The organism is Rhodococcus sp. 077-4, assembly GCF_047782425.1.
Classification (GTDB): domain Bacteria; phylum Actinomycetota; class Actinomycetes; order Mycobacteriales; family Mycobacteriaceae; genus Rhodococcoides.
On record NZ_JAJPWC010000002.1, the window covers coordinates 1457749 to 1510253 of the forward strand.

The window sequence follows — 52505 nt, forward strand, 5'->3', positions numbered from 1 at the left end:
AAACTCCCCAAGTACCGAACCCGTTTGATCTCGGACCTGCATCGACAGTTTCCCGAAGTCACCCAACGGAACATCATCGGAACTACCCGCGATGACCACCTTGTCGACCTCGGTTGCGAGAGAATCGAGATGGATCGACACTCGTTCTTGTTTGCCTTCGTCGGTGCTACTGCTCCCGCGGTAGCGCACGGTCGCGTCCGCAGATTCCGGCTGGTTGTAGAAGACGAAGTCTGCATCCGACCGAACCTGTCCGCTCGAATTCACCAGCAGCGCAGACGCATCCAGATCTCGTTCCGGGTCGACCCAGGACACGATGACATCCAGTTCAGTCACGTCCTGCGGTAGAGAAATGTTCTGTCCCTTGACGAGAATGGGTGAACTCACGCTGACACGCTCCTGTCGGACCAATCGGACTCCGACTGCTCACCCTATTCACCGCGTGACGATGTCAGTCGTCCTCGCTCGACATTCATTCATTCGACCTACATATGAACCAACCTCACTTCGAAAATACCGATTTGCCGCCTCGCTCGAAGCGTTCCACCGGCCAGCGGCCACGCACGACTTAGGAACGCACGACAAAATAGTCCTTTTGGCGGAACAGCTTCGAGCAGAGTCAAGCCCCGACCCGACCGCTGGAAGAACCTAGCATCCGGCCGATCCCGCTCGCTACGAAAGGCACCGTGTCCGCCTCGTCGAGCTATCTGTCGTTGCCGAACAGCCACCACGTAAGGGCGATCGCTATCGCGGCTGCAATGATCAGCATGACGGCGTTGAGCCAATGCGGGTTGCCCGTGGTGATATCTACCAGCGCCAGTGCCATGCGTGCTCGCCTACATTCGTCTGTCCACCGATCACTGTCGCCGCCGGCTCCGTCCAGTTTGGCACCTCGAGGTCAACGAATTGGATGTTTCGCGGCTGAGGTATCGGTCCGTTGCGGATACGTTGACGGCGGGACACCGTTGGCGTGTGAGATCGATCTACTTTCGTAACCGTTGTGCACCGGCCCCTTCCGGCCAAGCGCATCGATGGGGTTCGAGTACCGACACGGGGTCAACGACCGCCCATCCGCAATCGTTGCAGGTTGTTGTCCGCTGAGTTCAGCATCCGCATCCGCGAACGCCATGCGCTTTCGAGAAGGCACCAACTCGAACAGCTGACGATTCCAGTACTGCGCTACCGTATCGTGATACGGTAGCGAGATGAGTGAAGATGGAGTTACAGTTCGCGGGCGTGTTCGCCGCGCCGGTGGCGAAAGGCGGTTCACGGTTCTCGACCACGTGATCAGCGTGATCGCCGAGCGCGGGTATGGCACCACCCGTTATGCGGATGTCTCGGCCGTGTCGGGGATTGCGGTCAGTACTCTGCAGGGCTACTTCGGATCCCGAGAGGACATGTTGATCGAGGCCTTCGAGCGGGCGACGTCGATCGCTGTTGACGGGATGAACCAACTAGCGGCCCAGCATGACGATCCGCTGGGTCTCTTGGTTGCGATGGTGGATATGGGACTCGACACTGACACCCCCACGTGGCGGATGTTGGGTGAATTCTGGACTGCGGCGGCGCACGATCCCGATCTTCGACAGCGAGCGGTCGAACTCGCTCGTCGCTATCGGGAGCCGTTCGCTGATGCAGTGCGGCGAGGTGTCGAGCGTGGCGCGTTCGAGCCGAAGTTCGAGGTCGCGGTGATTGTCGAGTCGACGGTGGCCAGCATCGTCGGAATTCTACACCCGATGGTGTTGGGCCACTGGGCTATCGACCATCGCGACTACCGGAAACTGATACTTACTCAACTGGCGTTTGCACTCGGCACCCCCATCGAGGACAACCTCGGAGATTCCACGACAATCGGCCTATGAAGAAAGAGTGATCCTGTTGACGCACAACATCATCAACCCCGACGGACTACACGATCCCGTCCCCTTCGGCTACAGCCATACTGTGAGCATTCCCGCCGGGGCCGAACTGGTCCTGGTGTCCGGTCAATACGGATCGGGCGCAGACGGCATGGTCACATCACCCGACTTCGCGGAACAGGTCTCCACGTCATTCGATAACCTCGAGATCGCATTGGCCGCTCACGGCCTCGATCTCGGTGACGTCGTACAGCTCAGGTCCTACGTTATGCACCCCACCTTTGAAAAACTCGGCGTCATCGGGCAAGCAGTCAACGGCCGATGCGGTGATGCGCCCCCCACTCAAACCGTCATCGGTGTCGCAGGACTTGCCATGCCCGACATGCTGTTCGAGGTCGAAGCGACCGCAATCAAGGCCTAGTGGCCTGGCCCAACCGGTAGGTACTCGCAGCACATCGCCCGCGGTTGTGGTGGGCGCAGCGTGGACGTTGGAGCGCACCCAGCTGGCAATACGTCAGGCTTGATATGCAGGGTTACCAGTAAGACGTCTGTATTTGCTGTGCAGCAGCGCATTTAGGCTGCACAGCAACTGGAACGTCGAGCGTAGGTCTGGTCGATGCATTGACCCTATGTTTCAGTTTTCAGGCCGATGATGTGTTCCGCGTGTTCTTCGCCCCAGTCGCCGAGGGTTCGTAGCGCATCGTTGAGGCTTTGTCCTAGGGCGGTCAGTGAGTATTCGACTCGCGGTGGTACTTCTGCGAACACTTCACGCCCAACTATTCCGTGGGACTGGAGTTCGCGGAGCTGCTGCGTCAGGACTTTCTCGCTCACGCCAGCGATCGACCGGCGAAGTTGGCCGGGACGCTTGGTGCAATCGTGAAGCTGCCACAGGATCAACGGCTTCCACTTCCACCGACCACGGAGACGGCCGCATCCAGGCCGCATGAGTATTTGCTCCCCACGAATGTTGCTGCCATGGCGCAATACTGCCATTGAGGCGGGAATCGGCCCCAAGCCTTCCGAAGGACGCCCCTCCAGTAATCGCGCTTCGATTGCAGCCGCCGCGGTGATGACCGATTTTTCGACCAGCTCCCATTCGTCGTACTCGGCCGCAGGCTCTGTCTGCCACACTTGCACCGTCACGCGAGCAGGCCCGTAGGACACGCCCGTGTAGGTGGCCAGAAATCCGGGACCAACCTCGATCAAAGTGCCTTCGCCTGCACGTCGAGAGTGTCCCGCCGTCATTGGGGACAACGAATTGATCATGATCGACCTCCACGATTCCCGAGGTCTGCAGAACAGGTTCAGTATCTCTGGCCAAGCAACCCCAGCGGTTTCACGCGTCAGCTTCGGAATGCGAAGCAATACGGCCCGTTCTGATATGCAGCATTACCGGAAAACGTCTGTATACGCTGTGCAGCAATACTTTTAGCTGATTCAACGACGCCGAACCAGTCGGCGATTCCGATGAAGCGAGTCCGACAAACAGGCCCTCGAGCTAGTGCGCTCGGACTGCCTGCCGGTCTCCGCCGTCGTTCTGCCACATGATCGCGAGTGATCCAACGAGCGGTGGCGACTTCCGTTCTGCGGGTGGTTGTTGCGTGTCAGTCGGGAACTATGAACAGGTCGTTGCTGAATGATTCGTCGAGCATCACATTGCTGAGTTCTTCGGTGCGATGGGTGCTTTGAGCGCGTAGGGGATGCCGGTGTGGGCGTCGAAAGCGACCGTGAGTGGCCCGCCCCAGAACCCGGGCGGGAAGACGAACTCCCACGCTCGTTTGCCGTTGACCTCGGTGGGCTTCGCCTGACTGGTGGGGTCGATGACGACGTGAAATGGTGTCTCCGGCTCCCAGCGGCGGTGTATGGCCACGAGGCCCTCGGGCGAGGTGATGGGGTTGAGGGGGCCGCGGTGCCAGTGGTCGGCGTGGCTGACGACCGATAGCAGTCCGTGAGCGTCGACTTGGCGTGTGCCGTCGAAGGGCGAATACCAGAACTCGACCTCGTGCCGTTCCTCGGCACCGCCTTGGGTTTCGGAGAGCACCATCGTTGCGTGAACAGTCGCTTCTGCCGTGGATCGGTAAAGCTGATGTACCGCACCCCAGGTTGCGTGGTTCCCGAGAAGCGGCGTTCGTGGGGGCAGTTCGTGAGCGTGCGGGTCCTCCTGATCGGCGATGGTAGGCACCATGGCGACGGTGAACACGGCGGACCGGAGTAATTCTTTGCTCACTTCGACCCCGGTGAGTCGTTCAGCGAGGGCAAAGGATCCCTCGATGTGGAAGAACTCAGTTCTGGTTCCGTGATAGTCGTCGAGATCGATGCCACCGACTTCGGTGATGAGTGCCAGCACGGTCGCAGCTTCGGCGGGTGAGGCTGTGTGAGCACGCTCGAGGTCCCCCGCCGGGATCATCGGCTCGAACGAGACCTTGCGCTGCCCATCACGCCACCATACGAACTGTGAGAGGGCGTTGACGTTGCTGAAATGGCTGACCACCTCGTGGTGCCTGGTCACAGGGCCGAAAAGGTTGTCATCGACGCCTAGGTAGTCACTGTTCTGCTGGATCAACAGCACCCACCCCTTCCCGATGTCGGCAACGCCCACGGTCTGCACGGTCTGATCCGCGCCCGAGTCCGGTCGGACCAGCCCCAGCGTCTCGAACTCCGTCGACCGTTGATTGAAGCCGGCATAGCCCACACCGGTGCGCCGCCTACCGACGGCGCCCAATGCATCCAGAACACCGTCGGCAGTGGCATCCCGGACCAAGCTCACGACATGTCCGTTGGATCGCCATCCGCCGAATTCTTCGTCTCTGAACCACAGGTAGTCCCGGTACGTAGTCGCCATCGATCCAGCATTGCAGAACCACATCGCCACACTCAGCTTGCGACCGGTACGTACGCCCACGGAGTTGCTAACAAGTTGGAAGCACTTGCAGTCGCCGCCTCCGCCGCGTAGCCGCCGTCGGGCGGGTCCGACTGGAACCGGGTCGTGCGGGGGTCGGTGTGCAATTCGATCATCGCCAGTCGATCCTCTTCACGCAGGGGACGCAGGATCAGCCGGGTAGTTTCGATATCGGCGAACACATCGGCGAAGTTGGCGTTCCTCCGCGAGATTGCCCACGAGTGGTGCCAGCTCGCACCGCCCCACGCGTACGGAAGAATCGTTCGATCAGCGACCCTGGACGCGCGAAGGGAACCGCAGGCTGTGGGCCGATAGGCTGACTCGATGGCGAGAATGGCATCGCTCGACAGTTGGGTGTATCGGCTGATGACGGGCGAGCGGACACGCGCGAAGCCACCCGGTCCGATACTGCTGACCTTTGTGACAGCCGCCGTTGCGGTATGGGTCTGCGTCAAACGAAATTGGTGGCCGTCTCCGTTCGGCGCACACACCTGGGCCGACCCATTGCTGGCCCATCTACTCGTCCTTGTGGTTTTGGCCGTCACCGGCCTGGTGTGGGCGATCCGAACCCTCTATGTGCTCGGCCGCGACCGACGCTGGTCCTGGTGGATACTTCCTGCGCCCGTCATCGTCTCTACCGCAGTCGCGTTCGTGGTGTGGGGGCCGAGCACGACATTCCTCGACAAGCGCAGCGAGTTCGAGGCCATTGCCGTCGACATACGAGAGAACCCAGGCACGTCCCGCGATGAGTTCGAGATCGGTCCTTTCGACATCGATCGTGCGCGAGGCGGTCCGTCGGGAGAGGTCTACTTCGTCGACAATTCGACCATCTTCTTCAGCTTTACGAGCGGATGGGTGTACTCACCTGATCATGAACCGGGCGGCCGAGACGATGCCGATTTCTCCTTTACTCACCTCGACGGCCCTTGGTACCGATACGAATCGATGTACCGAGGCTGATCTGCCGAATGGCGCGATAGCGAGAGGGTAGCAAGGGAGTCGTCAGAAGAATGCCGGTTGCGCATCGACGACACCGCTACGAACGGAGATCTCGCGGTCGTTCACGTCGATGTTTTCCGGGCGAGATGACCACCACCACAACGGATTGACCCCGTCCTCTGATCGGTCCCCGCGGTGCTGAGCGCACCTGACTCGGATCAGCGATGACGCCAGAGCCGGCCCACCACGTACATATTTCCCGCAGCCCCCGTGATGTAGGGGACGACGACAAGGAGCACGGTGACCGGGGTGAGCTGTGGACCCCAGCTGTTCGGGTCGCGCAGCTCGGGTGACGCTGCCTCCTCCATGACCACGAAGACGAGGCAGGCATAGAAGAGTGTTGCTGCCACGGCGCTGACTGAAACGAGCCACCGTCCGGCCCGAAAGTGGCGGTTGCCGAGTACCGCTGCTCCGAGCAACGAGAGCACCGTCACGGGAGCGAAGATCACCAGACCGAACACTCCCAGGAACATCCACGTGGCGACGATGTCACCGACAACCGTTCCGGAATTGGCGAGGAGCAGTCCGCTCGGAATCGACACACCGAGAACGAGCACCGGCAGCAACGCCACCCACCTCACCCACACGGCGTCTCGCGAGCCTCGCTCTTTTCCGGGCATGCCCCGGGTACCGTTCCCGCCCCCCGCCGACTTACGAGGTGCGCAGTCTTCGGCTCGACCGGTCATCCGGTCAGGATGCCATACGGCTCGCTACCGCGCGTTTGGCAGCAGTTCCTCCGCACTGCTGCCCTCGCAGTGCAGTGCGCGCCCCTGCCATCCGTGTTCTCGCCGCCATGTCCACAATCTGAGTAAGGCCATAACGGGACGCACCGACCCTAATCGGTCCTGTGGCCGTCGACGCGGAGCGTCGGGAGCCAGGTAGCAAGCGTACGGCCAAGGGTCGCAACCATTCTCGGTCCGTAAACGCAGAGCGTTTGTTCCCATGGGTGACCGAATGTCCCTTCTCGAAATTCGTCTCGCGCGAAGATGTAATAGTCGCCGTTCGGGTAGACAGGGACGCGCCACTCCGCGTCCTCCGCTGTGGCGTGGGCGTTTGCGTCGAAGTGGTAGCACATGTGCTGCCAGTCGAGTACTACGAAGGTGGGGTCGTCAGCGAAGTCGGTGACGTAGCACCCGCAGGGCTTCGGCGTTGATCGCGTCTACCACTGCGCCGAAGGCGAATCGGGTGCGCATGCCATCGGTGCCCAGGTCGAATGTCATCGACGGAGAGGGCTCCGCGATGGCGGGCCAGGCGTCAGGTTTGGTCCCCGGACGAAACCCGAATTTGTCCTTGAACATGGCCCAGTGCTTGGCCTCCATGTCTTTGCCCAGTTCCGACCAACCACTAGTGAGCGCAGACGTGAAGTCTCTCGTTATGTTCGTTGCCATTGGATCATTGTTTCCAGGCAACCCTCCACAGTCGATCGACTTTGTGGTCATCCGTGTCCGGCGTCTGTTTCGCGGCAGCATCATCCAGGCTCCGATAACCGAGAGGACCCTTTGTCGCACAACCAGTTTCAGGACGGCCGTCACGGAATGGCTGATGACGTGGCTCGGTGTCGTGCTAACGTCGACCTATGACAATTCTGCAGATAGGCGCATGAGAGCCCACATTTTCTTCGGACTCACCTCGTCTTCCCGGGCCGATTCCGAACGAGTGCTGGGCTGCGAACTCTCGTGAGGTCGTCGAACCGCCCTTCCGTTCCTGCCGGCATCGCAGCCGAATTTCTCTCGCTGCAAAAGCTTTTGACGCGCCTTCGTGTTCCCGGCTCATTCTCATCGAACGATGCGTCCCGCACTGTGATTGTTCCCAGTCTCGAACTCGACGGCGTCACCGTCCGCGTCGGAGCGACGATCAGGGACCCATCGTTCATGGGCACCTTCGATAGGACCGCAGCACCACGGTGGGTGCAAATCTCGTTGCTCGCATACGCCGACACACCGGAAGGCGACGGTGCCCCCGGCCCCCGAAAGCTGATCGAACTCAGTTACCCAGAACAAATCGCATGGGTGCAGTGCGTGTTGGGTGACCTCACCGATTATGCGTACAAAGTCGTCACCGACAGAGAGCTTCTCCGACCGCGTCCTGCATTCTTCACCGTGCTGATCGACGCACAGGGTCAAGGGACACTCGCACCCAGTGACTTCGAGTGGGTCATGGCCAGCAGCGGCGGGCGACGAGTGTATCCAGAAAAAGTTGTACCGCAGAACCCCGAACTACTGGCTCAGCTGCGACGACACGGCGACGTCATCGACGCGGATTCGGTCCGGCACCCGGACGCACCTTGCCCGCAGGTATGGGCACACCAATTCGTTTCTCATCTGACGGCAACGATTGCCGACCACCTCGGCCGCCTCGGTGAGGGTCGGTGGTTTACGTTCGACGAGATAGCCCTCCAGGGCGATATTCGTGTGATCGTGCGATACATCTGGCACCTGAACAGAGGCGACAGAGCGTTGGGATTGGATATCAAGCTGGAGGGGCTGCGTGAGCAGCGGTTGCGCGATCTCGATGACCCTCGTGCCAAGACTGCAGGCCAGGCAATCGGCGGCCTCCCGTTCGGGCAGCCAGTCTTCCACTCGTTTCGGGAGGTTGGCGGTGTCGCGTGGATCGACATCGGTGGGTCACGAGAACCGGCCGGTTGAGACGTAGCAAAACGGTCCCCCAACGGCGACGGGCGTCGTGCTCAGAACAGGATGGACTGGAACCAACGACCAAGCTCAGATTGGCTGGGATCGTGCGGTGTAAGGGACGATCGAACGGAAGGAATCATGTACAGCGTCTTCGATCAGTTGCGGGACGACAGTCTGATCTGGCGATTTCCTCTTTACAAGGGCGCAGGTCAGCCCATGGGCAACCCTGAGTTCGAGCCGCCCGAGGCGTGGATGTGTGCGCTCGACGCAGTAGCGCGCGACTTGAGATGCCTACGAGTGGGACGTGAGGTAGTACTGGATCGGCTGACGTGGGAGTTCGAGATCAACTCCGACTACTTCGTGGGTATCGGTTGGGAAAGTGCGGACAGCATCGGGGGGTTCAGCCGCTGCAATGGAATGTCGATGGATGCGTCCTACCCTGACGCCGCCGCGTGGGTGGCGGAGACAGTGCAAACGGACCTGGCTGGATATGAGTTCGTGCAATGGCCGAGTCGAGGACGATATCTGTTGAGCGCCCAGGCCGCCGAAACCGGCGCACAATGGGTCGACCCGCATGATGGAACCGTCGTCGCCAATATCGGATCCCTTTGCGGTCCTTGACATACGACTTGTCCAAACGTCATCGATCTCACCTGCACCATCGTGTTGGACGCAAGATCTGGAACCGTCACGACCACGTCCCGGCGTGGAACGCGTCCATCATGTCCTGCTCGATCTCGTCTCGCCGGCCGCGATCGCCGGTCCACGAATCGAACAATCGCTTGGTGGTGCCGATCATCGCAATACCTGGAACATCCGGCTGGTTCAACGACTCGGGAATCGGCCACCCGCATATCGAGTTCGCGGCGAGAACGGGATGAATCAACCCATCCACGGCCCGCGAACTGATCACGCGGGTGAAAACGTTGATGGCCGCCTGCCATCGCTGTGTCGAAGGTGAGCCCAAGGGCAACAACAAGTCCCAGCGAGCCTGCTCGCAGGACTCGCGTGTGACGGACCGTCCGACGGCAATCACGTGCCGACCGACGCTGTCGTCCATTTCTTTCGCCCAGACCGCAGGCTCGCGTTCGATGGCCGAACCGAACACCTGCAATTCCGCGAGTCCTGAGCGAGGCCCGGCCTCGCCGAGAGGATAGGCACTGAGGTGGACGAGAAGGTTATCGCGCAGATCCCGAACCACCGATCTATGTGGTGGATTTGCCTGCAGCCGTTGAGCTTCAGCGACGGTCACGTAACCCGCAAGGATGTAATGACCGATATCGTCGCGCTCCCGTGGCATCATGCGGAACCCGCAGAGGCTCTGGCGTGTAGTGACATTCGTAAACACTCCCGGATACTCCGTCCGGGGACGAAGAGTTTCAGAGTACAGGTGAACTCAACGGATGCGTCAACCAAGTTGTGGCGAGCCATCGCCCGCGTCACCCAGAATCTTCGCCATGCCCAGGGACTTCGGGGCCGTGTAGGTGAACCCGTGTCGTTCGTACAAGCGGCGGCCAGGTTCGTCGGCAAGTAAATTCACGAAAGCACCGGCGGGTGCTCTGTCGACGATGTGTTGCAGCAATGCAGCGAGTAAGTCATCTCCCAGGCCCTGTCGTTGATGATCGGGTAGTACTGCCATGTCCACGATGTGGAAATACCAACCTCCATCACCGATCACCCGCCCCATCGCAACCACTTCATTCGTAGCGAGATGCGTTACGCGGTAGGCGCACCAGCTGCCGGACAGGGCCGCGAGCGCCTGATCGGCATTTTTCGGTGACAGTCCCGCGCGGCTCCGGAGAGCTAGATACCGATCGACCGTTGGCACGCCTTCCTCCAGCCGGTACTCGTGTAGTCGTGTGTCACTCATAGCGCGAACTTAACGCAGAGACGTGTCGTCCAACATCCACCATCGCGCTTCCCTGCTTGTGAATCGCCGACGTGTCGATGAGGGTTGAGGTAGTGTCGCGGTCATGACACTGCAGAAAGGCGCATGAGCGCCCCGTCGTCCGAGCGCAGACTCTTGCGCCCACGAAATATTCGTTTCGCTGCCGACCGGCTGTGGGTGATCGACGAAACTCAGCCCGTTGCAGTACTTCTCGAACCAGACTCCGGACAGGTTGATCGGACCGTCTCCTGGCCGGAGATACCCTCACCGCCGGCACCTGCACTGACGATTGCCTCCCATGGCGACCGGGTCTGGCTTCAGTACCGCGGAACGGATGCTCTCGCCTGCGTGACCGCGGACGGGATACATCACGCCGAGTATCTCGAAGGCACACATCTGCTGACAGCGGGATCGTCCGGAGCATGGTGTTTTCGACCCACACGCACGCGTGACGACGTCGCTCGCACCGCGGACGAGCCGCCGCTCCCCCGCCCGCGATCGCGACCACCTCTGCTCCTGGCCCACCCGGGCGGAGGCACGTCTCCGATCAACGTCGACGGGGTTCTCGTCGCAGCCGACTTCGATGAACAGTCGGTCCACCTGGGCGTCGAACACGCCCCGTGGTCGCGCACCTATCGCGAAACCCCGACTCCGGCAGGATATGTTCTCCGACAATCCAAGTCGTGGATTCATCTACCGCTGGATACCGAAACGACTTACATTGGACTCGACGACCACCCTCGGTCGCGGGCCGACGGCGCGTGGTACACCGGTGAGTACGCGGACATGACGTACAACGAGCTGCACCGCCGCAAGCGCGCCATCGGGGACGGCGTCCGATGGCACTGGGGCATGACAGACAGGCACGGCGGTGTGCTTATCGTGAAAGCATTCCGTGACGGTTCGTCGACGCCCGTGCGTGAGATCGAATTGCCCGGAGCCCGGGCCTACGAAGGCACCGCACACGGTGACCAGCTCTGGCTCCTTGTCAGATCCATGGACGGTGCGAGCCGACACCTTGCTCGGCTGTCGATCGACACAGCAGAGATCGAATTCAGCACAGCGACAGACGATCTGGACATCACAGGTTACTGCCGTCCCGTCGCTCCCGAACCGCCCGACCATGCCTCGTACGTTCGCTACTGCGTTCGTCGACTCGACGGGCGGCAGTTCTCGAAGCGAATGCACGACGTCCGAGCCGAATTTCTCGGCGACTGGCCGCACGGCCGATTGCACATCAGTTTCACTCACGACGACTACGAGGGGCTCACCTTGGTAACTCGACTCAACCTGTACGACGAACAGGGTCAGCGTCTCGAAGACATAACCCGCTATGTTCCAACGGAATTGATGGAGCAGGCGGACACTCGCGCCTACACGGATCGGTCGCACGCTATCGGCGGGGTGTTGTACCTAAGACGCATTGGGTCGAGGTACTACTGAGGATCGTCGACGGTCCGCAACGGCCAGTGGTGGGTGTGGCCCGCGCAGCTCACGCAGACACGGGTCCGAGAACCATCTACGACGCGCACTACGGCATCGTTCCGTCGTATGTGGGTTTCGGGCTCGGCGAAGTCCGCCTGTTCCGTTTCGGTCGAAAGACTCGTATGGAGTCCCTCGACGGGAAACCGCTGTTCATCGCCGACGGCCAGACGTGTTGGGTGTTTCGAGCCGATCACGATGATCCGATCGAAACGAACGAACTCAACACCCGGATACCCGACCCTGGCCGGGATCTGATCGTCTCCCGCCCTGTCGAGCACTGGGCTCGGCCGGGTCTGATCCGACCCACGCGCCCTATCGAAGAGGTTGAATTCATCGGACGACGCTGCTGGAACGTGCAATTGAAGACCGGCAGCAAGGGCTCGCCGATGGTGCTGACCATCGACACCGAGACCGGGACCGTGTTGAAGCAGGAGAGCGAGAAGGGCAGCGCGGAGTACGTCGATTGCGCTCTGCCGGACGAATTGCCGGACTCGACGTTCACGTGGACCGGCCCGGTCAGAATGCCCCGCAACGTGTTTGCCGAGGATCGGGCGCGCTCGCTCGAACGATCGAAAAGCAACATGCAATGGTTCCACGACAACGTCAGCGCGCAGCGCATACAGGCAGTTGTCCAGGTCGACTTCACCCCGACCGAACTGCGACGAGATCCCGACCATCCAAACAGCTTCGAGGCCGTCTTCGAGAAAGGTGCCGGCCGACTGTGGCGGCGCGCGCGGTCCAGCGAAACCTGGTTGCTCCCCGTGAACTGGACTCCGCACTACCCGACGCCGATCCGAGCATGGTCCACACACGAGTTCGACTGGGCATGCGCCATAAATCTGGCCCCGGGCAGTCTCACGGACGCAACATTGGCGCAACTGCAAGACGCGCTTCACCCAGGCCAAGACGTGGTCGGCACTCCTCCGCTGTATCCGTGAGCTCGCTGAGCAATACGGCCAGTTCCACCACGCAGAGTCACCATTACAGTCAGTGGTACCTCAGGCGCGTCAGGCACGTGATCGAGTTCTCGATCGAGGGCAGAGGAATGCTCAATCGTGGGTGTGCGGGCCTGCTGCCCGAGGATTGATGGTGTCGCAGTCCCACGTGATTCTGGCACCACGCCACGAGTCGATGGCCTCGAACAGTTCGATCTCGCCGTACAGCGCATTGGCCAACTCCGTCGCCCCTCCGACGTAGGTCGACATGAGATCCACATCGCTCGCTACGAACCACGCACGATCCGCGGGCCACCAGATGTTCGGCAAGAATCCCTGCAACTCACGCCCCGCGTCACAGACCGACCCGCGCACAAGCAGGTGCCTTCGGCCCGGAAGGGTCAACCTGGAATGGTTCTCAGGGACGCCTCTGAAGCCACGTCCTTCCCAGAATCCGAAGTAGCAGTCATCGGGTGTGGTGGTGTGCTCGGCAAGCACAGTGGCCAATGCAACGATCTCGCATGCGGGCAGTTCACCAGTAGTGGGCGAGGCGTCCCACAGGCTCCCTTCGCCTGTTTCCCGACCGGATCGAACACCGGCCTCGATCATCGACCCCCACGCAACGGTCTGATGCATCACCGCACCCAACGCATCCACAAGTATCCTCCAGCGGACGGGACTCCGGTCGCGATCCAGCTCGCGGATCGTCCACGCGGGATGCAGCAACCGAAGGTACGTGGGGTAGACGTCAGGAACCAGCGCCGACACTGTGCTCCCGAATCGCGGGATCCGTTCGCGCACCCAATCACCGGCCGAGACGTCCCCGAGAAGATCGGCGTACGACCAGAACTCAGGAACAGGCTGATCCGCGCCGCACGCCGTGACGGCCGGCCCGGAGGCGAAGTCGTTGACCGCGAACGGAGGTGGATTGACACTCTGCCAGTTGCCGTAAAGCTCGAAGACGCGGGCGATACGCCCATCGACAGTTACAGTTCGTCCGGTGTCGGAGTAGACGCCCATCCCGTGCGAACGCACCAGCTTCGGGTCCTGCGGTGGTGAGCACATCGGTACACCCCGGTACTCGGAGATCTCGCGCTCATCGATGTCGAGCGCTTGCTGATCGAGATTGCCGCCAACGAAATGGCACCACATCGGATTCACCTCTCTGTGGATCGAAACCCTACGTCAGAGTGCGCCGCGCCTACGCGATCTGCGACGTGCTTCACGCGGCTGACAGAGATCAGCGGGCCCACGTCGTTGTAGGTGCGAGACCCGGCACCACAGCGAACCTTGCGGGCGATGTGCCATTGCTACTCAGTTTTCGAGGTGGACAAGGGGTAATCGCGGACCAATCCGGGATACTTCGCGCGCAAGTAAAGACTGCTGAACATAACCCGGTCTTCAGCAATCCACCCCCACGTAGACCGCTTGTACTCGGAAAGACCCGCAACTGCATCCGCAACGGTGAACACGCCGTTATCTCGTTCTCGCAGAACGGTATCGGGATTATCCCAGTCAATGGCCGAGGCTTCAGGGTCGAGTGTGCCGTGAGCGGCGATGACAGCCAGGTCTGCCTTCTCCGAGAATGCACCGAACTGGACGTAGCGTTGAAAGTCGTTGTCGACGACCAAATCGAAGTCGAGCGCGGCGACCAACCAGCGGCGGGGGTGTTCTGGGGCTGCCACGAGGACTGCAGTCACAGGGGTCGACGCGGCGTCGATCCCGGTTTTCACAGCTCCCACGACGAGTGCGACGCGGTTGTCCGCAACTGCAATCGGAACCCCCTCGAGCCCTGGCTGGGAATACCGTTCCCCCATCGAGAATCGGTCGTCGGACTGCCCCGCTAGTAGCTCTTCGAGCAACGGGCCCGTCGTGTTGCGAGCGATCTGCCATCGATCGCGGGTGGCGATGGACTCGATCAGTCGGCCGACGCAGGCGATGATGAGTCCCAGTCGGGGGTCCTCTTTGAAACGGTTCTCCATCACGACGACGCGGCCGATGATTGAACGGCGGCGATATCGCACGTCGGAACTATGGTTCTATGTTGGTCCCAGATCGAGCCGTACTGTCCGCGCATTTCATGCCCCAAGTGTTAGGCGAACCGCAACACGAAGGTCGCGGACTCGGGGTCACCTGCAGCGAGGTTACTGCACAAGAGACAATCGGCGCGCCTGATCTGGACCGTGAGAACAGGAAATCGCGAATCGCACCGTTGTCCAGGCGACGGCGATCGGTCAATTCGGGAGATCAGCCATGAGTTCAGCGTGCGGCAGTCACGGGAAGTCCCAGTCCAAGTATCCGTTTTCAACAATAGGAACCCAGCCCCTGCACGAACTATCGGAGTCGAGGGCATCGGCGACGTCTTTCATCATGGCTGCGAGCGATGGCCAGCGCATCAACCCCTGGTCGGTGTCCTCGCCGGCGAACTCGACAACGCAGCCCATTTCATCACCGCTGCGGGTGTCGATGACCAAGTAGTCGCTGGAGTCATTGGCTGCGATTGGAATGAAAGACTCCAAAAAAGTGAACGCGGTGGTGCCAGCTGCAGCGGCAAGCAAATCATCGCCCCCTACTGCCGCTGTGGTGGGTGCCCAAATGCGGCACAGTGAAGTCCACTCGTGTTCGAGTTCCGCGAGAGTCATTGGCCTGTAACCGGGGATCACCTGAGGAAAGGCTCGGCCTTGATCGCTACCGTTGTGGAGCGCGAACCATGCCCGCAAGTCCGAGGGCCATTGCCTTCTGGTTGCGGATTCAGCTCGTGCAACCTTCTCGGCCTTTGCTGGCGGGTTGACGCCGGCTGCGGTCACTGGCGCTCGTTTTTGGCACCACGAGAGGATGCGCGCCCATTCGTCGGCAAGTTGGTGCATCAGCAAACCCTAGCCATGGAGTACAGCACGTTTCGAATACTGCATATCCGCCAATTGGCTGCCGGTGTCCCAGTCATCGCCGGGACGTGCCCCAGCCGATACCTACGTAATGGTCGGAGTTCATCTCGAACTGCCACACCGGGCGATCCAGTGTGACCTCGTGTCCCACTCGAACACTGCAGATCGCGCGCGACCGCGTCGAGTGCACGCATCCATCCTTCGGGCGGCTCGAACTCAGGACTACCCATCGGCTGACCTGCACCCTGGTAGAGGGGAAATCGCCAGATCAAACTGTCGTACCGCATTCTTCGATTACTTCCCATTCCGACGATGCGCTCGGTTCTCCAGGGTGTTCAGCGAGCGTCTCGATGCACACGGCTACCGGTCCATACGCGAGGCCGGTCATGATGGTGACGAAGTTGGGGCCAACTTCGATGACACTGCCGGTCGTCGAGGGTTCGTAGGTTTCAGCGCTGGGAGATCCCAGGACGAATTGATGGTGATCGACCGACACGGTCCCGGTGCTCGACATGAAAACTAATCCTGACCAAATGTACATCGAACTTGAACGAGGCAGGCACAGAACAACTTAGCGAACAGACATGCGAGGTGCTAGCGAGGAAGGCCCAGCGCAGTACTGATCGACAGCGCGCTACGGACGTGTTCTAGTGAAGCAGTGGACTGGGTCGAGAAGGAACTGAGGGTAGCCGCTGTTGTCGGTGCCTGCACCGGCGTGGGTGTCATGCTCCCCTGGGTCCTCGAGGGGTCCATGTCCTGGTTGGCGCTGCTGGTGTTTCCTGCTTTCTGCGGTGCCGTGGTCGGGCTGCTCGTCGGCGTGGTCGCGGTCGGTGGTGGCCGCTACGCTCTGTGGTCGGACCGAGTGTGGCCCGCACGATCACACCGCACCTGGGAATACCGATTCGCTGCGTGCACCGCAGCTGCGGTCACGCTGGTGACCGCGCTTGCATTGTGCTGGCTGGTCGTCGCTGCAGGTGAAATCTCCACCGGCACGGACGGATTCCCGACCTGGTGGATCGCACTGGCAGCAATACCGGCGTCGAGTTATCTATTCGCTTACCTGCTCGCTCCTGCAGCAGACCGCACCGCTCGAACAGTGGACCGCCTCGGGGAGGTCTAGGTTCACGTACCCCGGCCCGTGCTCAGCTTCCTCAGAGGGTTTGTCAGCGTGCAGGTTCGGCGATATCGGCATGGAAGACAACCTCTGCGGGCACGGTGGGCACGGCGTTGAACAACTCGACCACGATCGCAGCGGCTTCATTGGCCACATTTGCTGCCTCGCCTGCGGTGCCCGCCTGCGCGGTAACGGACAGCCCTGCGACGCCATCGCCGGTGGGAGTGATCGACACGGCGTCGGAGTAGTCCGCTGCCGATCCACCACGCTGGTACGCGAGTCGCTCGCTGACCTGATGTACCGGGTCCCAGCCGTTCAGGTCGAGACCAGTTCCTCTCAACGTTGGGATGTCTGCGTTGGGGGCGTTCGATTCGTCGCTGGAATAAGTGGCCGTGATCGCGATAGTCGCCGTTCGGGTGTACGTCACCGCTATCGCCCACCACACGGCGGCGATGATGCCCACGACAGCGACAGCCGCGATGGGCGCGTATCGATGTTTGCGGGTTCTAGCCACGGGACCAACTCTAATTGCAGTCACTTGTAAGCCGTTGAGTCTGTAGTCCAGGAAGGTGTCGGACTGGCCGCAATACGACCAGTCTTGATATGCAGGGTCACCAGTAAAGCTCTGCATGTGCTGTGCCGCATCAGTTTCGCGGCTCACGAGGCGTGAGCTACCAGCCCGTTATCGCAGCAACGTCGGGTACGGTCCTCGGAGCCGTCGCCGACCTTCGTCCTCGTCCTCGTCCTCAGTGGCCCATATCTCCAACAGATACGTTTCTTCCGTGGCGGGTTCGTGGTCCTCGCGATGGATGCCCAATGTCAGTTTTCGGTTCCGCTCGTGGGCGCGCACTCGATAGAACCCGGTGCCTTTCGCTGTGACGGACGACTGGAACACGCCCGAGCCGGCGGCGGAGAACGGGTAGTACTCGCCCGACGCAGGCATCGTGTATCCGCTCAGAGCGCGGAATCCGATCTCCTCGACCGTGTCCCAGATGCCTGGCGCGAGCGCAGATGGTTTGTTGTCGAGTACGCGGATCGTAAGGTTGACTTTGCCGCGCATCGCTCCGGTCGTAACGGTCACAACGCCAGGCGCGGCGGTCAGTAGGTCGAAACCTTCGGGCGGGTCCGGGGGCGGGAGATAGTCGTCGACATCTTCCGCCCCCGGTTCCACGTCGGGATACGCCGGATCGGACGCTGGGTCGTCTACCAGGCAGATCGACTGGAGCTCGGCAGTGACCGTTCCGTGCATTTCGAGCATCTGTTGGTTCCGTCCTCGTCAGAAGCGTGCTATCGAGTGTCTGGTCCTTCGACCTGCAGAAGGTGTTCGAGATCGATCGACACGCTCGCGGCGGTGTTCAGTCCGAGTTCCGCGTATGCGATGGACAACGTGATCGGTCCAGATTCGGAGAGTGGGCTGAGAAAATACGTTGCACCGGTCTCCGTTTGACGGCTGTAGCTTCCTCCCCCGTACAGCCAGGGGGTCGTTGCGTCGTCGTCCTCGGGGGCATCCCACGCGAAGCTCTTCTTGTTCGTTACCACCTTGCCTGTCGGAAGCACGAGACCTAGATATATCCGGTGTTTTGCGGGAGGACGCACACGATGCGTCAGATTGAGGCGGTCACCCAACAACCCGCCGCCCTCGTGAACGGATGTCGCAGAAAGGTCGAACTGGAGACCCGTTCGGAAGATGCGGAGCCGACCGACCTGTATCTGAACCCCGCCGAGAAGTGCGTCATCGAGCGAGAACGGATACCTCTCAGAGGGTTCGACCAGTAGGCCCTCGTCTTCGAGGGGTGGCTTCCGTAGGGGATGAACATCCCGCCGGTTGGCCTTCCGCTCGCGGATGGCTTCCTTGCGAGCGATGTGTGCGCGGACCTCGGGGGGATTTTCACCCACACTGCTCCAAGGCACGCGCCGGACTCCGGGCTCGTTCGGATCGATGTCTTCTACGTACTCCATACCCGCCTCCACCGTCGGCCCGTTCACCGTGCGGCCGCAAACAAAGTTATCGCAGGCGAGCTCCGCCGGCATTGGAAGTACGACACGGTTGAACTGCTTCTGGCGGTGCGAGCGGGTGAGCTATACGGTCAGTCTTGATTTGCAGGGTTACCGGTAATTGCTTGGAAAGCGTTGGTGTTCAACGCCCAGGTTTCCGACCCGGATTCCCATGGACCCAGTAGCTACTTGACGATGAACTAACCGAATCAAGTGGCTTCGTCGACTGAGGTCTATGCACTCAACACGCGCAGGCTTCCGGACACCGGTGGATCCAGGTGGACACCCCTTCAGCGCCGAACTCGACGATGTAAGCATTCAGTAGTGACACCCTCGCGGCACGCACACAAAAAAGGACGGCCCCGGATTTCTCCGAAACCGCCTTTGACCTGCGACTATCTGTCGGGCTGACAGGATTTGAACCTGCGACCACTTGACCCCCAGCTAGATCGACCATACTTCGATGGACCCACCCGGATCCAACGCACAGCCTCTGACCAGGCGATTTCGTCCGAACCGGTTCACGTCGATCCACACCCGTTTGAACCAAGTAGTGACACGCTCGCGGCACGCTCGAACACCGATTGCTCCACGCGGATCCACCTCGATTCGCAGAAGATCATGTCAGTACACACGCCTGCAAAGCAGCCCAACATCGGCACCTGAGCACACGTGACCCGTTCCCAAGCTGCGCCGCCTATCGACGGACCATCACCCAGAACTCTTCTGCAACAACTCGAACGCCTTTTGCCGTCGTGCAATGAGCTTCGCATGCGTTGCGCCAACCCATTTCGATGAGTCCCCCGTATGCGCCAGCCACCGATCGACAACGGCGATTTCCCCACACAGGTCGCCGAGCTTCCGGTAGACGATCGCTGCATTGTGTGTCCAGCCCGGCGGCGTCTCACGGACCACGATCTCCTCGACCGGCCGGCCGAATGCGCTGCTCGCACAGGCGCATTCGCGTACTCCCGCGCCTGCTCTCGCTCTGTTGCAGCGATCACCTCGAGCAACATCTCCAACGCTTCGACGAGACGACCTTCCCTCTTCAGTCTGGCAACTTCCTCACCCCACTTCAGGAAGTGCGTGCCTCTGACCAACCCCGCCTCGTACTCGACCGCGTGAAGCTCCTCGAATTCGTTCAGAGACTCCCCTGCACGCTTCTTCCGCCACGCGGCCTCGCCCGACCCGATCGGATCCCCAGCGAACTGGTCGGGAACTACGATCATCGACACCGCTACGCTCCCAGCCTGGCCACCATCGACTCTCGTGTCAGCGTCCGAATCGACCTCGATCCCGTACGACTCCACAAACGCAGACACGCCATCCGACCATCCTCTAGAGACCGCCCGAAGTTTCCATCGCTCTCCGGAGCGATACACCTCGACGAGCACAACGCATCTTCCCGACGTCAGCCCACCGAGCTGGTGAATTGCGTCGAACCCCTCGTCGGAACGAACGGACACGATACCACCGTTGAAGCACGCCCGTCCCGCACTGGTTCCACCATCCGCAACCGCCACCACTACTGCTGCCACGTCAACGGACAAGCGATCTAGTCTCAACTCGATCCGCCGGGGGACCGCAAGCACAACACCTTGACAAGGCGAGTTCACCCGGTTGAAGAACACCAAATCCTCGTCGGACCTTGCTTGGGAGTCACGACCTATCAACAGGGCCATCAACTCGGCATCGAAAACCCCCTACTGATTAGTGAATTCGATGCTCAGGTGACTGCCACTCACCACGCAGTTTTGGCCCATCTGCAACTGCTGCATGTTCCGACCCTTCGCGATTCGCGTGCGCCACTACTGGTGCAGCAGCCCAGCGACCGCGCAGGACCCATCCGGCGGCATACAGATGTTCCCCCGAACGCAGCAGGGTGTTCGTTCTTGATTCGAGCGGCGCAATCGCGAACATTTCCTGATCAACCTACAGATTTCAGGCCACGAGACTGGTAGAGCTGCGGCGTGATCGCTTGTGAAAGCCGGACGCGCCCTGACCGTCTGTGGCGGACCCCGCGGGTAGCCTGCGCTCGTGGACGAATCGTTGGTCATATCCGCAGATAGATTCAAGTACTGGCACGTCGACTACCAGACCGGCACCTTGCGAATCGTGTACCAAAGCGGGGAGGTTCACGACGCCGAACTCGACACCGAATACCGGCCAACCAACTCCCCGGTTGCGACGTCGACATTCGATTGGGAAAAGTGGTGGATCCTATCGACCACGACCAGGAACGACCTCATCATTACAGAAGGGTTCAACCCGACATCCCCACCCGCTCTGAAAGGCCGACCATCTGTCTACCTGGACCAGAATCGATGGCGAACCGTCGCTGACGCGATGAACGACCCGCTGCGCGTGGAAAACCTCGACGAACGGCACGCGGCTGAGGAGCTCATATTTCTTGCCTGCGACGCCGGCATTGTCTTGCCCCTCTCAACTGGACACCTCCTCGAAACGGCTGGGCTGCACGGCGAACTACGCTATGAGATTGGTCTGGCCATGGCACGCCTCGCCGGCGGATGGCAGATCAGGCACCCGCTCGACCTGTGGAAGCACGAGGTTGACCGCTCCATCCGACTGCACTTGGGACTTACACAGGACTCACCCGTCCTACACCCCATCGTTACCGAACCCGGCGCGTTATTCGGAAGGGACACGTCCCTTAGCATCACCGATAAAACACCCAACATCGACAAGTTTATGGCGATGCTGACCATGCCGAGCGTCGTTCTGAGTCAACTCATCGACCCCAAGACAATTGAAAAAGACCCGATCACAAATTGGGTACGCCACCACGAAACCATCACCGCGCAAATCCGCGCGACGCGTCTACCGAAAGAACAACGCCGCCAACTCGCGCGACGCCGCTACTGGAACGAAAACATCGGCTTCTACACCACTGCCTACCGCCGGCTAACCAAATCCAACGACTTCCCCACCTTCAGTGACACCGATTTGACGCGAATGTTCGCTGACTCGCCCATGGTTGGGCTTGTCTCCGAACTGTTCGTTCGGCGTTTCATCGACCACAGAAATAAATGGCGACGCAACGACCTAGTCGACATGTTTCACCTGTCCAGCGCCGCCGGCTACGCAGACTACGTCTGCGCCGAAACTCATACCGGCACACAACTCCGAGAGGCGCAACGCACACTCGGACGACCCGAGAACGTCTTCACGACCCTGAGCCAGCTGGTCACGGCTCTGCGCGCCGACGGTGTGCAGGCCGACTCCGAGCGAGCCACTTCGAACTGAACGTCCGCGCGGGTTGCGCAACGGCAATCCCCCAAAACTGCGCGTTGTCCAGCACCAGATGCGCCAATGGCTCGCGTCGGTGGTGAAATTACACCGGTGTCGTCGTCACTGGAAGCCCACGAGTGGAAGTGGCTAGTCGGAGAACAACAGTGCATCAGGTACAACCTCAAACCTGCTTGCGCGGAAACACAGATCGTGGAATTTGCCGGCGAACACTGTCAACACATGACGTTCGTATGGCGCGGCGGCCGTGGAACCTTGACGGTAACGTCGGATGCCTTGACATCGATTGTCTCAACCGTGCCGCGATTCAGTTGTTGCTTAGATTAAACCTGGCCAACTTGCTGGCTGATCGCGAAGTGTGTCGGTACCACCAAGTATTTTCGCCGTATGCGAGGACATTGGTCAGGATCTGCACGCGGTCGATACTTCAGAGGTGATAGTTGTCCTGCATGCGTGGGCGACCAGCCGCGGTCCTCACGTCTGGAAACGCAGATTTTCGACTTGCTGAATTTTGTTCTCGGAGGCGGCGAGCAAGATTTGAAGCTACCGAGCGACGGGAGAATGCACTTGGACATGCGTTTCCGCACGGCGGGCGGTGACACGATCGGACTGGAGTACGACGGAGCGTACTGGCACGCAGGCAACGAAGCCGCAGACCAAAGAAAGGCCCACAGAGTCGTCGCAGACGGGATCGCGGATCTGGTCGTGCGTATACGCGAAGACCCGCTTGCCGCACTGTCTCCCTACGATGTCGTGATTCGGCACAAGGAATCGGCACCGACAGTAGTCATCGCTACACTTCTGCACCTAGTTCACATGGCTGTGGTGGACGCGCAAACCGCGCACCGCATCTCTGCAATATTGGTGGCGTCTAGTACGGCACCGTCCATCGAGAGCATTACGTGTGACGAGTGCTGGCTGCTCGATGGTTCGATCCGGCATGCCGAATACGAGTATCGTTGGAATGAAATTAAGCGGCGACGCCGCGCAGCCCGTCGACCTGCCGGGAAAACAGTCCGCCGAGCAAGCCAACGGCACCAAGTGTTTGACAGAGATTGACGGTCATGGGAGAGCGTGCTGACGAACCCCTACATCTGGCACTTCGCCTTCCACTCCATCCCGGCGCTACCCGAGAAACTCGCACAGAACAACATTCGGGCCTACTTCGACTACTGCTACGACGCCATCTCCGCCAACCCCGAGGCCATACCGGAGCCGGCACGTAACCGGTACACGGCGAGCTACACCGACCCGGGGGCTCTAACACAGGGATTCGAGTTCTACCGCGCTTTCCGCACAGACACAGACGACAACAACCGCTCTACCGATGAGATCTCCACGCCAACCCTCTACCTGCGCGGCAGCAGCGAAGGTGGGAACCTCGCCGACTACGCGACCGGATTCCGCAACGCTGGCCTGACGAACTTGAACACAGGCACCATCGAAAGCGCGGGACACTTCGCGCCCGAGGAAGCACCCGAGCAAGTCTGGAAGGCAATTACCTCGCACCTCGCCCAACTATGAGCGACCCGGCGCCGCACACCTCACAATTGGATCGGCCGACACCCTCGCGCGTTTGCGGTTCCGATTGCGGGCAGTTGGCTCCGTTGAGCGCATTCGCTCGTATCGGCGCGGCTTACTAATAGCCGAAAAGCCCTGGGCCGCAACCGCTCACTCGTAGTATTTAATCGCCGATAACAGAGATTATTTTGGGTAAACAGCTGCATGTTGCATCCGATGAATCAACAGACTTCTGCTGCCGCGCTGGAGCTGACTGCAATGTGGATGCGAAATCTATTCAGAGAGAAAATGTTACGCGCTGCCTGAACGCCTGCTCGTCCGAACGGCCTTCCCTCGTCGTCAGCGATCTGTAGTTTTCGCTGTTCAACGTCATTCTCCGGCAGTGCTATTGCCAGATATGATTCATTTGGTGAATCATTGATTCGTTGAACGAGACAGCGAAGGGGTGTCATGGGGGTCGATAAGAGCGGGCGCGTCGTCCTGGTCGAATCGGTGACCCCACTGCATCCCGAAGAGCAAACAGTCAAAGACATGCTCACGGGATGGCGGAACCAGCAGCTCTGCCGAAACCTGCAGCTCGGCACCATCGAGCAGCGACAGCAGGTGGTCGTGCGGTTCATCGATTACACCAACGAGTTCCCGTGGGCATGGACCCCGGCCATGGTCGAGGAATACTTCGGAGACCTCCGCTCAATCCGGCGAATCGCACATTCGACGATCCGCAGCTATCAGACCTCACTGAAGCTGTTCTGCTCCTACATCAGCAACCCCGACTACGGGTGGGATCGGCTGTGCGAGAGCCGCTTCGGTACACACCCGGCACAGGTGTTCTTCGAGTGGAACACCGCAGCACACGTTCAGGACAACGAGCAGACACCGTCGAAGCGTGCCTTCACCAAGACCGAGCTGCAACTGTTGTCCGACCACGCCGACACCCAGGTCGAGACGATGGGGGCGATAGACCGCAAAGGGTGGCTGCCGGCCTACCGTGACGCGGTGATGCTCAAACTCGCCTACGCCTATGGGCTGCGCTTCAACGAAGTACGTCACCTACAGAGTGTCGACTTCGCCCGCAATCCCCACGCACGCGAGTTCGGCCGCTTCGGAGTTCTCAACGTGCGCTACGGCAAAGCCAAACGCGGGTCACCCCCGAAACGGCGCAGCGTCCTGACAGTATTCGACTGGACCCCCGAGATCGTCGACGACTGACTAACCCACGGCCAGCCCTATCTCGATGCGGGCCTCGATCTGTTCCCGCCGGAACGTGCTGCGCTCGTTGCCGAATCGACTTTGATACGCCGGTTTCGGCGCTACTGCACCGAGTTGCAGCTCTCCCCGAGCTGGACCTGCACTCACTTCGTCGCTCGGACGCCACCCACTTGATCGAAGACGGCTGGATTCGTTGTTCGTGTAAGAGCAGATGGGCCACGAGCACGCCAGCACCACCTCCCTTTATACGTGCGTGTAGAGCGAATCCCGCACTCGAACTTTGAGGCGCGCGTTGGATGCGACCTGAGCGCCGCTCTCGGAATGGAAGGAGAAATCTCTTGTGAAGCGCACCGTCGACTACAGCTGGCGCCTCCCCAAGCTGATGGCCGCACACGGCATGCACAACAGCACCGACCTCATCCCCCGCCTACTCGAACGAGGAATCTCCCCCTCCCGCCCGCAGGTCTACCGTCTCATCACCCAACGACTCGAACGTGTCTCGCTGCAGATGATGGCTGCGCTCTGCGACATCTTCGGCTGCGGAATGGAAACCTGGTCACCGTCACGCCAGCGGATGAACGCAAGAAGCGAACTGCTACGTCATCGGCACCGAACGTCGTCGAACTCAACAACACAATCCGGCGCGGCGTCCAGCCACTGGCTGGTCGACCCTTCACATCGTGGATCGGCAGTCAGGCAGTAACCTCAGCTCGTTCCGGACACGCATCGTTGACAATTAGTTCGATCAGGCGTCGAGCTGCCAGATCGGTCCGGCGCGCGTCCCCTGTGATTGCGTAATCCATCAAAATTCCGCGCAGACCCGATATCGCACCCGTGGCCAGATCGGCTGCTCGCTGCTCGGGCACGCCCGTGCGGACGATAGCGGCACTCACATCGGCGACTCCTTCGGTGATGAGGCGCGTTGCATATTTGGTGAATGGACAATCGCCTCCCACAGCTCTACTCATGGCCTGCAACATAAGTCGCGTGCTTCTCGCCGTGTCGTTGTCACCTCGCATTGTCGTCCACCACGTCAGCAAACCGGTCCGAAGCGAATCACCGTCGTGCACACCGAGGAACATCTCAGTTGGGTTCGGATGCTGCGTCGCCAGAGCCTCCGCAAGCAAGTTCTCCTTCGTGCCGAAGTAGTACACCAGCATTCGCGATGTGGTTCCCAGTGACGCCGCCGCCTGTCGGAGAGAGAGGTCCGCCACGCCGTGAGTGCACATGTACTCCACAACGTCCGCCAAAATCTGCGAGCGCTTGTGCTGATCGAATGGTCGGGCCACCACTTGACTGTATCGCCCCCGGTGAGCCACGATGCACGGATGAATGAATCACATGGTTCAGAAACTCGTCAACGGCGCGGAGTTGTGATCACCGGAATGGCGGCGACGACCTCGCTCGCGGACACCCTCGACGGAACCTGGCGCGGGTTGATCGAAGGCAGAACCGGCATCGGAGTGTTGGACGCCCCGTTCGTCGAGGAATACGACCTCCCCGTTCGCATCGGCGGCACCCTCGTCACCCATCCCGCGTCGCACCTGACCCGCGTGCAACAACGACGCATGTCTTTCGTCGAACAACTTGCATTTGTTCTCGGAGAACGCGTGTGGGCCGACGCTGGATCGCCGGACGTCGACACCGAACGCCTCGCCGTGGCCGTGGGGACGGGCCTCGGCGGTGGCGAATCCCTCGTCGCGGCCGTCGATACCCTTCGCACCGAGGGATACCGCAAAGTGTCACCGTTGTCGGTGCCGATGGTGATGCCAAACGGCCCCGCCGCGACCGTCGGGCTTCAGCTCGGCGCGCGTGGTGGCGTATTCGCCCCGGTGTCCGCCTGCGCTTCCGGGTCCGAGGCGCTTGCCCAGGCCTGGCGATTGATCGAGACCGGGGAAGCAGACGTCGTCGTCGCGGGCGGAGTCGAAGGACAAATCGACGCGGTCCCCATCGCCAGTTTCGCCACGATGCGGGCGATGAGTACCCGCAACGACAACCCGGGAAAAGCGTCGAGACCGTTCGACCGCGACCGCGACGGGTTCGTCTTCGGAGAGGCAGGAGCCCTCCTCGTCCTCGAATCCGAAGATCATGCCAGAGCACGCGACGCCCACATTCGTGGACGCATCCTCGGGGCCGGTATCACCTCCGACGGATACCACATCGTTGCACCCGAACCCCACGGCGAAGGGCTCGCCCGCGCCATGCGCAAAGCCCTCACCACCGCAGGGCTGACCGCAACCGACGTCAACCACGTCAACGCGCATGCGACTTCCACATCGGTCGGTGACGCAGCCGAGGCCACCTCGATAATGGCTGTGACCCCGCACGCGAGTGTGTATGCCCCCAAATCGGCTCTCGGACATTCGATCGGCGCAGTCGGCGCGCTCGAAGCTGCCATCACCGTTCTTACCCTCGAGAACCAACTCGTACCGCCGACGCTCAACCTCGACAACCAAGACCCCACCATCGACCTCGACATCGTCACCGGCCACGCACGCTCGCAACACATGCAGTACGCACTCAGTAACTCCGTCGGCTTCGGTGGACACAACGTCGCCCTCGCATTCGGCCGAGCCTGAACACGTTGTACGGAGCGTTGATCGCAGCTCCGGACCGGGGAAATCACGCGACAACTACCCCTGGGAATTCGAGACCGTCGACATCCATTTCTGCGAAGCTTGCGGATGCCCAGACATACCCGGATATACCCACAAAGGCCCATGACCAGCAAATTGCTGGTCATGGTCACTTGGCGTGCGCCATCATGGATTCGAACCCCGAACCTGCTGTACGAGAAATATGAATCGAGTGGATGCAACGACCTCCATCACTGGCCCGCTGAGCTGAATGTTCGGCGAATCGAGTGATCATCGGCGTCTCCGGCCTGCGCACGGCCGCACGACATCTCGCGCCCGATCGGTGACAGCCACGTGACCCTGTTCTCGGCGCTGCTCACGCCCCGTTTGGTGCGGCACGACCGTGTCTTCAGCGACGGACCACTGACTTCGTAGCGCAGCGACGAGTTACTCGCGAACTGGACTACCCAGAACCTAGCTCACTACGTCGTGTCTGATCCGATTCCGCTTCGCTCGCGGGCAGATGCACCCACTCGAGCGCCCAACCGTTCAACTGCAAGAGCACTTTGCCCAGCGCAGTTCCCATGTCGGTGAGCCGGTATTCGATTCGGACCGGTGTGGTCGGATGCACCACCCGAGCGACGAGGCCGTCGGACTCCAGTCCTTTGAGGCGCTTGGACAAGGTGCTGTCGGTGATTCCGGGGATCGCGGCGGCGACGTCGTTGAACCGTTGGGGTCCCGCTATCAGCGTTCGGAGCACAGTGCCTGCCCAGCGTTGGTCCAGCATGTGCATCCCTGCAGCGAAGTAGGGACAGTACGGGTCTACTTCCACCTGCTCGTCGTCCATCGCGTTCTGCACCTCACTTCCGTTCCCTCCGACTCGGCAAGTCGCACGACTCACCCGACACTACCAATTTGGTAGTTGCTATAAAAACACTAGTGCGCTAGCGTCGGCTCATACAACGACTCACGCCACCGATCACCCGCGACGTGTGGCCACCCATCCCCATTCCGGTCGACTGCACGACATCGACCGGTGTACTCGAAGAAGGAGCGCACTGTGCCCAAGGATAGTTCCGAAACATTCACCTCGTCCGTCCCCCTGCGGCTGTTGATCGTCGGTCGCATCATCGTCGCCACCAGTCACCTCGCCGCGCCTGCGCTTGTGGCCCGATTCTTCGGTATGGAGTCGAAGGGGACTGTGGCCGTTCCCTATCAACAGATGTTCGGGATCCGTAACGCAGCCCTCGCGCTCGGGCTGATGAGACTCGACCGCTTCCGGTCCCCGAAAGACTTCATCCGACTCAACATCGTGATCGACGCCATCGACGCTGCGGCCTGGATCGCGGCCGCCCGACGGAAGGACATCACCGGTTCGACCACGGTGATGTCACCGGGGGTGGCGCTGTCGGCTGTGGCCGCAGGAGCATTGGCGCTCAGGCAAGGGCGATCGGCACGCTGAGAACAACAATGCCGCACATGTCTTCCTGCGGCGCTGGTGACTCGACGACGCCGGGATTCAGAGTTCTCGCAGCATCGCGCGCTCGCGCGACCAATCGAGCAGATCCCCCGCCCATTTCCTCACCGCAGAACCGCCCCTGTCCCACCACCATCAGAATGAGGGTTCGACAATGAAAAGCGTACAACTGACCGATGTCGGCGACCCCTCGTCGGTCTATCGACTGCACGAGCTACCGGACATCGACAGCAACGACATAGCGGCCGACGAGGTTCTCGTCGACATCGATTACGCGCCGATCAACCACAACGACCTGATGTTGGCCCGCGTACCGGGCCTGATCACCCACTTTCCGGCCCAGGTCGGCAACGAAGGCACCGGAGTCGTGGCCGCGCTCGGAAAGGACGTGACTTCGGTCGCCGTCGGTCAACGGGTGCTGCTTCCTCACAGCTCAGGAACCTGGCGTCAGCAGATCGCGGTGCAAGCCTCCAACCTGGTAATTGTTCCGCCCGAGATCGACCCCCAGCAAGCAGCGATGCTCACCATCAATGCCGCCACCGCAGAGTTCCTGCTTCGCGACTACGGCCTGTTGCAACCCGGGGACGCCGTGGTGTTCAACGCGGCCACCTCCGGACTCGCACGCTGGTTGCTGGCGCTGGCGAGCAAGCGAGACGTGCGAACGATCGGCATCGTCCGCCGAGCCGACGACATTGCCGCGCTCGAGGCGCTCGGATGCGACGTGGTCATCGACGTCAACGACGGCGCACAGGCCGCGCTCGAACGCGTGACAGATCTCAATATTGCTCTCGCCCTTGACCTTCTCGGTGGCGAATCGAGCCGCCTCCTCGCAAAGCTGCTGGCACCGGGCGGTGTGCTGGTGACCTATGGCAACGTCACCGGCGACCCCCTCGCCGTCGACACCCTGGACATTGTGAGCAAGGACCTGACGATCAGGGGCTTCTACCAGGCATATCCACGCTATTTTGCCGATACACCTCGGGTCGTGGAACACACGATTCTGCCGATACTCGCTACCACCGAAGTAGTCCAACCTGTCGCGGCGGTGTACCCACTACGCGAACTCTCTTCCGCGATCGAACACGCAGCGTCAGGCGCGAGAGTGCTCCTGGACCTTCGCCGGTAAGCGGGGAGCCGAGCCAGAATGCCCACACGCCCATTCATCTGACCGATGGCACACGAGCTGTCTTCGACCGATCTGCGTCTCTCGGTCCGCAAGCGCGCCGACCCAAGACGAAATGAGATGCCGCCGACAAGGCCCGTCCAGTAGGTCGGGTCATAAATCAAGAACTCGAAATCGTCGACCTACTGAACCTGTCTACGGGTGGCCTGTCATCGAAGCAATGGTCGACTGGCGGTTTCGGCGCGTCGCCGCGCGAGGATCCGGGCCGCGGCGTCGGTGGCGATAGCGTCTCCGTTGGCGATGTCTATCACCTCGCCCACCGTGTCGCCGATACCTTCGATGTGAGCCGCGACCTCCAGGTCGGTCCATCCCAGGAGTTCGCGGCCGACCGAGTGGATTGCGCCTCCCGCGCTGGAGACGATATCGGGCACGAACAGAACAGTGCGGTCACGGAGGACCGATCCGGCTTTGTCGTCACCGAGAGCGTTGTTGGCAGCTCCCACGATGACCGAACATGGAATACGTTCTGCGACTGCCGATGTGATCACTCCTCCCATTGCGCATGGAGCAAAGATGTCGCACTCCGTCGTCATGGCGTCGGCTGGATCGATCACGGTGTAACCGAGTTCTCGGGCTCGCATCAGACGAGCGTCGTCGTGATCGGTTACCGAAACCACTGCGCCGGCCTGCTCGACCAGTGTGGCCAAGACTCCCCCGACTGCACCGATACCCTGGATGACCACCCGTAGGCCGTCGAGCGAGCCCAGACCTCGGTGCTGAGCTGCCGACGTCATCGCCGCTAGCACTCCAGCGGCCGTGGTGGGGGCGCTCGACCCGGCACCGCCCCGCTCGACGGAGCGGCCGAATACATAGTCCGTTCTCTGTCCGACGATGTCCATGTCGGCCGAGTTGGTGTTGACATCGGGGCCGGTCCAGTACTTGCCGGCCAATTCGTTCACGTTGTCGGCGTGAATACCGAGTATGCGATTCCAGGTGGCGGCGTCGACGTCTTTTCGTTGGCGAGGAAGCGCGACGACCGACTTGCCGCCGCCCATGGGAAGATTGGCCAGTGCCATTTTCAGTGTCATGGCAGCGGCGAGCCTGGTGGCATCCGAACGTGCCTCAGCGAAGTCTGTGTACTGAGTAGCGCGTGTGCCGCCGGCCGCGGGACCCAGTTCCGTGGAGTCCACCCGAATGACGAACGAGGTATCGGTTTCGGCGTCGTAGCGCGTGAAAGTTGCGCCATCCTCTGTCTGCAGTGCGTTCTGGTTCATCGAGATTGTCCTCAGGTGTAGGTGCGGCGCGGAAAGCAGGCGACGGAGCGGGTAGGCGTCAGGCCTTCACAGCTCCCGGGCAATGATGCCTTTCATAACTTCGTTGGCTCCCGCGTAGATGCGTTGAACGCGTGCGTCCTGATACATGCGAGCTATGAGATATTCCCGCATGTAGCCGTATCCACCGTGGAGCTGCACGCACCGATCGATCACTGCGCATTGCTGGTCGGTGAGCCAATACTTGACCATTGCTGCTTCGGCGGGGTCGAGTTCTCCGGCGAGGTGCGAGCGAATGCATGAATCGAGGAACGTCTCGCACGTCCGGGCGATCGTCTGACATTCGGCTAGCTCGAACGCCGTGTTCTGAAACTCGAACAGACTGTGTCCGAACGCCTGCCGGGACTTCGTGTATTCCACTGTGTCGTGCACGGCTCGGTTCATCGCCCCGGAGGCCTGCGCCCCGATGATCAGTCGCTCCTGCCCGAGTTGAGCCATCATCTGCGCAAACCCACGCCCCTCCTCCCCCAACAGGTTGGTCACCGGAACTCGCACATCGGTGAACGAGAGCTCCGAGGTGTCCGCACCGATCTGACCTACCTTGTCCAGCACCCGTCCGACAGCAAACCCCTCGGCGTCACGAAGGTCCACGAGCAGAAGCGACACACCTCGTGCTCCTGCTTTCGGATCCGTCTTGACGGCGAGCACGATCAGGTCGGCCGACGAACCGTTGGTGATGAACGTTTTCGAGCCGTTGACCACGTAGTGATCGCCATCGCGTATCGCGGAGGTCTTGATGGCTTTGAGATCGGATCCGGCACCCGGCTCGGTCATCCCGATTGCCCCGAGCAACTCGCCGGTTGCCATCCCCGGCAGCCATTGCGATTTCAGCTCTTCGGTGCCGTACTCGTTGATGTAGTGCGCGACGATGCCGGAATGCACCGAGATGCCGAACGACAGGTCGCCTGCGTAGCCCTGGGCGCAGAACACCGCAAGATCGTGCGCGAACGTTCCGCCGCCTCCGCCGTACTGCTCGGGAATCGAGCAGCAGAGGAGGCCGAGTTTGCCTGCTTCGAGCCACACTTCACAATCGATGCGATGCTGGGTATCCCATTTCTCGTTGTGCGCCATGACTTCTCGCTCGAAAAAGCCCGAGGCCAGGTCGGACAGCGCCTCAACTTCGTCGTCGTGCCAGGTAGGAATGTACTTCTTCATTCTTCGCCCTTCGGTACGGGATCGAACTCGATCGACTAGACAGCGACCCTGGGCGCACATGCGGATTCGGGGTACGCCTGCAGCAAGTTCTCGAGTTCGCGGTGATACTTTTCGACGTTCGCGACCTTGACCTGCTCGTATCCTCGAACCATGTCGGGCAACTCTGCGATGCGGACCGCCGACGACAGACTGTTCCGATTCAGCACCGTCAACAACTGAGTGATCGTGTCGCGGTACTCGGTGATCAACGCACGCTCCATCTTTCGGATGTGGTGGTATCCGAATACATCGAGCCTCGTTCCGCGGACCTTCCGCATGGCTTGCAATGTCTTGAATCCAGGGTTGACCCACGATCCGAGCGAGAGCTTGTTCTTCATTCCCATAGCCCGCAACATCGGCGGATGCAACCGGACCGCGCGGGTTGCTCCGGCACCGAACGCTTCTTTCACCGTCGCATCGAACTCGGGATCCAGTGCGAGCCGCGCAACCTCGTATTCGTCCTTGTAGGCCATCAACTTGTGCAGGCTGTGCGCCACAGCCTCGGTCAGAACAGTGGAACCAGCGACCGCCGATTCTTCCTGCAAGCGAACATCTTCGACGAACTCGACGTACTGCCGGGCATAACCCGCATTCTGGTAGTCGACAAGCTCCGCTGTGCGAATCAACACCTTGCGGGCCAATTCGGAGTCCCGCCCGGCGCGGACCGCCGAGGCGATGGACTGCGCCAGCGCTGACGGCGGTGCCGGCTCGAACACGGCACGACGGTTCGCTGCGATTGCAGCGTCCAGTGCGTCCGGATCCGCGACGGCCTGCCTGCCGCGGCGAAATGCCTGCAGGTTCGCCGAAACGGAGACACCGTTGAGTGTGATTGCCTCTTCGATCGCTTCGCGTCCGATCGGGAGCACTCCGGTCTGGAATGCAGCGCCGACGAGCAGCATGTTGGTGTACTGCTCGTCATCGAAAAGTTCGCGAGAGAGCAGCGCCGGGTCGAGATAGATTGCCCGGGCTGTTGCCCCACCGATCGCAGATCGAATCTCACCGATGCCGGGGAACTGGATCGAGGTGTCGACCACCATTTTGCCGGTCGGAATCTCGGTCGTGGACACGACAGCAACGGTCGTGTCGGTGTTGGCCACTTTCAGGTTCGCCGGGTCCGTCGCGACCAGGGAGTCGCATCCGAGGTACAGCCCGCAGCGGCCCTGCCCGATCTTGGACGCCGTATCGCGGAAGTCTGCGGTGATCTTGAGGTCGGAAATAACCGCCCCACCCTTCTGGGCCAGTCCCGTCTGATCGAGACTGCGGACGAACTTTCCGTCGATAACGGCTGCGGTGGCGAGGATTTGAGCGACCGTGATGACGCCGGTGCCGCCGACACCCATGATGCGCATTCCGAACTCGTCGGTAATCGTCGGTACGGCCGGATCGGCGACGATGTCGGTTGCCACGTCGGCCACTGGTTCTCGCTGCTCCGCCGGGCCCGGTGTGACAGTCAAGAAGGAGGGGCAGTCGCCTTTGAGGCAGGAATAGTCGAGGTTGCAGGAGGACTGATGGATTGTCGTCTTGCGTCCGAACTCGGTATCGGTGGGATGAACGGACAAACAGTTCGACTTCTCGCCGCAGTCGCCACAGCCCTCGCAGATCCTCTCGTTGATCATCACGCGGGTCGTGGGCGTCTCCATCTTGCCGCGCTTACGCTTACGACGCTTTTCCGCGGCGCATTCCTGATCGTGAACGAGCACCGAGACACCGGAGACGGTTGCGAGTTCCTCCTGCACAGCGACCAGGTCATCGCGGTCACGAACTTCTACTCCCTTGGGCAGTTTCAGTGACTTGATCCGATCGCGGTCCTCCGTTGTGACGACGACCTTCTTGACGCCCTCGGCCAGCAGCAGTCGTACCAGCTGGTCCAGAGGCATCCCGCCGACCGGGTCTTGACCGCCGGTCATAGCGACCGTGGCGTTGTAGAGGAGCTTGTAGGTGACGTTCTCACCCGATGCCACGGCCGCACGCATGGCGAGGGATCCCGAATGCATGAACGTGCCGTCACCGATGTTCTGAACGAAATGGCCTTCGGTCAGGAACGGTGCCATCCCGATCCACTGGGCACCCTCGCCGCCCATCTGGGTCAGTCCGATGACGTCGCCGACCTGCTTGTCGTCCATCATCATGACCATGGCATGGCAGCCGATGCCGCCGCCGATGAGCGTGTCGGGGGCGACCTTCGTCGAGGAGTTGTGTGGACATCCCGAGCAGAAATACGGCGTACGAGTGAGCAACGGAAGCGAGATTCGGGACCGCTTGGGGCGTTCCTTGTACCGCAGGACCGGGTCGACGCCGTACTCGTCGCCGAGCCGCTTCGTCAGCGCACTCGCGACGAGGTCAGCGTCGAGTTCACCGAAGGAATTGACCAGAGCTCTGCCGTCGGTGTTGTGCTTTCCGATCACCACGGGCGCATTGACGCTGCGGTACAGGATGTCGCGGATGGCGGTTTCGATGAAGGCGCGCTTCTCCTCGACCACGATGATTTCATCGAGTCCCATGGCGAATGCGGTGACGATGTCAGGATCGACAGGGTAGATCATTCCGAGCTTGAGAATTCTGATGCCGTAGCGGCGCAGATCCTCGGGTTCGAGTCCGAGAATCGACAGAGCTTCACGCAGATCGAGATACGTCTTGCCAGAGGTGACGATGCCGATGCGGTCGTCGGGTCCGGACTGCAGGATCTTGTTCAACCCGTTGATTCGCGCGTATTCCAGTGCCCGGGGCAGGCGGTCCATCTGCTGGCTGCGTTCGAGAGTCAGCAGGTTCGGGCCGACAAGGTTGGCGTTCGGCTTGTAGGTGCTGGGTCCGAGGGCACCGTACTTCGGATCGATCCGGTCCGGATGCACCACAGCCGAACTCGCGCCGTCGGCGACCGCGGTGACGATCTTCAGACCGGACCACAGGCCGGTGAAACGGGACAGGAACGGGGCGTGCACGCCGAAGTCGAGAACTTCCTGCGAATCCGCGGGATACAGCGTGGGAATCAGCAAGTCGGCCATCGCGACTTCGGACGCACATGCCAGCGAAGACGACTTTCCGCCCGGGTCGTCGCCGACGATGGCAACTGCTCCGCCGTTCGGGTCGGCACCGACGAGGTTGGCGTGACGGATGGCATCCGAGGCACGGTCGAGGCCTGGTGACTTGCCGTACCAGTACCCGGTGACACCGTCGGATCGGAGGTGCCCGATCTGTGGTGCCATCTGTGTCCCGAGTACCGACGTCGCCGCCAGTTCCTCGTTGACGCCCGGACGGTGCACAACGTCGCACTCGGACAGCATCTTTCGCTTGCGGCCGATTTCGAGATCGTATCCGGCGAGCGGAGATCCTTCGTAGCCGGAGACGAACGAGGACGATTGCAATCCTCGCCGGCGATCGAGGATGGCGCGATCACGCAGGATGCGGACCAGAGCTTGAATACCGGTGAGGTAGATCGAACCGTCGTCGAGGGTGTAACGGTCGTCGAGGGAAAACGCTGTGGATCGAGGCTGGAGAGTGGAAGTCACTGTCGGTGTCCTTGCTTGGTAGGTCTGGGTCACGTCAGGCGGGGGCTGTGCCGGGCGTGAGTCCTGCTACGAGTTCTTCGAGTGTGGTTGCGTTGTCGATGCGTTCGATGAAATCGGCTTCCGCGCGGTGAGCGATTTCGCAGTGCTCGACCACGCGCGGCATGTCGGCGAACGGAACGATGCAGATGCCGTCCGAGTCGCCGACGATGTAGTCCCCCGGGACCACCGTGCACCCGTGGATCGTCACGGGCCCGTTCATCTCGGCGATCTCGTACCGGTAGCGGGCAGCGGCCGGGTTTGTCGCGGAGCTGAACACCGGCAATCCCGAGGCGCGAATACTGTCGGTGTCGCGGACGGCACCGCCGACGACGCATCCGGCGATTCCTGCTTTGACCGCCCACCTCGCCGACAGGGCTCCCATGACCGACCCGGTGAGCGAGCCGGAGCAATCCATGACAGCGACGTCACCGGCGCGGCCGAAACCGTACAGGTCGCGGTCGCCGAAGATTCTTCCGCGACCGGCGTCGCGGTTGCTGCTCACGTCGCCGCCGAGTGGGACGTAACGCAGCGTCACAGCTTGTCCGCAGATGCGGATGCCTGCCGTGATCGGCTGCAGCGCAGTCGAATCGAGCACAAAACCGACACCGAGCTCGTCGAGCGTGTCGGCTACCGCCGACGAGGCGTCCGGTACGACGAGCAGCCGCGAGGCATAGTCGGTGTCGTATCGGGGCACGGACGATGACGAGATCTTCGACGTCGGTGTCGCGGAAGTCATCCTGGCGTAGGCATCGGAAGCGACACGAGCCTCAGACATGGTTCGTCCCTACGGGAACGCGTGGGGTCGTCGGCAGGCTGCGTCGTCGTGTGGCCTCGTAGGTGTCGATGTCGGCAACGTTGCGGAGTGTGAGGCCGATGTCGTCATACCCGTTGAGCAACCGCCAGCGCGCGTTTTCGTCGAGCTCGAACGCGTAGCTCTGCCCATCGCAGCGAACCTCACGCTCGAGCAGGTCGATGGTGATCGGATCGCTCGGGGTCGTCTCGATCGCTTTCCACAGTAAATCGATGACCTCTTGATCGAGCGTGATGGTCAACAGGCCGTTCTTCAGCGAATTCCCCCGAAAAATGTCCCCGAAACGCGGCGCGAGCACGGCCTTGAAGCCGTAGTTCTGCAACGCCCATACCGCCATTTCCCGCGAGGAGCCGACGCCGAAGTTCTCGCCCGCTACCAAGACGGTAGCGCCTTGGTGCTCAGGGCGATTCAGTACGAAGTCCTGCTGCGCTCGCCAGTCGTGCAGCAGGGCGTCTTCGTAACCTTCCTTGGTGACCCCGACGCAAAAACGCCCGGGAATGATCTGATCGGTGTCGACATCGGAGATGCGCAACGGAACTGCTGTTCCTGAGTGCACGGTGAACGGTTCCATCAGAGAGGTCCTTCCAGATCGGCAGGTGCCATCAGTCGGCCCGCCACCGCGGTTGCGGCGGCGACACCTGGAGATACGAGGTGGGTGCGTACCCCTCGCCCTTGGCGACCTTCGAAGTTGCGGTTGTTGGTCGACGCTGCCCGTTGGCCGGGTTGCAAGCGGTCGTCGTTGAGGGCAACGCACATCGAGCACCCCGAATACCGCAGCGGAGCACCGGCATCCGCGAAGATCTTGTCGAGGCCCTCCGAGATCGCCTGTGCACGTACGGCTTCGGAGCCGGGGACCAGCAGCACCTTGACCTTCGATGAGATGCGACGGCCCTTCCACACCTCGGCGACCTCGCGAAGATCCTCGATCCGACCGTTCGTGCACGAACCGATGAACACCGCATCGACCGCAACGTCGCGAAGTGGTGTTCCGGGTTCGAGATCCATGTAGCTGAGCGCTCGCTCGGCAGCGGCACGTTCGATCGCGTCGACGAACGACGCTGGGTCGGGCACGGTGTCGCCGATGCCGACCGATTGTGCAGGGTTGGTCCCCCACGACACGCGCGGCGCTATGGAGGCGGCATCGATGTGTACCTCTTTGTCGAAGACGGCGTCGTCGTCGGAGTAGAACGTGCGCCAGTACTCGACCTCAGCGTCGAATGCGTCACCGGCCGGGACGTGCGGCCGACCGCGCAGGTAGTCGACGGTCACCTCGTCGGGGGCGATGAGACCGGCCCGAGCACCTGCTTCGATCGACATGTTGCACACGGTCATTCGAGCTTCCATCGACAGTGAGCGAATAGCCTCGCCTTGGTATTCGATCACATGGCCTTGACCGCCACTGGTGCCGATTCGCTCGATTACGGCGAGAATCAGGTCCTTGGCACCGGTACCCAACGGCAGTTCTCCCTCGACCACGACGCGCATGTTCTTCATCGGAGTCATCGGCAGAGTCTGGGTAGCGAGGACGTGCTCGACCTGGCTCGTGCCGATTCCGAACGCCAGCGCTCCGAACGCACCGTGCGTGCTGGTGTGCGAGTCGCAACAGACCAGCGTCATTCCGGGCTGTGTCAGGCCGAGTTCAGGACCGATCACGTGAACGATTCCGCGTGAGGCGTCGCCGAGCGAGTAGAGCTCGATACCGAAATCCGCGCAATTGCGGCGGATGTGGTCGAGCTGCTCTGCGGCCGCGGGATCGGTGATCGTGCGCAGCACATCGTCGGTAGGCGTGTTGTGGTCCTCGGTGCCGAGCGTCAATTCCGGCCGGCGAACCGTACGACCGGCCTGCCGCAAGCCAGCGAATGCAGCGGGTGTGTTCACCTCGTGCAGCAAGTGCATATCGATATAGACCAAGTCCGGCTCGCCCTCGACAGAACGAACCAGGTGGCTCTGCCAAATCTTGTCCGCCAACGTGCTTCCCATTATCTGCACGGTTTCCTTCCACTAGTCGCGCGCTCCGAGGATGGGCCAGAACACTTCACGTCCGGCGGGGCTGGTGCCGAACGGTCCGCCCAGGACCTCGATGTGACACACAACATAGCCAGACATGTACCGTGAGATAAACCAATAGCTCGAATCTGCTACCAAATGCTCAAAAGTGAGCGACATCCGCGGACATAGATGCGCAGATGGATTAATTCCATGCAATCCCCAGGGAGGACACCGTGGACGGTTTCGACAAGCTGGATCTGGACCTACTTCGATTGATCGTCGAAGAACCCCGTGCCGGGGTACGCGAATACTCGCGCCGACTCAACATCGCCCGAAACACCGCCCAGGCGCGTATGACGAAGCTGGAGAAAGCCGGCGTGATCGTCACATGGCGTCCGCAGATCAACCTTGCGCCGCTCGGGTACACGGTGATGGCATTCGTACACGTCCACATCGCACAGAATCAGGTCGACGAAACATTGGAACGCCTGATTGCGGTGCCCGAGCTGATCGAGGCGAACACCGTATCCGGAGAAGGCGACCTGCTTTGCCGCGTCGTCGCGCGTGACAACACCCACTTCGAGTCGGTGCTGCAGGCCGTGATGAAAACTGAGGGAGTGCTCCGCACTCGTTCCGAAATCGTCCTGAGCCGGCGAATCTGGCCGCGCACCATCCCTATCGTCGAGAAGATGCGAGCCGAAAGCCGGTAGGACGCCACCGTTGTTATCGCGCATCTGGTACCTACACGGTGCATAGCTCGAACATTGACGGACTTGCGGCAAACTGGACTGAGCACTTGGCATAGTAATGCCGGATCTTTTCGGATCATGGTGAGCACTTGGAAGCATTCTGGTGGGACCGATTGATTTTGTGATGGCCATCACCATTGAATAGCGGCGAGCAGTAACGCCCACCACAGGCCCGGTGAGGCTCTGCCCACCAACAACTCACCGTTCGTCGGCCCATCACCGACGACGCGTGCTCGGCCCAACCGCAGAGCATCCACCGAAAGGGTTCCTTCGATGATCTATTTCGTATCGATCGCAGCGCTGATAGCGCTGTTCGCGATCGCCACCATGACACCGATCAATATGGGTGTCTTGGCCTTCGCTGCGGCATTCGTCGTAGGTGGTTGGTTGTCCGGCATGTCCATGGACGACATTTTCGGCTTCTTCCCCGGCAGTATCTTCACGATCATCGTGGGAATCACCCTGCTGTTCGGTATCGCCCGAGTGAACGGGACGGTGGACCTCATAGTCTCCGGCGCTCTCAAGCTGGTGCGCGGTAAGCGCTGGGCCATTGTGTGGTTGATGTTCGTCCTGGGCGCAGGACTGATGACGATGGGATCGGTACTCGCCGTCGGTATGCTGGCACCGATCGCCATGCCCATCGCCAAGCGGTACAAGATCGACCCGCTCCTGATGGGCATGATGATCAGCCACGGCGTGCTCGGAGCCGCGTTCTCTCCCATCACCGTCTACGGCGCATTCACCAACGGCTGGCTCCAATCCGCCGGTCTGCCGACGAACCCGCTTGCCCTGTACCTGATTCCACTGGGTCTGAGCTTTGTTCTCGCCCTCGGGCTGTTTCTGGTCCGTGGCCGTGACCTGATGAAATCCGACGGACAGATTATCGACATCGACGACTTCACCGGCGGCGGAACCAACTCGAACAGCCCCACATCCCTTCCGCGAGGCGGCAGCCTGGTCGGTGCATCCACATCCTCGCAACAAGGTGTCACCGCCCGTTCGGGCGCTGGTCCGATGGTCGTGACGACGGGACCGACGAAGCCAGGACCAGATCGTCTCGAGGAGATCGAAGCCACCGGCTTCACACCGATCCGCATCCTCACCCTGGTCGGCATGGGCGCTCTACTGATCGGTTCCGCAGTCTTCCAACTGGACGTCGGCGTGTGCTCGATGGTTATCGCAGCAGTTCTGCTGATGCTCGCACCTACCAAGCACAAGCCCGCAGTAGACAACGTCACGTGGTCCGCGGTCCTGCTCGTCTGCGGAATGCTCACGTACATGTCCGTCATGCGTGAGAACGGAACGTTGCAGTTCCTCGGCGATGCAGCCGCATCGTTGAGCTCGCCGATTCTGACCGCTCTCATCCTGTGCTACGCCGTCGCAGCTGTTTCCGCCGTCGGATCCTCCATCGGAACACTCGGTATCGTCCTACCGCTTGCGTCTCCATTGCTGATGCTCGGCGAATTGGGCTTGATCGGATTCATTGCGGCACTGTCGTTCTCGGCCGTCATCGTCGACGTCAGCCCACTGTCCAGCAACGGAGTCATGGTCCTCGCCAACGCACAGGTCCCGGACCGGGACGCATTCCAGAAGTCGCTGTTCAAGTACACCGGGTACATCGTCGCGGTCGCACCTCTGCTCGCGTGGTTGGTCGTCGTTCTGCCGACCTCGCTCTGACCCGTCGACGGCGGTCGTCCTCCCGAGAGGACGACCGCCGTGCACTTCGTTCACCTACTTCGACCGTTGGTCCTTGATCGCATGCAGTTACGCATCGCCTCACCGCAGGTCACGTGGGCGAAGCTTCAAGTCCACACCGGCAGAAGTTGCCCTGTCGGACGGCCGGTGTCAACCACCGAGCGGTGGACACCGCGCTGCATTTACTTTACTGTCTGCAAAGTAAATAAAACGCACTCGATAAAGGGGCACGTGTGGAAAAGGCAGCCGTTAGGTCGGTCACCACGAGCGAGGTTGAGCACTTCTCCGAGCATGGCTGGGTTCACCTGCCCTCCCTGGTCGATTCGGACACAGTCGAAGGTTTGCACCGAGTCGCCGACGATCGATTGAGCGCAACGAAGAGCGAGGTCGGGCGAGGAGTCGGCTACGTCGACCGCGCATTCGGGCAGGATCGCGACATCGCAGCTATCGAACCGGACTTCCGGGCGGTTGCTCATGACAAAAATATGGGAGACAACGCGATTCGATTACTGGGGTCAGTCCATCGCGTTCGCTTGCAAATCAGTAATCTACTCGTCAAGGAACCCGTCGGGAGCATGCTCCACAGCGAGGAAACGGTGTTCCACCAAGACTTTCCCTGGCTGCCGATGGATCGTTCGTCGATGCTCACCGTCTGGGTGGCTCTGGTCCCGGTGACCGCAGATATGGGTTCACTACGGTTCGTCGATCGGTCCCATCGCCTGGGTGTACTCGGACGCAGTTTTGTACGCGACGGTGACGATATGCTCTCGCAGCACCCGTGGCTCCAACAACACTCGATTGCCGGAGGGGTTGATCTGCAACCCGGCGACGCGACCGTGCACCATGCGCTCACTGTCCACGGCGCACCCGCGAATTCTACCGAGCGACGCCGTTTGTCCTTCGCTGCAACGTATTTCGGTGCAGACACCCTGTACACCGGGGCACCCTACTCACAAACGGATCAGCTCGATCCACCTCTGACTGTCGGCTCGCCTTTCGAGAGTCCACGATTTCCCCTCATCGACACACGGATCGAAGAATGATCGAAACCATGCGGGGACCTCTCGCCGACGACAATCTCGGTGCCACTCTGATGCACGAACATATATTCGGCTTGAGTCCCGAAGTGCACTGGAACCGGCCCGATCTCCCGGAAGAATGGGAGATCGAGCGAAGAGCACTGGAGGCTGCCACCAGGCTTAACGAAATCAAAGCACTCGGCATCGACACCATCGTCGATCTCACGGTGATAGGGCTGGGTCGTTTCATCCCTGCGATCGAACGGGTTGCCGAACAGACTGCGGTGAACATTGTTGTATCCACCGGAATCTACTGTGCCGACACCCTGCCACCATATTTCGGAAACAAAGGTCCCGGGTCGTTGTTCGGCGGGGAAGATCGCATGGTCGAGTTCTTCGTCCGCGACATTCTAGAGGGTATCGGTGATACCGGAGTCAAGGCGGCAATGCTCAAATGTGTGGTCGAGCATGCAGAACTGAATGCCGACATCGAGCGACTCGTGGTTGCAATTTCGCGGACTCACGAGTTGACGGGAACACCGATCACGGTGCACACCGACGCTCGGACGCAGTCCGGACGGGCGGCGTACCACGCATTGGCGAAAAGGGGAGTCGCTCCGGACAGCATCATCATCGGACACGCAGGCGACTCGACCGACGTCGACTACCTGTCCGAATTGGCTGATCGCGGCCTCTGGTTGGGAATGGACCGATTCGGAATCGAGTCGGTCTCCGGGGAGGAACGCATCGCAACGGTGGTAGCCATGTGCGAGCGCGGTTACGCTGAACGGATGGTTCTCTCTCATGACGCTTACAGCTTCAACGATCGCGTCGACAGTGCCATTGTTGCAGTGCGACACCCGAACTACCACTATGCCCACATATCTCGCGATGTGATTCCGGAGCTTCGACGACGCGGCGTCACCCAGGCGATGATCGACCGGATGATGGTAGAGAACCCGCAAACGATTCTCAGTAGTTGACATGTCACAGTCGAACGACTTTCCGACACGACGTAAGTCCGGTCGAAACGTAGAACCGGGCACCGCACCACCTACCGGCCGCGGCAGGCCGCGGGACCCTACTACCGACGAATCAGCGCTGGCGGCCGCACGAGTAATCCTTGCGACAGAGGGATATACCGGATTGACGTTTCGCAACGTCGCCGAACGAGCAGGGGTCACCCGGCCGACCCTTTACACACGGTGGCCGACCAAGGTGCATCTGGCATACGACGCGGCCTTTCCCGCCGACGATGGTGCACTGGTGATCGACACCGACGATTTTGTTTCGGACATCCGTCGACTGATGGTCGCTGCCGCTGCTTCTTACTCACGACCCGCCACCCGGGCGGCCTTGCCGCTTCTGCTCGCTGAGTTCCAACGGGACCCGTCTCTGCAGACGGAACTGAGGGAACCGAACGAATCCGAGGTGCGGGCACGTTTCGCGCACATCGTCGACAAGGCGGTCACGTTGAAACATGTTGTCCCAGAGGTCAACGCACACGTTCTGTTCGACACGATCGTCGGAGCAATTCAGTTCCGGGCAGTGTTTCATCGAGGAGTGGACCAATCGTTCATCGATTCACTGCAATCCACAATTTTCGATGGTGTACTGCGATCGCACGGCACAGACGAAGCGGCGAGCACCGCCGAGATTGCCGCGGAACAGTGAAATTTCAGACAGAGAACCGACCTGCCCCAGTGAACCCGGGCGGTACAACGACGTCGGTGGGTCCGAGGGTGTGCACCGATGAATGGCCGAGACCCAGCACGGTCGAGTCCAGACCGCCGCGCAGGATGTCGAGCACGTTCTCGACCCCCGCCTGACCGTTCGCCGCCAAACCCCACAGATACGCGCGCCCGATCAGGACGGCCCGCGCACCGAGCGCTAGTGCCTTCGCCACATCACTGCCCCGCCGGATACCGCCGTCGAGGGCGATCTCGACCTGATCCCCCACCGCCTCGGCGATGGCCGGCAGAACCCGGATCGACGCCGGCGAACCGTCGAGATTGTTGCCACCGTGATTGGACACCGAGATCGCAGTGACGCCTGCGTCCACGGCCCGCAGCGCGTCGTCGATACGCGAAATACCCTTGAGCATGAACGGACCGTCCCACTGCTCACGCAACCACGCAATGTCCTCCCACGACGGCAACGGAGTCGACATCCACTCCCGATACGCCGCGAAGAACGTCGGCGCAGGCCCACCGGGCGGAGCGAGATTCGGTGCCGTCAGATCCGGATACGCGCCCGCGCATGCCCACCGGGCCAGCCACCGCGGCCGTGCCAGTACCTCGGGTGCCAATCGAATCGTCGCCCTCACATCGAGACGTTCCGGTATCACCGGACTACCCCAATCACGACCCTCCGAGAACGACCAATCCATCGTCAGAATCAACCCGACAGCACCCGCAGCACGGGCACGATCGAGCATGTGCCCCAACAACTCCCGCGAACCCACCCAATGCAGCTGAAAGAACGTCTGCGGATTGGCGGCGACGACCTCCCCGATGGGTTTGCTCGCGAACAACGACAACCCCATCGGAATCCCCCGCGCCGCTGCCGCCCGCGCGACGGCGACCTCGCCGTCGGGGTGCACTGCCTGCACACCCGTCGGAGAGATCATCACCGGGAACGACAGCGGTTGCCCCATCAGTGTCGTCGACAACTCCCGGGTATTCGACTGACCCGCCACGTGCGGGGCGAACCCGAGTTCAGCGAACGCAGCCGTATTGTCCGAGGCGGTGATTCCGCGCTCCGAACCGGCAACTAGAGCGGCGTACACCGACTTCGGGAGTCGCTTCTTCGCGCGCCGCTGCGCCTCGGCAACGGACTCGAACCACCCCGATCTGTCGTACACGGGGTTCGCTAGTCGACGCCGAGTCTGCGGTCGAACCCGAGCGGCATGACGACATCCGACGGCGACAGGTCGTGGACCGACGTGTGCCCGAGCCCCAGAATTGCGGAATCGACTCCGCCGCGCAGAATGTCGAGCACATTCTCCACACCGGCCTGCCCGCCCGCCGACAGACCCCACAGATATGCACGCCCGATCAACACCGCCCGCGCACCGAGTGCGAGGGCCTTCACGACATCGCTGCCGCGGCGAATGCCGCCGTCGAGGGTGATCTCGACCTGATCGCCGACGGCCTCCGCGATCGCAGGCAACGCCCGGATCGGAGCCGGCGTGCCATCGAGATTGTTACCACCATGGTTCGACACCGAAATCGCCGTGCACCCCGCATCGACAGCCCGCTTCGCATCATCGACTCGCATCACACCCTTGAGCATGAACGGCCCACCCCACTGCTCCCGCAACCACGCCACGTCCTCCCACGTCGGCAACGCAGTACCCATCCACTCCCCGTACGCCCCGAAGAACGTCGGTGCAGGCCCACCCGTGGGAGGTGTCAGGTTCGGTGTCGTCAGATCGGGGATCTTGCCGGTCTTGGCGAACTCCCACAACCACTTCGGACGCATGATGCCCTCCGGCGCGAACTGAACCATTGCCTTGAGGTCCATCTTCTCCGGGATCGACGGGCTACCCCAGTCGCGGCCGTTCGAGAACGACCAATCCAACGTCATGATCAACCCGACCGCCCCGGCTGCGCGGGCCCGCTCCATCCGCTGCAACAACACCTCACGCGAACCCACCCAATACATCTGAAAGAACGTCTGCGGATTCGCCGCCGCGACCTCCTCGACGGACTTGCTCGCGAACGAGGACAACCCGATCGGAATACCGCGCGCCGCAGCAGCTCTCGCCACCGCGACCTCACCGTCCGGGTGGACGGCCTGAACGCCCGTCGGGGAAATCATCACCGGAAACGACAGCGGTTGCCCCATCACCGTCGTCGACAGATCACGCTTGTCCGACAGCCCAGCCACGTGCGGGGCGAAACCGAGTTCACCGAACGCAGCCATGTTGTCGTCGATCGTCACTCCGCGTTCCGAGCCTGCCACCAGAGCGGCGTACACGGACTTCGGTAGACGTTTCTTCGCACGCCGCTGCGCTTCGGCAACGGTCTCGAACCACACACTCTTCGCCATCAGCGTTCCTGCTCCATTCCTGCGAGCGGGTTCTCGTCGCAGATCTTCGCCGGCGGACGCATCATCAACGTCAGCGGCACCGACTTACGAGGGGTCTTGCGCTGACCGGTACGCGAATGATCGACACTGGACTTGGGGATCTCCCCCGCCGCCGCCAACGCCATCTCACCGTTACCGATCACGCATTCGGGATCCGGACCATCCATGGGCAGGCCCGTGAAAAATTTCGCTGCCATGCACCCACCACGGCACGCATCGAAATGGGCACACGTGGTGCACGCTCCCGAGGTCTGCGGCGAGCGCAACTCCTGGAACAAATCCGATGTCTGCCATACGGATTGGAAGCCGCCCATACCGGGGGATGTCGCTGTCGCGGGACGCGCGTCACGCACGATGTTGCCGGCGAGGAAGTTCTCGTGAATGGCGAACGGACAGGCATAGACGTCGCCGATCGGGTCGATCAGACACACCACCCGCCCCGCACCACACAGATTCAGGCCCGGCAGAGCGTCACCGAACGCCGAGAGATGGAAGAACGAATCCCCCGTCAACACACCCTCACCGTTCGCAACGAGCCAGTTGTAGAGTTCGCGCTGCTGACCGGCCGTCGGATGCAGATCATCCCACACATCCGCGCCGCGACCCGACGGCCGCAACCGCGTGATCCGCAGTGTCGCAGCATATTTGTCGGCGAGGGCTTTGAAATCGTCGAGCTGACTCACATTGTGCCGGGTCACGACAACGGAGATCTTCGCGTCCCGAAAGCCCGCCTCCTTCAGGTTCTCCAACGCCCGGCAGGCCATGTCGAACGAGCCCGGTCCGCGGACCGCGTCGTTGACCTCGGCGGTTGCGCCGTCGATGGAGATCTGCACGTCGACGTAGTCCGACGCCGCCAACCGCGCCGCCACCTTCTTGTCGATCTTGACCCCATTGGTGGAGAACTTCACCCCCACCTGATGGGCCGTCGCGTAATCGACGAGCTCCCAGAAGTCCGATCGCACAGTCGGTTCGCCGCCGCCGATGTTGACGTAGAACACCTGCATCTTCTGCAGCTCGTCGATGATCGACTTGCACTGCTCGGTACTGAGTTCACGGGGGTCACGACGACCCGACGACGACAAACAATGCACACACGACAAATTGCAGGCGTAGGTCAACTCCCACGTCAAACAAATGGGCGCGTCGAGACCGAGCTCGAACTGATCGACCAATCTGCCTACCGGAGCTGGTCTTTCGAGGGTGGAAGTCATGAAGGAACCTCATTCGTACAATCAGAGGAAAGATCCATCGAGGCTGCGACGGACCGAGGAAACGCTCGATCCGAACCAGGACCGAACAACGACTCAGACGGTGACGATCATCTTCGAATCAGCGAGCGTAGCAAAGGCTTTGACGTATGAAGCTGACGCCGATTCGGTGATGCCGGCGGCGGTGATAGCCGATCGCATATCCGGGTGATCGGGAAGCGATTCGATGATCGCCACGATCGTGCGGTTCTTCAGAAACGAGAGCTTGCGAGTGCCGAAGTGATACAGCAACGCCCCGAACGATTCGGGACGCAACGCCACCTGCGGATGAAGAGCCCACGCCGCATCCAGATCGAGTGCGTCCTGCACTGCAGCAGACATGATCAGTACACGCCGCACATGCCGTCGATCGACACTTCCTCGACCAGGGATTCTTCCACCAGATCGGACTCGACGACAGCCGTACCGACCACAGCGTTCTCGTTCTTCTTCGACATCTGAGACCTCCGCATGTTGTTGTAGGCCACACTTGCACTGTCGTGTGGCTCGGATCACTACAATAATGGCACTCGGTGCATAAAGACAGAGTTCGGAGCGAAAAGATGACGAGAAGTGCGAAACCCGCACACCGGATGGGTCGGCGCCCCTCCACAAGCAGGGGTGAGTTGAGTGACATGGGCATCGAACTGTTCGCGTCGAAAGGCTTCGACGAGACCAGCATCGATGACATCGCCGAGGCGGCCGGCATCGCACGCCGGACGTTCTTCCGCTACTTCCCCTCCAAGAACGCTGTTCCCTGGGGCGACTTCGACGCCCAACTCGAGGCACTCAGCGCGCACCTGTCCGCCCTGCCCCTCGACGTCAGCCTTCCAGATGCGCTGAGATCTGCACTGCTGCGATTCAACACATTCCCCGCCGAGGAAACCGAGATACATCGGCAGCGGATGTCCCTCATTTTGAAAAACGCAGCATTGCAGGGCTATTCGATGGTGATGTACGAGGGGTGGCGAGCTGTCATTGCCGAATTCGTCGCGGCTCGAACAAATTGCGCACCGACAGATCATTTCCCACGCACCGTCGGATGGGTCCTACTCGGCATAGCGATATCTGCGTACGAACAGTGGCTGACCGACGACGGACCGAGCCTGGCCGAGCTTCTGATCGAAGGAACGAAGCCCCTGTACGCAGGTCTCGGACAAACCGGCCCGGCAACATGACGTGGCCGAGTGCCCAGGGAAGGTTCACGAACACTTTTACTTTGACGCCCAACTAAATGGTGTCATAGCATTGGGCGGTCGACATAGGACTTCGCGTATCGAGGAGCTGCCGAGGGAGTTTCCGAAAAACCCTCGGAGTTCGCTCGATCGTGGGTGTCGTATGAGCGACGTGATCCTCGAAACCTACTGTGCCTGAAAGTTTTATCGTAGTTTTCTCATCCATCCTTGTAGGAGTTACGAATGATATCTACCGTCTTGATCGGAGGGGCTCGAACCCCGATCGGCAAGTTGGGCGGCGCTCTCGCGTCGTTGACTGCTGTCGAACTCGGAGCCCACGCCATCCGCGCCGCTCTGACCAGAACCGGACTCGAGCCGTCCAAGGTGGACGCCGTGATCTTCGGCAACGTCGTACAAGCCGGCGTAGGGCCCAATCCCGCTCGGCAAGCGGCAGTAGCTGCCGGTATACCGCTGTCCACACCAGCGATCACCATCAACAACCTGTGCCTGTCCGGACTTCAGGCGATCATCGACGCGAACAGGTTGATCCAATCGGGCGACGCCGACGTGGTCATCGCCGGTGGCATGGAATCCATGAGTAATTCTCCGCACATCGCCCGCGGCGCACGCGGTGGCTACCGTTATGGCCCAGCGACTCTCGAAGACTCACTCGACCGTGATGCACTCGTGTGCGCGTTCGACCGAGTCCCCATGGGGGAAGCCACCGACTTGTATGTACGGGATACGGGTATCAGCCGTGCACGTCAGGATGCGTTTGCCGCCCGATCGCACGACCTTGCTGCGCAGGCGACGCGAGACGGCACGTTCACCTCCGAGATAGCGCCCATCGAGGTACCCGGCAAGCGTGCAACGACAACGGTATCCGACGACGAAGGAATCCGGCCGGAGACCACTACGGAAAGCCTGGGAAGGCTACGCCCTGCATTTGTTGCAGATGGCACTGTCACTGCCGGCTCATCGTCTCAGCTGTCGGACGGCGCAGCCGCGGTGGTGGTCATGAGTAAGGCCAAGGCGACTGAACTCGGCCTTGATTGGATCGCTGAACTCGGATCATCGGCATTCGTCGCCGGGCCCGACACGTCGTTGCTGAATCAGCCGGCCAACGCGATAGAAAGGGCACTCGCCAAAGACGGCACTCTGACAGTCGCCGATCTCGATGTTGTCGAAATCAACGAAGCGTTCGCCGGCGTCGCACTGTCCTCGACGGATGCCCTCGGAATCGACGACGAAAGGGTCAACGTGAACGGCGGCGCCATCGCCTTGGGGCACCCAGTCGGGATGTCAGGTGCGCGTCTGGCGTTGTCACTCGCCCACGAACTCGGTCGCCGCGGCGGTGGCGTCGGTGCGGTTGCGCTGTGTGGCGGCGGTGGGCAAGGGAACGCCCTCATCCTTCACGCGTAATCACCGCTGAGACGCGGCCGGCAGCCCGGAAGGATCTGCCGGCCGCGTTCGTGCTGAGAGGACGACCCGACGCTGGTGCCTCGGTCAAATTCGGCGACGGACACCACTGCTGGACACACCCAGATGGCTGTCACACAAAGCTCTGAGTTCATCAGCCAACCCTGGCGAAAGCTCGCTCCGCAGAGATGTCACCGCCTCATCGAGACACAAGTAATAGCTCGCTGGTGTCAACCCGAACTGGACAAAAATATCCTCGGCGGGAGGGCCGCCCCAGAACCGCCACTTGATCGCCAAATCCAGCATGTCCCTTGATCTGTCGTGCATCGTAGCCCGCCGTTCGTATGACCGAAAGTTCTCACTCAGAAGTTGATCATGTGGCCCGCGAGGCCGTGGATCGCTTCCTGCAGTGCCTCCGACAGCGTCGGGTGCGTGTGGACGTTGCGTGCCAGCTCGTTGACCGTGAGGTCCCACTTCTGGGCCAGGGTCAGCTCCGGCAGCAGCTCGGACACGTCCGGCCCGATGAGGTGTCCACCGAGCAGTTCGCCGTGCTCGGTGTCGGCGATGAGCTTGACGAAGCCGGTGGCGTCGCCCAGTCCGTGCGCCTTGCCGTTGGCGGCGAACGGGAAGTTCGCGACCTTGATGTCCGAACCTCGTGCCTGCGCTTCTTCGCGGGCCTGGTCCTCGGTGAGGCCGAAGCTGGCCACCTGGGGCTGACAGAACGTCGCGCGCGGCATCATGCGGTAGTCGTCGATCGGCAATGTCTCTGCGCCGCCGATGGTTTCGGCGGCCACGACGGCCTGCGCCTCGGCCACGTGGGCGAGCTGGAGCTTGGCCGTGACGTCGCCGATGGCGTAGATGTGCGGGACATTGGTCTGCATCGTGTTGGTGATACCGATGGCACCGCGATCGGTGAGCTCCACGCCGGTCTTCTCCAGGCCGAATCCTTCGACGCGGGGGGCGAAACCGACGGACTGCATCACCTTGTCGACGGTGAAGGTCTCGCTCTCACCGGACTTGTTGTGCTTGATCTCGACGGTGACCTTGCTGCCGTCGTCGTCGATGCTCTGCACGCCTGCGCCGGTGATGACCTTGACGCCGAGCTTCTTGTACTGCTTCTCGATTTCCTTCGAGACGTCCTTGTCCTCGTTCGGGAGCGCGCGATCGAGGTACTCGACGATGGTGACGTCCACGCCGTAATTTTCGAGCACGTAGCCGAACTCCATGCCGATGGCACCGGCACCGACGATGAGAATCGAACCCGGCAGATCCTTGGTCATGATCTGCTCTTCGTACGTGACGACGTTCTTGCTCAGTTCGGTTCCGGGCAGCAGTTTGGTGGTGCTGCCGGTCGCGATGATCGCGTTGTCGAACGTGATCGTCTCGGTGCCACCCTTGGTCAGCTCGACCTCGATGGTGTTGGCATCGGTGAACGTGCCCTTGCCGTCGTACTCGGGGATCTTGTTCTTCTTCATCAAGAAGTGGATGCCCTTGACGCGTCCGTCGGCAACCTTGCGGCTGCGATCGAACGCTGCACCGAAGTCGAAGGAGGCTTCGCCCGAGATGCCGAACAGCTTCGCCTCTTTGGTGAAGAGGTGCGCCAGCTCGGCGTTACGGAGAAGTGCCTTCGAGGGGATGCAGCCGACGTTGAGGCACACACCGCCCCAGTACTTCTTCTCGATGATGGCAGTGCTGAGTCCGAGTTGTGCCGCGCGGATAGCAGCGACGTACCCACCGGGACCGGCTCCGAGGACAACGACGTCATAGTGCGAGGTCATCTGTAGTTTTCCCACTCTTCCTGGCTTGGGCACTGTCACGTGCGCCCACTCGTGGAGACGGCCTTTGCGAACAGCCGAACCCGTAAAGATCAAATGATTGAATCAAACGCTCCACTAGTCTACTGTGACTGTCAACACAGTCAAGGAGACGATATGCAACGTCCACACGGCGGGACTGTCCGCTTACCGTTCGACATCGGTCGAGTCCGAAGTGCACTCGTCATGGCAGGTCAACTCGACGTGCGAGCCCCGATGAGCGTGCACCCGCACAACGATCGAAGGACCTATTCGATCCAATCCAGGCAGATGCAGTGGATTGTCCGTGAAGCGTCGAACATCGCCGCGCGCGACGACTTGATCGTCGACGGCCATATCGTCCGTGCCGCAACGAATCGGTGACCGGTCAGATGAATCGGAGCAGGTACTGATGCGCACACAGACCGCTGCGGGCACCGAACAAAGGACGCCTCTTCCAGAAGGACGCAAGCTGCTCCGCCTCGAGATCCGAAACGCGGAGACCCCCATCGAACGCAAACCCAGCTGGATCAAGACGAAAGCCAAGATGGGCCCGGAATACACCGAGCTCAAAGGCCTTGTGA

Annotated in this window: 53 protein-coding genes and 3 pseudogenes (1 of these 56 running past the window's edge); 25 read left to right on the forward strand and 31 right to left on the reverse strand. The window is 61.1% G+C overall.

Annotation, left to right across the window (positions count from 1 at the left end; all coding sequences use genetic code 11):
• A protein-coding gene (locus ACNEOT_RS15970) for a TerD family protein (protein ID WP_415975024.1) crosses the window boundary here: on the reverse strand, positions 1-384 show its 5' portion. It extends 1608 nt beyond the left edge of the window; the window shows 384 of its 1992 coding nt (coding positions 1-384); the start codon lies at positions 382-384; its stop codon lies beyond the left edge, outside the window.
• Positions 385-700: 316 nt separating this feature from the next.
• Complete coding sequence (locus tag ACNEOT_RS15975; RefSeq protein ID WP_415975025.1) at positions 701-823, reverse strand: hypothetical protein; 123 nt, start codon at positions 821-823, stop codon at positions 701-703.
• Between the two features lie 379 nt (positions 824-1202).
• Here ACNEOT_RS15975 and ACNEOT_RS15980 point away from each other — a divergent pair, with 379 nt between their 5' ends.
• A complete protein-coding gene (locus ACNEOT_RS15980) occupies positions 1203-1859 on the forward strand; it encodes a TetR/AcrR family transcriptional regulator (RefSeq protein ID WP_415975026.1) in 657 nt (218 codons plus the stop codon).
• A 7-nt stretch (positions 1860-1866) separates the two neighbouring features.
• Positions 1867-2277 (forward strand): Rid family hydrolase, encoded by a 411-nt coding sequence (locus ACNEOT_RS15985; protein WP_415975027.1) that lies wholly within the window; start codon positions 1867-1869, stop codon positions 2275-2277.
• A gap of 206 nt (positions 2278-2483) precedes the next feature.
• Here the strand turns inward: ACNEOT_RS15985 and ACNEOT_RS15990 are convergent, their stop codons facing one another.
• Together ACNEOT_RS15990 and ACNEOT_RS15995 are read right to left on the reverse strand one after the other, a co-directional pair.
• The gene (locus ACNEOT_RS15990) at positions 2484-3122 is read right to left on the reverse strand and encodes a winged helix-turn-helix transcriptional regulator (RefSeq protein ID WP_415975028.1); all 639 of its coding nucleotides are present in this window, start codon (positions 3120-3122) and stop codon (positions 2484-2486) included.
• A 385-nt stretch (positions 3123-3507) separates the two neighbouring features.
• Positions 3508-4698, reverse strand: a complete 1191-nt coding sequence (locus ACNEOT_RS15995; protein WP_415975029.1) for a DUF6461 domain-containing protein — start codon at positions 4696-4698, stop codon at positions 3508-3510.
• Between the two features lie 381 nt (positions 4699-5079).
• On the opposite strand from ACNEOT_RS15995, the gene ACNEOT_RS16000 reads away from it, so the two are divergent.
• A complete protein-coding gene (locus tag ACNEOT_RS16000; RefSeq protein WP_415975030.1) occupies positions 5080-5715 on the forward strand; it encodes a DUF1109 domain-containing protein in 636 nt (211 codons plus the stop codon).
• A gap of 197 nt (positions 5716-5912) precedes the next feature.
• On the opposite strand, the gene ACNEOT_RS16005 is transcribed toward ACNEOT_RS16000, so the two are convergent.
• The 3 genes from ACNEOT_RS16005 to ACNEOT_RS16015 form a co-directional block, all read right to left on the reverse strand.
• On the reverse strand, positions 5913-6374 hold the full coding sequence (locus ACNEOT_RS16005; RefSeq protein ID WP_415975031.1) for a hypothetical protein: 462 nt from the start codon (positions 6372-6374) through the stop codon (positions 5913-5915).
• A gap of 215 nt (positions 6375-6589) precedes the next feature.
• Positions 6590-6829, reverse strand: a complete 240-nt coding sequence (locus ACNEOT_RS16010; protein ID WP_415975032.1) for a DUF2716 domain-containing protein — start codon at positions 6827-6829, stop codon at positions 6590-6592.
• A 34-nt stretch (positions 6830-6863) separates the two neighbouring features.
• Positions 6864-7142, reverse strand: coding sequence for a DUF2716 domain-containing protein (locus tag ACNEOT_RS16015; RefSeq protein ID WP_415975033.1), 279 nt, complete (start codon positions 7140-7142; stop codon positions 6864-6866).
• Between the two features lie 411 nt (positions 7143-7553).
• Between ACNEOT_RS16015 and ACNEOT_RS16020 the strand changes: the two genes are divergently transcribed.
• Both ACNEOT_RS16020 and ACNEOT_RS16025 read left to right on the forward strand, forming a co-directional pair.
• The gene (locus tag ACNEOT_RS16020) at positions 7554-8399 is read left to right on the forward strand and encodes a hypothetical protein (protein ID WP_415975034.1); all 846 of its coding nucleotides are present in this window, start codon (positions 7554-7556) and stop codon (positions 8397-8399) included.
• A 126-nt stretch (positions 8400-8525) separates the two neighbouring features.
• Positions 8526-9008 (forward strand): hypothetical protein, encoded by a 483-nt coding sequence (locus ACNEOT_RS16025; protein ID WP_415975035.1) that lies wholly within the window; start codon positions 8526-8528, stop codon positions 9006-9008.
• A 67-nt stretch (positions 9009-9075) separates the two neighbouring features.
• Here the strand turns inward: ACNEOT_RS16025 and ACNEOT_RS16030 are convergent, their stop codons facing one another.
• Together ACNEOT_RS16030 and ACNEOT_RS16035 are read right to left on the reverse strand one after the other, a co-directional pair.
• Entirely contained in the window at positions 9076-9690 is a 615-nt protein-coding gene (locus ACNEOT_RS16030) for a hypothetical protein (RefSeq protein ID WP_415975036.1), read from the reverse strand.
• 105 nt (positions 9691-9795) lie between these two features.
• Entirely contained in the window at positions 9796-10257 is a 462-nt protein-coding gene (locus ACNEOT_RS16035; RefSeq protein WP_415975037.1) for a GNAT family N-acetyltransferase, read from the reverse strand.
• 123 nt (positions 10258-10380) lie between these two features.
• Here ACNEOT_RS16035 and ACNEOT_RS16040 point away from each other — a divergent pair, with 123 nt between their 5' ends.
• Both ACNEOT_RS16040 and ACNEOT_RS16045 read left to right on the forward strand, forming a co-directional pair.
• Positions 10381-11718, forward strand: a complete 1338-nt coding sequence (locus ACNEOT_RS16040; RefSeq protein ID WP_415975038.1) for a hypothetical protein — start codon at positions 10381-10383, stop codon at positions 11716-11718.
• 35 nt (positions 11719-11753) lie between these two features.
• Positions 11754-12698, forward strand: coding sequence for a hypothetical protein (locus ACNEOT_RS16045; RefSeq protein WP_415975040.1), 945 nt, complete (start codon positions 11754-11756; stop codon positions 12696-12698).
• A gap of 111 nt (positions 12699-12809) precedes the next feature.
• Here ACNEOT_RS16045 and ACNEOT_RS16050 read toward each other — a convergent pair whose 3' ends face one another.
• The 3 genes from ACNEOT_RS16050 to ACNEOT_RS16060 form a co-directional block, all read right to left on the reverse strand.
• A complete protein-coding gene (locus ACNEOT_RS16050; RefSeq protein ID WP_415975042.1) occupies positions 12810-13847 on the reverse strand; it encodes a hypothetical protein in 1038 nt (345 codons plus the stop codon).
• A 158-nt stretch (positions 13848-14005) separates the two neighbouring features.
• Positions 14006-14719, reverse strand: coding sequence for a hypothetical protein (locus ACNEOT_RS16055; RefSeq protein ID WP_415975043.1), 714 nt, complete (start codon positions 14717-14719; stop codon positions 14006-14008).
• Between the two features lie 249 nt (positions 14720-14968).
• Positions 14969-15562: an SMI1/KNR4 family protein gene (locus ACNEOT_RS16060; protein WP_415975045.1), complete on the reverse strand. Its 594-nt coding sequence runs from the start codon at positions 15560-15562 to the stop codon at positions 14969-14971.
• 676 nt (positions 15563-16238) lie between these two features.
• Between ACNEOT_RS16060 and ACNEOT_RS16065 the strand changes: the two genes are divergently transcribed.
• Positions 16239-16700 (forward strand): hypothetical protein, encoded by a 462-nt coding sequence (locus ACNEOT_RS16065; protein ID WP_415975046.1) that lies wholly within the window; start codon positions 16239-16241, stop codon positions 16698-16700.
• Positions 16701-16743: 43 nt separating this feature from the next.
• Here the strand turns inward: ACNEOT_RS16065 and ACNEOT_RS16070 are convergent, their stop codons facing one another.
• From ACNEOT_RS16070 to ACNEOT_RS16085, 4 genes are all read right to left on the reverse strand, one after another.
• Complete coding sequence (locus tag ACNEOT_RS16070; RefSeq protein WP_415975048.1) at positions 16744-17208, reverse strand: hypothetical protein; 465 nt, start codon at positions 17206-17208, stop codon at positions 16744-16746.
• A gap of 168 nt (positions 17209-17376) precedes the next feature.
• Complete coding sequence (locus ACNEOT_RS16075) at positions 17377-17952, reverse strand: hypothetical protein (protein WP_415975049.1); 576 nt, start codon at positions 17950-17952, stop codon at positions 17377-17379.
• A gap of 29 nt (positions 17953-17981) precedes the next feature.
• Entirely contained in the window at positions 17982-18725 is a 744-nt protein-coding gene (locus tag ACNEOT_RS16080; protein ID WP_415975050.1) for a hypothetical protein, read from the reverse strand.
• A 485-nt stretch (positions 18726-19210) separates the two neighbouring features.
• A complete protein-coding gene (locus ACNEOT_RS16085; protein WP_415975051.1) occupies positions 19211-20374 on the reverse strand; it encodes a TerD family protein in 1164 nt (387 codons plus the stop codon).
• A gap of 352 nt (positions 20375-20726) precedes the next feature.
• Between ACNEOT_RS16085 and ACNEOT_RS16090 the strand changes: the two genes are divergently transcribed.
• From ACNEOT_RS16090 to ACNEOT_RS16110, 5 genes and pseudogenes are all read left to right on the forward strand, one after another.
• Positions 20727-21953, forward strand: a complete 1227-nt coding sequence (locus ACNEOT_RS16090) for a hypothetical protein (RefSeq protein WP_415975052.1) — start codon at positions 20727-20729, stop codon at positions 21951-21953.
• A 456-nt stretch (positions 21954-22409) separates the two neighbouring features.
• Entirely contained in the window at positions 22410-23015 is a 606-nt protein-coding gene (locus tag ACNEOT_RS16095) for a hypothetical protein (RefSeq protein ID WP_415975054.1), read from the forward strand.
• A 15-nt stretch (positions 23016-23030) separates the two neighbouring features.
• Positions 23031-23480 (forward strand): alpha/beta fold hydrolase, encoded by a 450-nt coding sequence (locus ACNEOT_RS16100; protein WP_415975055.1) that lies wholly within the window; start codon positions 23031-23033, stop codon positions 23478-23480.
• 447 nt (positions 23481-23927) lie between these two features.
• Positions 23928-24942: pseudogene (locus tag ACNEOT_RS16105) on the forward strand (tyrosine-type recombinase/integrase); the annotation flags it as partial.
• Positions 24943-25026: 84 nt separating this feature from the next.
• Positions 25027-25328 (forward strand): annotated as a pseudogene (locus ACNEOT_RS16110) (helix-turn-helix domain-containing protein); the annotation flags it as partial.
• Between the two features lie 50 nt (positions 25329-25378).
• On the opposite strand, the gene ACNEOT_RS16115 reads toward ACNEOT_RS16110, so the two are convergent.
• Complete coding sequence (locus ACNEOT_RS16115) at positions 25379-25975, reverse strand: TetR/AcrR family transcriptional regulator (RefSeq protein ID WP_415975056.1); 597 nt, start codon at positions 25973-25975, stop codon at positions 25379-25381.
• Positions 25976-26014: 39 nt separating this feature from the next.
• On the opposite strand from ACNEOT_RS16115, the gene ACNEOT_RS16120 reads away from it, so the two are divergent.
• Entirely contained in the window at positions 26015-27265 is a 1251-nt protein-coding gene (locus tag ACNEOT_RS16120) for a KasA/KasB family beta-ketoacyl-ACP synthase (RefSeq protein ID WP_415975057.1), read from the forward strand.
• A gap of 460 nt (positions 27266-27725) precedes the next feature.
• Here ACNEOT_RS16120 and ACNEOT_RS16125 read toward each other — a convergent pair whose 3' ends face one another.
• A complete protein-coding gene (locus ACNEOT_RS16125; RefSeq protein ID WP_415975058.1) occupies positions 27726-28109 on the reverse strand; it encodes a winged helix-turn-helix transcriptional regulator in 384 nt (127 codons plus the stop codon).
• Positions 28110-28322: 213 nt separating this feature from the next.
• Here ACNEOT_RS16125 and ACNEOT_RS16130 point away from each other — a divergent pair, with 213 nt between their 5' ends.
• Together ACNEOT_RS16130 and ACNEOT_RS16135 are read left to right on the forward strand one after the other, a co-directional pair.
• Positions 28323-28724 carry a hypothetical protein gene (locus ACNEOT_RS16130; protein WP_415975060.1) on the forward strand — a complete coding sequence of 134 codons (402 nt, stop codon included), beginning with the start codon at positions 28323-28325 and terminating at the stop codon, positions 28722-28724.
• A gap of 169 nt (positions 28725-28893) precedes the next feature.
• The gene (locus ACNEOT_RS16135; protein WP_415975061.1) at positions 28894-29865 is read left to right on the forward strand and encodes a zinc-dependent alcohol dehydrogenase family protein; all 972 of its coding nucleotides are present in this window, start codon (positions 28894-28896) and stop codon (positions 29863-29865) included.
• A 206-nt stretch (positions 29866-30071) separates the two neighbouring features.
• On the opposite strand, the gene ACNEOT_RS16140 is transcribed toward ACNEOT_RS16135, so the two are convergent.
• The 6 genes from ACNEOT_RS16140 to leuC all read right to left on the reverse strand — a co-directional run bounded on the left by ACNEOT_RS16140 (position 30072) and on the right by leuC (position 38723).
• A complete protein-coding gene (locus ACNEOT_RS16140) occupies positions 30072-31136 on the reverse strand; it encodes a Glu/Leu/Phe/Val dehydrogenase dimerization domain-containing protein (RefSeq protein ID WP_415975062.1) in 1065 nt (354 codons plus the stop codon).
• Between the two features lie 66 nt (positions 31137-31202).
• On the reverse strand, positions 31203-32348 hold the full coding sequence (locus ACNEOT_RS16145; RefSeq protein WP_415975063.1) for an acyl-CoA dehydrogenase family protein: 1146 nt from the start codon (positions 32346-32348) through the stop codon (positions 31203-31205).
• A gap of 35 nt (positions 32349-32383) precedes the next feature.
• Positions 32384-35893, reverse strand: coding sequence for an indolepyruvate ferredoxin oxidoreductase family protein (locus tag ACNEOT_RS16150; RefSeq protein ID WP_415975064.1), 3510 nt, complete (start codon positions 35891-35893; stop codon positions 32384-32386).
• 34 nt (positions 35894-35927) lie between these two features.
• On the reverse strand, positions 35928-36707 hold the full coding sequence (locus ACNEOT_RS16155) for an RraA family protein (RefSeq protein WP_415975065.1): 780 nt from the start codon (positions 36705-36707) through the stop codon (positions 35928-35930).
• Complete coding sequence (gene leuD, locus ACNEOT_RS16160; RefSeq protein WP_415975066.1) at positions 36700-37314, reverse strand: 3-isopropylmalate dehydratase small subunit; 615 nt, start codon at positions 37312-37314, stop codon at positions 36700-36702. Before leuD ends, ACNEOT_RS16155 begins: the two co-directional genes overlap by 8 nt.
• Positions 37314-38723, reverse strand: a complete 1410-nt coding sequence (leuC, locus tag ACNEOT_RS16165; RefSeq protein ID WP_415975067.1) for a 3-isopropylmalate dehydratase large subunit — start codon at positions 38721-38723, stop codon at positions 37314-37316. Before leuC ends, leuD begins: the two co-directional genes overlap by 1 nt.
• 242 nt (positions 38724-38965) lie before the next feature.
• Between leuC and ACNEOT_RS16170 the strand changes: the two genes are divergently transcribed.
• The gene (locus ACNEOT_RS16170) at positions 38966-39442 is read left to right on the forward strand and encodes an Lrp/AsnC family transcriptional regulator (RefSeq protein WP_415975068.1); all 477 of its coding nucleotides are present in this window, start codon (positions 38966-38968) and stop codon (positions 39440-39442) included.
• A 170-nt stretch (positions 39443-39612) separates the two neighbouring features.
• On the opposite strand, the gene ACNEOT_RS16175 is transcribed toward ACNEOT_RS16170, so the two are convergent.
• Entirely contained in the window at positions 39613-39738 is a 126-nt protein-coding gene (locus ACNEOT_RS16175; protein ID WP_415975069.1) for a hypothetical protein, read from the reverse strand.
• A 16-nt stretch (positions 39739-39754) separates the two neighbouring features.
• Between ACNEOT_RS16175 and ACNEOT_RS16180 the strand changes: the two genes are divergently transcribed.
• The 4 genes from ACNEOT_RS16180 (at position 39755) to ACNEOT_RS16195 (ending at position 43869) form a co-directional block, all read left to right on the forward strand.
• The gene (locus ACNEOT_RS16180; RefSeq protein ID WP_415975070.1) at positions 39755-41158 is read left to right on the forward strand and encodes an SLC13 family permease; all 1404 of its coding nucleotides are present in this window, start codon (positions 39755-39757) and stop codon (positions 41156-41158) included.
• Between the two features lie 251 nt (positions 41159-41409).
• Complete coding sequence (locus ACNEOT_RS16185) at positions 41410-42219, forward strand: phytanoyl-CoA dioxygenase family protein (RefSeq protein ID WP_415975072.1); 810 nt, start codon at positions 41410-41412, stop codon at positions 42217-42219.
• A complete protein-coding gene (locus ACNEOT_RS16190) occupies positions 42216-43178 on the forward strand; it encodes a phosphotriesterase (RefSeq protein WP_415975073.1) in 963 nt (320 codons plus the stop codon). Before ACNEOT_RS16185 ends, ACNEOT_RS16190 begins: the two co-directional genes overlap by 4 nt.
• Position 43179: 1 nt before the next feature.
• Positions 43180-43869 carry a TetR/AcrR family transcriptional regulator gene (locus tag ACNEOT_RS16195; RefSeq protein ID WP_415975074.1) on the forward strand — a complete coding sequence of 230 codons (690 nt, stop codon included), beginning with the start codon at positions 43180-43182 and terminating at the stop codon, positions 43867-43869.
• 4 nt (positions 43870-43873) lie between these two features.
• On the opposite strand, the gene mftD (ACNEOT_RS16200) is transcribed toward ACNEOT_RS16195, so the two are convergent.
• The 5 genes from mftD (ACNEOT_RS16200) to mftA form a co-directional block, all read right to left on the reverse strand.
• Positions 43874-45058, reverse strand: coding sequence for a pre-mycofactocin synthase MftD (gene mftD / locus ACNEOT_RS16200; RefSeq protein ID WP_415975076.1), 1185 nt, complete (start codon positions 45056-45058; stop codon positions 43874-43876).
• An 8-nt stretch (positions 45059-45066) separates the two neighbouring features.
• Positions 45067-46248: a pre-mycofactocin synthase MftD gene (mftD, locus tag ACNEOT_RS16205; RefSeq protein WP_415975077.1), complete on the reverse strand. Its 1182-nt coding sequence runs from the start codon at positions 46246-46248 to the stop codon at positions 45067-45069.
• On the reverse strand, positions 46248-47498 hold the full coding sequence (gene mftC, locus ACNEOT_RS16210; protein WP_415975079.1) for a mycofactocin radical SAM maturase: 1251 nt from the start codon (positions 47496-47498) through the stop codon (positions 46248-46250). The genes mftD (ACNEOT_RS16205) and mftC overlap by 1 nt, the downstream gene beginning before the upstream one ends.
• A 93-nt stretch (positions 47499-47591) precedes the next feature.
• Entirely contained in the window at positions 47592-47876 is a 285-nt protein-coding gene (gene mftB / locus ACNEOT_RS16215) for a mycofactocin biosynthesis chaperone MftB (protein WP_415975080.1), read from the reverse strand.
• A gap of 2 nt (positions 47877-47878) precedes the next feature.
• Positions 47879-47992 (reverse strand): mycofactocin precursor MftA, encoded by a 114-nt coding sequence (gene mftA, locus ACNEOT_RS16220; RefSeq protein WP_080730438.1) that lies wholly within the window; start codon positions 47990-47992, stop codon positions 47879-47881.
• Between the two features lie 105 nt (positions 47993-48097).
• Here mftA and mftR point away from each other — a divergent pair, with 105 nt between their 5' ends.
• Positions 48098-48712 (forward strand): mycofactocin system transcriptional regulator, encoded by a 615-nt coding sequence (mftR, locus tag ACNEOT_RS16225; protein ID WP_415975081.1) that lies wholly within the window; start codon positions 48098-48100, stop codon positions 48710-48712.
• A gap of 240 nt (positions 48713-48952) precedes the next feature.
• Positions 48953-50131: an acetyl-CoA C-acetyltransferase gene (locus ACNEOT_RS16230; protein ID WP_415975082.1), complete on the forward strand. Its 1179-nt coding sequence runs from the start codon at positions 48953-48955 to the stop codon at positions 50129-50131.
• Positions 50132-50490: 359 nt separating this feature from the next.
• Here ACNEOT_RS16230 and lpdA read toward each other — a convergent pair whose 3' ends face one another.
• Complete coding sequence (gene lpdA / locus ACNEOT_RS16235) at positions 50491-51906, reverse strand: dihydrolipoyl dehydrogenase (RefSeq protein ID WP_415975083.1); 1416 nt, start codon at positions 51904-51906, stop codon at positions 50491-50493.
• A 153-nt stretch (positions 51907-52059) separates the two neighbouring features.
• Here lpdA and ACNEOT_RS16240 point away from each other — a divergent pair, with 153 nt between their 5' ends.
• Positions 52060-52305, forward strand: a complete 246-nt coding sequence (locus tag ACNEOT_RS16240) for a hypothetical protein (protein ID WP_415975084.1) — start codon at positions 52060-52062, stop codon at positions 52303-52305.
• Positions 52306-52333: 28 nt separating this feature from the next.
• A pseudogene (locus ACNEOT_RS16245) lies at positions 52334-52505 on the forward strand (lipoyl synthase); the annotation flags it as partial.

Excerpts from the sequence above, each read along its gene's own strand:
- ACNEOT_RS15975 (WP_415975025.1), bottom strand. The coding sequence starts at position 823 with ATGGCACTGGCGCTGGTAGATATCACCACGGGCAACCCGCATTGGCTC.
- ACNEOT_RS15980 (WP_415975026.1), top strand. The coding sequence starts at position 1,203 with ATGAGTGAAGATGGAGTTACAGTTCGCGGGCGTGTTCGCCGCGCCGGT.
- ACNEOT_RS15990 (WP_415975028.1), bottom strand. The coding sequence starts at position 3,122 with ATGATCAATTCGTTGTCCCCAATGACGGCGGGACACTCTCGACGTGCA.
- ACNEOT_RS15995 (WP_415975029.1), bottom strand. The coding sequence starts at position 4,698 with ATGGCGACTACGTACCGGGACTACCTGTGGTTCAGAGACGAAGAATTC.
- ACNEOT_RS16000 (WP_415975030.1), top strand. The coding sequence starts at position 5,080 with ATGGCGAGAATGGCATCGCTCGACAGTTGGGTGTATCGGCTGATGACG.
- ACNEOT_RS16005 (WP_415975031.1), bottom strand. The coding sequence starts at position 6,374 with ATGCCCGGAAAAGAGCGAGGCTCGCGAGACGCCGTGTGGGTGAGGTGG.
- ACNEOT_RS16010 (WP_415975032.1), bottom strand. The coding sequence starts at position 6,829 with ATGTGCTACCACTTCGACGCAAACGCCCACGCCACAGCGGAGGACGCG.
- ACNEOT_RS16015 (WP_415975033.1), bottom strand. The coding sequence starts at position 7,142 with ATGGCAACGAACATAACGAGAGACTTCACGTCTGCGCTCACTAGTGGT.
- ACNEOT_RS16025 (WP_415975035.1), top strand. The coding sequence starts at position 8,526 with ATGTACAGCGTCTTCGATCAGTTGCGGGACGACAGTCTGATCTGGCGA.
- ACNEOT_RS16030 (WP_415975036.1), bottom strand. The coding sequence starts at position 9,690 with ATGATGCCACGGGAGCGCGACGATATCGGTCATTACATCCTTGCGGGT.
- ACNEOT_RS16035 (WP_415975037.1), bottom strand. The coding sequence starts at position 10,257 with ATGAGTGACACACGACTACACGAGTACCGGCTGGAGGAAGGCGTGCCA.
- ACNEOT_RS16040 (WP_415975038.1), top strand. The coding sequence starts at position 10,381 with ATGAGCGCCCCGTCGTCCGAGCGCAGACTCTTGCGCCCACGAAATATT.
- ACNEOT_RS16050 (WP_415975042.1), bottom strand. The coding sequence starts at position 13,847 with ATGTGGTGCCATTTCGTTGGCGGCAATCTCGATCAGCAAGCGCTCGAC.
- ACNEOT_RS16060 (WP_415975045.1), bottom strand. The coding sequence starts at position 15,562 with ATGCACCAACTTGCCGACGAATGGGCGCGCATCCTCTCGTGGTGCCAA.
- ACNEOT_RS16075 (WP_415975049.1), bottom strand. The coding sequence starts at position 17,952 with ATGCTCGAAATGCACGGAACGGTCACTGCCGAGCTCCAGTCGATCTGC.
- ACNEOT_RS16080 (WP_415975050.1), bottom strand. The coding sequence starts at position 18,725 with ATGCCGGCGGAGCTCGCCTGCGATAACTTTGTTTGCGGCCGCACGGTG.
- ACNEOT_RS16120 (WP_415975057.1), top strand. The coding sequence starts at position 26,015 with ATGAATGAATCACATGGTTCAGAAACTCGTCAACGGCGCGGAGTTGTG.
- ACNEOT_RS16125 (WP_415975058.1), bottom strand. The coding sequence starts at position 28,109 with ATGGACGACGAGCAGGTGGAAGTAGACCCGTACTGTCCCTACTTCGCT.
- ACNEOT_RS16135 (WP_415975061.1), top strand. The coding sequence starts at position 28,894 with ATGAAAAGCGTACAACTGACCGATGTCGGCGACCCCTCGTCGGTCTAT.
- ACNEOT_RS16140 (WP_415975062.1), bottom strand. The coding sequence starts at position 31,136 with ATGAACCAGAACGCACTGCAGACAGAGGATGGCGCAACTTTCACGCGC.
- ACNEOT_RS16145 (WP_415975063.1), bottom strand. The coding sequence starts at position 32,348 with ATGAAGAAGTACATTCCTACCTGGCACGACGACGAAGTTGAGGCGCTG.
- ACNEOT_RS16155 (WP_415975065.1), bottom strand. The coding sequence starts at position 36,707 with ATGTCTGAGGCTCGTGTCGCTTCCGATGCCTACGCCAGGATGACTTCC.
- leuD (WP_415975066.1), bottom strand. The coding sequence starts at position 37,314 with ATGGAACCGTTCACCGTGCACTCAGGAACAGCAGTTCCGTTGCGCATC.
- leuC (WP_415975067.1), bottom strand. The coding sequence starts at position 38,723 with ATGGGAAGCACGTTGGCGGACAAGATTTGGCAGAGCCACCTGGTTCGT.
- ACNEOT_RS16180 (WP_415975070.1), top strand. The coding sequence starts at position 39,755 with ATGATCTATTTCGTATCGATCGCAGCGCTGATAGCGCTGTTCGCGATC.
- ACNEOT_RS16190 (WP_415975073.1), top strand. The coding sequence starts at position 42,216 with ATGATCGAAACCATGCGGGGACCTCTCGCCGACGACAATCTCGGTGCC.
- ACNEOT_RS16195 (WP_415975074.1), top strand. The coding sequence starts at position 43,180 with ATGTCACAGTCGAACGACTTTCCGACACGACGTAAGTCCGGTCGAAAC.
- mftD (WP_415975077.1), bottom strand. The coding sequence starts at position 46,248 with ATGGCGAAGAGTGTGTGGTTCGAGACCGTTGCCGAAGCGCAGCGGCGT.
- mftC (WP_415975079.1), bottom strand. The coding sequence starts at position 47,498 with ATGACTTCCACCCTCGAAAGACCAGCTCCGGTAGGCAGATTGGTCGAT.
- mftB (WP_415975080.1), bottom strand. The coding sequence starts at position 47,876 with ATGTCTGCTGCAGTGCAGGACGCACTCGATCTGGATGCGGCGTGGGCT.
- mftA (WP_080730438.1), bottom strand. The coding sequence starts at position 47,992 with ATGTCGAAGAAGAACGAGAACGCTGTGGTCGGTACGGCTGTCGTCGAG.
- mftR (WP_415975081.1), top strand. The coding sequence starts at position 48,098 with ATGACGAGAAGTGCGAAACCCGCACACCGGATGGGTCGGCGCCCCTCC.
- ACNEOT_RS16230 (WP_415975082.1), top strand. The coding sequence starts at position 48,953 with ATGATATCTACCGTCTTGATCGGAGGGGCTCGAACCCCGATCGGCAAG.
- lpdA (WP_415975083.1), bottom strand. The coding sequence starts at position 51,906 with ATGACCTCGCACTATGACGTCGTTGTCCTCGGAGCCGGTCCCGGTGGG.
- ACNEOT_RS16240 (WP_415975084.1), top strand. The coding sequence starts at position 52,060 with ATGCAACGTCCACACGGCGGGACTGTCCGCTTACCGTTCGACATCGGT.